Below are 55,921 nucleotides of genomic sequence, written 5' to 3'. Positions count from 1 at the left end.
AGCCGGCCGCGCCCGCCCCCACGCGCCCGCCCGCGGAGGAGCCCCCGCCCGCGCCCGTTCCGTCCCTTCCCGAGCCGGCCATGGCGGGGGAGAGCCCCGCAGGGTCCTTCTCCGTCGTCGCCGTCACCTCCTGCCCCACTGGCATCGCGCACACCTACATGGCCGCCGAGGCACTCCAGCGTGCGGCCGCCGCCGCGGGCATCCGCATCGACGTCGAGACCCAGGGCTCGGCCGGTTTCACCCGGCTCACCCCGCAGGCCATCGCCGAGGCGGACGCCGTCGTCCTCGCCCATGACGTCCCCGTCCGCGACCGGGCCCGCTTCGCCGGGAAGCCGACCGTCGACGTCGGCGTCAAGGCGGGCATCAACCGCCCCGCCGAACTGCTGGCCGAGGCCCGGGAGAAGGTCGCCCGCGGTGAAGTGGAGTCGCAGGCGCCCACCCCCGTCGAGCGGTCCGGAGGGGACACCGACGGATACGGGGCCAAGCTCCGCACCTGGCTCATGTCCGGCGTCAGCTACATGGTCCCCTTCGTCGCCGCCGGCGGTCTGCTCATCGCCCTCGCCTTCGCCATCGGCGGGTACGAGATCAACACCGCGCCCTCCGTCGCGGAACACTTCGCCTGGACCGAGGCGGCCAGCTGGGCCGCGCTGCTCTTCCAGACCGGCGGCCTCGCCTTCGGCTTCCTCGTCCCGGTCCTCGCCGGTTACATCGCCTACGGCATGGCCGACCGGCCCGGCCTCGTCCCCGGCTTCGTCGGCGGCGCCGTCGCCCTCACCATCGAAGCCGGCTTCCTCGGCGGCCTCATCGCCGGCCTCATCGCGGGCGGCACCGTCCTCGCCCTCCAGCGGCTGAGGATCCCGGCCGCCCTGCGCGGGATCATGCCCGTGGTCGTGCTGCCGCTCATCGGCTCCGCCGTCACCGCCTTCCTGATGTTCCTGGTCGTCGGCAAGCCCATCGCCTCGCTCCAGCAGGCCCTCACCGGCTGGCTGTCCGGCCTCTCCGGCGCCAACGCGGTCATCCTCGGCGTGATCCTCGGCCTGATGATGTGCTTCGACCTCGGCGGCCCGCTCAACAAGGTCGCGTACGCCTTCGCCATCGGCGGTCTCGCTTCCCCCAACGAAGGCAGCCTGAAGGTGATGGCCGCCGTGATGGCCGCCGGCATGGTGCCACCGCTCGCGATGGCACTGGCCACCACCCTGCGCGGGCGGCTCTTCTCCAAGGCCGAGCGGGACAACGGCAAGGCCGCCTGGTTCCTCGGTGCCTCCTTCATCAGCGAGGGCGCCATCCCCTTCGCCGCGGCCGACCCGCTGCGCGTGATCCCCGCCGCCATGGCAGGCGGCGCGGTCACCGGGGCGCTGTCGATGGCCTTCGAGTGCACCCTGCGGGCGCCGCACGGCGGCATCTTCGTGATCCCGCTGATCGGCAACCCGCTGCTCTACCTCATCGCCATCGCCGCCGGTACCGCGACCACCGCCGGCCTGGTCCTCCTCCTCAAGGGAATGCGCCGCGCCGGGCAGCCCGCCCCGGCTCCCTCAGCCGACGCCGCGGCCCAGCACCCCGAGGTGGCCGCGGCGGTCTGACCCCGCCGGCGACGAGGTCACCGCACCCGCGCGCGGAGCTCCATGGCTTCGCGCGCGGCAGCCTCGCTCGCGTACACCTCGCACATGTGGCGGCCGTCGGGCGTCGCCGTGTGCTCGACCTCCCACAGGCTGACCTCGGCCCCGTCCAGCAGGACGAAGCCGTGCTCGTACAGCCGCACCGCGACGTCCCGGCCCTCCGTCAGGCAGTGCCGGCCACCGCCGAACGCCTGGGTGATCCGGTGGGCGTACGCCGACCGCAGCAGCCGCGCCACCCGCTCGTCGGGGCGGTCCGCGTTCTCCGCGCGGCGCAGCACCCGCCGGGCGTGGTCGGCGGACTGCTCCACCGTGTAGTCCCGGGGGCGTCGCCTCCCCGCCGAAGCCGCGAAGAGCGCGCTCGGCGCCGCCCCGTCACGGTCCGGCTCCGCACCGCCCGGCGGCAGCGCCGGATCCGATGCGGCGTCGGCCGGCAGCTGTCCGAACAGCCGGGCCACGGCCAGGCAGGCCTCGGCCTTCGTCGCGAAGATCTCGTGCCGGGCGGTGCGGCCGCCCTCCTGCCGGTACACCAGCTCCCACAGGGACACCGAACCGCCGTCGGGCAGCAGGAAGGTGTGCCGGTGGGTGTCCCGCCAGCGGCCCGTCGCCGGACTGTGGTGGGTGATGTACAGGGAAGAGCTGTGGGCGAGCGCCGTGCCGAGGCGCTCGACCAACCGGTCGGGCAGGTCGAAGGAGTTGAGGGCGCGGCCCAGGAGTCGGTCGAGGTGCGCCTCGGTTGTCTCGTACGGATCGCTCAAGGTGGGTCTCCAGGCCGTCGCAGCTTGTCACTTCGCGGAAGCTCAACGTAGCCCCTGGCTCTGACATCACGTCCGGGGTTCGGCAAAACGTCCGGGAAGCTTTTCCGGTTCCCGCCACCCCTTCAGGTCAACTTCCTTACGGATACGCATGCTTCGGCCCGCTCTGTGGCGAAGCGCGGGACTATGGGCCGCATGGCAACGAATACAGTGGGCGTTCCCCGCCAACAGGGGCAGTCCAGCACCCGGCACGAGGATGAACAGGACACCACCCCGCGGCGGCTGGCCTGGCTGCTGCTGCTCACCGGCGCGGCCGGGGTGCTGGCCTCCTGGGTCATCACCCTCGACAAGTTCCTCCTGCTGGAGGACCCGGACTTCAAACCGGCTTGCAGCCTCAACCCCGTGGTCTCCTGCGGCAGTGTGATGACGAGCGACCAGGCGGCGGCCTTCGGTTTCCCCAACCCCATGCTGGGGCTGGTCGCGTACGCCGTCGTGGTGTGCGCCGGCGCCGGGCTGCTGGCCGGCGCCCGCTACCGCGGCTGGTTCTGGCTGGGCCTGAACGCGGGCACCGTCTTCGGCGTCGGCTTCTGCTCCTGGCTGATGGTCCAGTCGCTCTACGAGATCAACGCGCTCTGCCTGTGGTGCTGCCTGGCCTGGGTGGCGACCCTGCTGATGTTCTGGGCGGTGACCGCGCACAACGTCCGTACGGGCACCCTCCCCGCCCCCGGCCCGGTGCGCGGCTTCTTCACCGAATTCGGCTGGGCCCCGCCCGCCCTGCACATCGGAGTGATCGGCATGCTGATCCTCACCCGGTGGTGGGACTTCTGGACCGGCTGACGGCCCCGGCCCGGCCCGGCGCAGGCGAGGGCCCCGGCAGCTGGACGCTGCCGGGGCCCTGGTCACATCACCTCACGGGCGTCAGGGGCCCGGACGGTCGTACGGAGCGGAATTCAGCTGCCGACGGAGGCGTTGCCCGACAGGATCGGGATGTTGCTGAGGATGTGCGAGAGCGGCTCGTCACCCTTGGCCTGGGTGGAGTTCTCGGTGCACTGCTGGTGCTGCGGGTTGGCCAGGACGTTGATGTCCTGGACGCCGACGTTGACCAGGGCGACGATCGACTGGACGTTGACCTTCTCCGGCAGACCGATGCAGGGCTTGTTCAGGGTGCCCTGGACGAGGCCGAGCTGGGGGCTCATGGCGCCGTTCGTCGTCTGGTTGCCGTAGACCTGCGAGGCACCGTTGCCGTTGACGGTGTTGATGCCGTTGTCGTTGCCGATGGCCATGGCCGGAGCCGCGGCAGCAGCGCCCGCGCCGACCGCAACGGCGGTGACCGCGGCAGCGGTCATGAACTTCTTGAACATCTTGATCCTTTTGTCGCACGAGTGCCCGCTAGTGGAGCGCCCTGATCAACTGCCCGGGCGGGGGTTGGTTCCGCTGCTTCACTCAAACGGCCTGCGGGCGGTGCGGTTTTCCCCGTGCAGGCGAGCCCCCTCCGGACGCCTGCACGAAGCCCGTACGGGCCACTCGGCCGCAGGCGGTCCGGTTGCGGTCCGTAGAAGGTGTTCGCACGGTAGGTAAGGAAGCGGATCGCTCGGGTCCGTCTCTACGCGCGACCACCCCGAAGGAATGTCCATGCACAGCACGAAGCCGTCCCGCGCCCGCCTCCTTGTCCCGTCGGTCCTCGCCGCCGTCATACTGGCCGGCGCGGCAGCCCCCGCGGGCGCCGCGGACGGCGGCAGCGCGAGCGCCCTCACGCAGCGAGTGGCAGCCGTCCAGCAGCAGATCGAGAAGGTCGAGCAGCGCGCGGCCGCCGGTCCGATCGAGGACCTCCTGGCGACCCTCACCAAGACCCTGGAGGACCTCCTCAAGTCGATCCAGGGCCTGCTGCCCACAGGTGTCACACTGCCTTCGATCCAGCTGCCCACGCTTCCGGAGATGCCGGCCATTCCCGGTGTCCCCGAGCTGCCGGCGGTGGAGATCCCGAAGCTGCCCGTCACCACCCCGGCGGTCCCGCCGGCCGCCACGGTGCCGCAGACGCCCTCGAACCCGGTCACGCTGCCGGTATGGACCGCCCCCGCGATCCCCAAGGTGCCGGAGGCGCCCAAGCTGCCGGCGGTGCCCGTGGTGCCTTAGAACGGTGGAGTCGCACGCGCTGGCGATCGTTGAGCTGAACAGGTCTGATCGTGCGCGTGGCCGTGTCGTCTGGGCCAGTGGACCGTTTCGCTCGGTGTGAGCCCCGGCATAGGGGCAGAACATCGAACAGAAGGTGCACTCCCCATGAACTCTGCCAAGAAGGCCGCCCTGGTCCTGGCCACCGCAGGTCTCGCTGCGGCCGGTGCCGCGGGCTCCGCCGTCGCCGACGCTACGGCCGAGGGCGCGGCCGTGGGTTCCCCCGGTGTCCTCTCGGGCAACCTGCTCCAGGTCCCGGTCCACATCCCGATCAACGTCTGCGGCAACTCCGTCAACGTGGTCGGCGCGCTGAACCCCGCGTTCGGCAACGTGTGCATCAACGACTGACCTCAGTCGCCCCATATGACTGTGGGCGCCACCGGCCTCGCCGGTGGCGCCCACAGTCATATCGGCGTGCGGAGAAGCCGTACGGCTCAGCTGCCGCCGTTGAGCTTGACGCCCCCGAGCATCGGGTTCGACTGGGTGGCGCCGTTCGCGAGCTTGAGCACCTCGCCGGGCACGTCATTGCGCAAGTGGTTGACGCGCTGGGCCGTGCCCATGACCTTGTTGACGGTGTCCCCCTGCTCGGCCAGGGCGTTGCCGACGGTCTGCGGGAGCCCCTCCGAGATCGGGCCGGCGGCGTTCAGGGTCTCCGTCACCCCGCTGGTCAGGCTCATGGGGGGCATCGGGACCGGCGCCTCGGCGGCGAAGGCGGGAGCGGAGGCGCCGAGGGCGGCTACGGAGCCGGCGACGACAGCGGCGACCTTCGTGAGCTTCATTATCGCATTCCTTTTCCAGCGGCGACCGTCGCGCCGCTTTCGCCCTGGGTAACGACTGCCCGCCGCTGCGGAAACGCGGTCGGCAGGGGGACAATGAAGCGGCCGGAGAATCCGACAAGCGATTCTCCGGCCGATATCTCTTCTGATGACGCTATTGCCTGTCAGGCGATACGGGACCGCCGGTACAAAATGGCGCCGCCCAGAATCAAGGCCGACGCGAGAGCCGCGGCGGCGGCGGGCTGACCGGCGCCGGTTTCCGCCAGCATCGGCCCGGTCACCCGAGCCGGTGCGGGGGCTGGCGAGGCGGCGGGCAGGCCCGCCGGCGCCGGTGCGGGCGCCGGTGCGGGCGCCGGAGCGGCCGCCGCGGGCAGGTGCACGGGGGTGTCACCGGCGGGGGCGGCCGGCGGCTGGTCCGCCGGACGTACGGCCTCCGGGGCCGTCAGCTCTACGGGCTGGCTCCCGTGCGGCGGCCGGGGCGCGGGCTCTTCCTCCGCGGCCGGCGCGGGAGCCGGTACCTGCGGTGCGGGCGCCGGGAGCGGTCGCGGCGCCTCCTCGGCCGACTCGGGGGCGGCGTCCGGTGCGGGGAGCGGCTGCGGTGCCTCCCAGACCGGGGGCGCCGGGGCCGGGTCGGGCGCGGGAAGCGGAGCCGGCCCGGGCTCCTCGCCGTCGGGGCCCTCGGGCCCGTCGGGGCCCGGGAGCGGATGGGGGTCCGGGTGCTCCGCTCCGGGAGGCGCGTGGTGCGGCCCGTCGTGAGGTGCGTCGTGCGGGGGACGGGGCTGGGCCGACTCGGGGTGGTCGTCGCACTCCTCCTCGCCCGGGTGCCCGTGCCCGCCGGGGCGAGGAGCCGCCTCATGCCGTGGTGCCTCGTGGTCCGGGCCCGCGTGGTCCGGGGCTTCGTGCCGTGGTCCCTCGTGGCGGGGGGCCTCGTGTTCGGGCGCCGCGTGCTGCGGTGCATCGTGGGCCGGGGCCGCGTGCTTGGGGGCGGCATGCCGGGGCGCCCGGTGCTGCGGGGTCCCGTGGCGGGGTTCCTCGTCGCGCTGGGGCGACGCGTGCCGCGGTCCGCGCTCGTCGAGGTAGCGCTCGAACGCCTCGGCGTGTTCGGGGCTGAGGTGGTGCTCGTAGTCGTAGTCGACGTCCGAGCCGGTCGTGGTGACGCAGGTGTTCCCCATCGAGGGATTGAGCGCGGCACCGCCGTCCACACTGTTGCCGCATACGTTCGGGGCGAAGGTGATCGGTACCGAGACGCTGTTGCCGGACAGCACACCCGGTGAGTGCGAGGCTTCGGCCGTCGCCCCGGAGTGCGCGTAGGCCGCGCCGGTCGCGATCGACAGCAGGCTGGAGGCGGCCGCCGCCGTGAGCATCCCCTTGCCCAGCACTTGTCGGCTCAGTACCTGTCGCATGGGTCCTTCCCTGTCTACCAGCGCTGTGGCCGGTGCTGAATCGAAGGCGGCCTCGGAGTGCACCGCCGTGCACTCCGAGGCCACCCCGAGGAGGTCTGCCCTTGCGGGCACAGGCGCTTCGTCAGTCGTTGACGCAGGTGTTGCCGAACGTCGGGTTCAGCAGCGCGATCACGTTGACGGTGTTGCCGCAGACGTTCACCGGGATGTGCACGGGAACCTGGATGAGGTTGCCGGACAGGACGCCCGGGGAACCCACGGCCGCGCCCTTGGCGTTGGCGTCGGCCATGGCGGGGGAGGCGGCACCGGTGGCCATCAGAGCGCCGGCGGCCAGCACCACTGCCTTCTTGTACTTCATTTGATTTCTATCCTTCCCGCAGGGGCGTATCCACTGCAGAATTTGTAACGAGCGGCTCCGGGAAAGGAAACCGCATGTTCCCGACGGCTTTTCAGTAATTCACCCCGATGCGCGGTCCCGAATTCGGGCAGCAGGGGGTTCGCGCCGGTATTCACAGCTGCCGACGGGCCGGCGGGACCGGTGAGCCTGTCCCGCACGCGGCGAGGCCGCCGCGACCCGAAGGTGCGGCGGCCTCGCTGGCGCGGCTCGGGTCAGCTGCCGGAGGAGACGTTGCCCGAGAGGATCGGGATGTTGTCCAGGATGTGCGAGAGGGCCTCGTCGCCCTTGGCCTGGGTGGAGTTCTCGGTGCACTGCTGGGTCTGCGGGTTGGACAGGACGTTGATGTCCTGGATGCCAACGTTGACCAGGGCGAGGATGGACTGCACGTTGGCCTTGGCGGGCAGGGCGATGCAGGGCTTGTTGAAGGAGCCCTGGATCAGCGCCATCTGCGGGCTCATGTGGCCGTAGGTGGCCTGGTTGCCGTAGATCTGCGAGGCGCCGTTGCCGTTCACGGTGTTGATGCCGTTGTCGTTGCCGATGGCCATCGCCTGCGGCGCCATGGCGGCACCCATGCCCACGGCAGAGGCCGCAACCGCTGCCGTGGCCATCATCTTCTTGATCATTGTCGTCCCTTTTTCGCGGTATTGCCCGGTACCGGAGCACTCGGGTCAACGGCCCGGCCCTGCTCCGGGTTGCGTGGCTTCACCCGGATGCCGCCGTTTCGGATCGTGCGGTTGACGGCCGGGTGGTCACGCTGGAGTGGTCGAACCAAGTTCATCGGGGCTGGTTCGAACGGCGGTACCCGATATAACGACCTGCTCGCGGGGAGGGTGCGTGCTATCGCCCAAAAGGCCGTACGGGCGAGTCCGACGTGATTTCCAGCCTGATTTCTGACAAAGTTCACTCCTGCTTTTGTTTTCCTTGATCGAAAATGGAGACAGGTCATGGGTTCCCCCCTGGGCGGCGTTCACGCGACGTTATCGGGGGGTTGGTCACGGGGGTATTGATGGTCCGAATTCTACGGTTCCGGCATTCGAACGTCGCTCATTCATGCGATAAGCCGAACATATGAATGCCTCGGATGTGGCGCGGACGTGCTCCCCCAGGCAACCGCGCCGTCCAGAGAGCGCCCCGCCGCCTCGCAGTCCAGGTCACGGGCGAAACCCAGGGCCCTTCCTCGGCGTGCTCCTCACTCGGACAGACGCGCGCCGCTGAACGTAGGAGATCGCTCCGCGTGCCGACACCACCTTCGACCGCACCGTCCCCGGCCGCACGGCCCATGACCGTCCTCCATCTCGTCCAGCCCGTCGACGGCGGGGTCGCCCGGGTCGTCGTCGACCTCGCCCGCGCCCAGTCGGCCTCCGGGCACCGCGTCGTCGTGGGCTGCCCGCGCGGCGGACGGCTCGCCGACGCCGCCCGGGCAGTCGGCGCCGAGGTGCTCGCCTGGCGCGCCGGGCGGGCTCCGGGGCCGGGGCTGCCCGCCGAGGTGATCGGCGCCGCGCGGCTCGTGCGCCGCGTCCGGCCGGATCTGCTGCACGCCCACAGCGCCAAGGCCGGGCTGGCGGGCAGGCTCGCCGTGCGCGGGGCCCTGCCCACCGTCTTCCAGCCGCACGCCTGGTCCTTCGACGCCGTCGGCGGAGCCACCGCCGCGCTCGCCCTGCGCTGGGAGAGGTACGGGGCGCGCTGGGCCGACCGGGTGCTCTGCGTCAGCGAGGCCGAACGCCGCGCGGGCGAGTCCGAGGGCATCACCGCCCCCTGGTCGGTGATCCGCAACGGTGTGGACCTGGAGCACTTCCGCCCCGGCGGACCGGACCGCGACGAGGACAGGGCCCGGGCACGGGCCGAACTCCCGCTGCCCGCCGCCTTCCGGGGCGACGGCCCGCTCGCCGTCTGCGTCGGCCGGCTCTGCCGGCAGAAGGGGCAGGACGTCCTGCTGCGGGCCTGGCCCCAGCTGCTCGGAGCCGTCCCCGGAGCCCGCCTCGCCCTCGTCGGCGAGGGCCCCGACGCCGAACGGCTCCGGCGCGCGGCCCCGCCCGGAGTGCTCTTCGCCGGGGCGGCCCGCGACATCCGACCGTGGCTTCGGGCCGCCGATCTCGTTGTACTGCCGTCGCGGTGGGAAGGCATGGCCCTCGCGCCGCTCGAAGCCATGGCCTGCGGCCGCCCGGTCCTGGTCTCCGACGTCAGCGGGGCCCGGGAAAGCCTGCCGCCCGGCCAGCGCCGGCTGTGCCTGGTGCCGCCGGAGGACCCGACGGCGCTGGCCAAGGCCCTGGGACGGCTGCTCGCCGAACCGCGGCTGCTCGCCGAACTCGGCGAGCAGGCCGGGCAGCACGCCCGAACCGACTTCGACGTGCGGCGGACCACGGACGCGGTCACCGGCCTGTACTACGAACTGCTGGGCAGGCCCCGGCCCTCGAACCAGGAGCGCATCACCCGATGACGATGGACAGCGCACCCGCCCGGCACACCGGGCAGGGCGGTACGGGGCCGGTCGGCGGCAGGGCCTTCGCGCCCGCGTCACCCGCGGAAGCCCGCCGTTCCGTGACCGCCCTCCTCGCGCCGCGCAGGCCCCGCGCCGAGCAGGCGCGCAGTGCGGTACGGCCGCAGCGGGCCCGCCGCCGGGACGGGGTGCTCCCGCTGCTGACCGCCGACGCGCTGGCCGTCGTACTGACCACGGTGCTCCTCTCCGGCCCGGCGCTGGGGCTCGGGGCGGCGGCGCCGGCCGCCGTCCTGCTGGCCGCGCTGCACGCGCAGGCCGGGCTGTACCGGCCGCGGCTCGCGCCCTCCGCGCTGCTCGAACTGCCCGCGCTGGCCGGGCGGTCCGCCGTCGTGTGGTGCGCGGCCGCCACCGTCCTGGCCGCCGCCGGCCCGAGCCACGTCCTGGGCTGGAACGTGCTGCTCAGCGCCGTCTGCCTGCAGGCCGTACTGGTGTGCGCGGGGCGCGGGTTCGTCAACGTCCTGCACCGGCGCGCGGCCGTCCGCAGGCCGGCCTCCGCCCTCGTGGTCGGGCCCGGGAGCGGGAGCGGGAGCGGGGCGGGCGCGGTGGCCGCCGCGCTGCACGGGCGCCCCGAGTACGGGCTGCGCCCCGTCGGGCTCGCCGACACCGCGGCCGCCGGCGGCCAGGCTCCGGCACGGTCCCGCGCCCTGCCGGTCCTCGCCACCCACGAGGACATCCGGCGCGCGGTCATCCAGAACTCGGTGCGGCACGCGGTCTTCACCCGCCCGCCCGAGGCCGACGAGCGCACCGCCTCCCTGGTCCGGCTCTTCCACGACCACGGCTGCCGGCTCTGGCTCGCCGACCCCGCCGGCACCGCCAAGGTGACGGGCATGCGGCTGGCGCACCCCGCCGACCAGCTGTGGGGGTACGCCGTACAGCCCCTGCTGCCGCGGCCGGCCCGGCCGCTGGAGCGCCGGGCCAAGCGGGTCATCGACGCCGTGCTGGCCCTGGTGGCGCTGGTCGCCGCCGCGCCCGTGATGGCCGCCTGCGCGCTGGCCGTACGGGTGTGGGACGGACCGGGGGTGATCTTCCGGCAGGAGCGGGTCGGGCTGTACGGCCGCCCCTTCACGCTGCTGAAGTTCCGTACCCTGCGCGCCGACGAGCACGAGTCCGCCACCCGGTGGACGGTCGCGGGCGACCGCGGGATGAGCCGCGTCGGCTCCTTCCTGCGCAAGTCCTCGCTGGACGAGCTGCCGCAGTTGTGGAACGTGGTCCGGGGTGACATGAGCCTGGTCGGACCGCGTCCCGAGCGGCCCTTCTTCGTCGCCAAGTTCAGCACCGTGCACCCCGGCTACGAGGCCCGCCACCGGATGCCGGTCGGCATCACCGGCCTCGCCCAGATCAACGGCCTGCGCGGGGACACCTCCATCGAGGACCGGGCCCGCTTCGACAACCACTACATCGACACCTGGTCGCTCTGGCAGGACCTGTGGATCCTGGCCCGCACGGCCGCCTCCTTCTTCCGGTTCAGGCTGGGGGGCAGTTGATGAGCCTCGCGGTGGGTGCGGCCGGTGTACGGCCCGGTGTACCGGGCCCGCTGCGCCGGCACTGGCCGCTGCTGCCGCTCGCCGGGACGGTGCTGTTCCTCCTCGCCCCGCTTCCGGCCGGGGACGCGGCCGCCTCCGGGAAGGTCGGCCCCGCCGACGCCGCCTCCCTGCTCCTCGTCCTGGTGTGCGCGGTGCAGGCGGTGCGCGGCCGGGCGCGGGCGCTGACCCCGCTGGGCGTGCTGGTGCTCGGCCTGCCCGCCGTGGGACTCGCCGTGGCCACTGCGACCGCCGCGGATCCGTACGCCGCCCTGCCCGGCTTCGTGCGCTACCTCCAGGTGTTCGTGCTCGTCCCGGCGGCCGTGGTGCTGCTGGTGCGCGACCCACGGGAGTTCCGGCTGGCCGCCGGGTGCTTCGTGGTCCTGGCGCTGGTGCAGGGCGCGGTGGGCGTCGCGCAGTTCGCCACCGGCACCGGGGCCTCGTACCAGGGCGAGGACATCAGGGCCGTGGGCACCTTCGGCCCCGGTGACGTCATGGGCATGGCCACCGTCGTCTCCTACGGGCTGATCGTCGCGACGGCCGCCGCACTGGCGCCCGGGGTACCGCGGAAGGTCCGGCGCGCGGCCGGGGGCGCCGCGCTCGCGCTGGTGCTGCCGCTGGTGCTGTCCTTCAGCCGGGGCGCGTGGATCGCCACCCTCGGCGCCGCGGTGCTCGTGATGCTCCTCGCGGGCATCCGGCGGGCCCTGAAGGTGCTGCTCGCGCTGACCGCGGCCGGGGTCGTCCTGGTGGGCGGGCTCGGGGCCGGCTCCGCGATGGTCGCGGAGCGGCTGACCTCCATCACGCAGGTGTCCAGCGCGCCCGACCAGTCGGTGACCGACCGCTACACGATGTGGGCCGCCGCCGAGTCGATGTGGCGCGAACGGCCCGCCACCGGGGTCGGGCTGAAGGGCTTCCCCGCCCACCGGGACGGGCACGCCTCGCTGGGCCTGTCCTCCGGCAGCGACACCGCCGGCGCGGGGCAGAGGTACATCCGCCAGCCGCTGCTCTCCCCGCACAACATGTACCTGCTGATCCTCAGCGAGCAGGGGCTGATCGGGCTGACCGCACTCGCGGGCGGCTGGGCGGCGCTGCTGGTCGCGGGGCTGCGCCGGCTGGCCCGCGGGTGCGCGATCCGGGACTGCGGGCTGATCGCGACCGGACTGCTCGTGTGGCAGCTGACCGACTTCCTCTACGCGGACATCGGCGGGCCGTCCACCGTCCTGACCGGTGTGATCATCGGCCTGTCCGCGTGGTGGGCGCTGCCGTCCGGCGGGCCGGAGGCGGGCGGCCCGGCCGACGCCGCCTCGCGGGGCCCGCGTACCGGCCCCGAGGCGGTCCGCGGGTGACGGACACGACGCCCCGGCGGCCCGCCTCCGGCCCTGCGGCCGGGGCGGGCCCGGCCCGTGCCCAGGCCCGCCCGGTCCGCCCCCCGGACGCCGGCGCGGGTGACCGCCCCGGGGGCCGGGGCGGTACCCGTCCGGTGCCGGCCGTCCCGGAGCCGGTCCCGGACACCGCCGGGGTCCGGGGCGGTGGCCGTGCGGTGCCGGGCGTCCCGGAGCCGGGCGCGGCGGCGTCCCGTCCGGACGGCGGGCCCGAGCCCTTCGGCCTGCCCGCGCACGCGGGCCGTCCGGCGGCCCGGCTGACGAGTCCCGCCGCCGTGGCCCCGACCGCCGGGCCGGACCCCGGTTTCAGCCCGGCCGGGCAGTCGGGAGTACGGGTGGCGGCACGGACGGCGGGGGTCCGGGCGCAGGCTCCGGCGGCGGGACCCGCCGCCGGACCGCGGGCGCCCCGCATCGGCCGCTGCGAAGCTCCGCCCGCACCGGGCGCCGCGGGCACCGGCGCCCCGCTCGGCCGGTTCCTGGCCAAGGCCGCCGCCGTCACGGCCGCACTGACCGCCGCCGGGGCGGTGTTCGGGCTGGTCCGGGACCAGACCATCGCCCACCTCTTCGGCGCCGGGCACGACAGCGACGCCTTCCTGATCGCCTGGACCGTGCCCGAGATGGCCTCGACGCTGCTGATCGAGGACGCCATGGCCCTGCTGATGGTGCCCGCGTTCAGCCACGCCCTGGCCCGGAGGGCGGCCGGTCGCGCCGGGCTCACCCGCCGCGAGGCCCGCGCGCAGGACCCCGTCCGGCTGCTCGTCGGGGCGACCCTGCCGCGGCTCGCCGTGTTCCTGGCCGCGGTGGCCTCCGTACTCATCGTGGCCGCCCCGCTCGTCGTGGCCGTGCTCGCGCCCGGCCTGCCCGATCCCGAACTGGCCGTCCAGTGCACCCGGCTGACCTCGCTGACCGTGGTCTGCTTCGGGATCGCCGGCTACTTCAGCGCGGCCTTGCGCGCGCACCGCTCGTTCGTGCCACCGGCCGCGATCTACGTCTCGTACAACATCGGGATCATCGGCACGATGGTGGCCCTGCACGCCCTGTGGGGGGTGCGGGCGGCCGCCGCCGGGGTCGCGGCCGGCGGGCTGCTGATGGTCCTCGTCCAACTGCCCGCCTTCATCCGGAACGTGGGCTTCGGACCGCGCCGCGCCCAGGCCGCCCCGCGCAGCCAGCGCGACCGGGACCGGCCCACCCTCATCGCCTTCGGGCTGATCGCGCCCGTCATCTTCTTCGCCGTCTTCCGCCAGTCCCAGGTGCTCGTGGAGAGGTTCCTCGCCGCCTCCCTGCCCTCCGGCGCGATCTCGCACCTCAACTACGCGCAGAAGGTCGCGCAGATGCCGATGGTGCTCTCCCTGATGATCTGCACCGTCACCTTCCCCGTCGTCGCCCAGGCCATGGCCGGCGGCGAGCTCGACAAGGCCCGGCGGCGCGTCGAGCGCGACCTCGCCCTCGCCTCCCTCGCCGTCCTGATGGGCTGCGCACTCGTCGTCGGGTACGCGCCCCAGATCATCGAGGTTCTCTTCGAGCGCGGCGCCTTCACCCACCGGGACACCCAGGTCACCGCCTCCGTCATGCGGATCTACGGGCTCGGACTCCTCGGCCACTGCCTCGTCGGCGCGCTCAGCCGGCCCTTCTTCTCCACCGCCCGCCCCACCTGGTTCCCGGCGCTCGCCATGGGCGCCGGACTGCTCGTCAACATCGTGGCCGGGGCCCTGGCCGTCGGCTGGTGGGGCGTCTACGGCATCGCCGCCGCCAACGCGGCCGGCATCTCCACCACCGCCGTCCTGCTGCTCACCGGCCTCGGCTCCCGGATCGTCCCGATCCAGCTCCGCCGGGTCGCCGTCAGCATCGGCCGGCTCGCCGTGGCCGCCGCCGCCGCGTGCGCCACCGGCTGGATCGCCGGACCGATGGTCCCCGACCCGATGCTCAGCGCCGCCCTCGGCTGCCTGCTGGTCCCCGCCATGTTCGGGGCCACCGGCATGGCCATACGGGCCCTCGAAGTCACCGCCCTCCCCGCCCAGATCTCCGAGCTCACGCAGAGGTTCCGCAATGCCCGCTGACACCGACGCGGCGTCCGCCGCCATGGTGGGCCCCGCCCGCCGGACCGCCGCGCCGTGGGTCCTGATGTACCACTCGGTCGCCGAGTTCACCGACCCCGCCGAGGACCCGTACGGGATCACCGTCACCCCGCGCGCCCTGGAGGAGCAGCTGCTCTGGCTGCGCTCCCGGGGACTGCGCGGCGTGTCCGTCGGCGAACTGCTCCGCGCCCGCGCCGCCGGATGCGGAGCCGGACTCGTCGGACTGACCTTCGACGACGGATACACCGACTTCCTGACCCGGGCGCTACCGCTGCTGCACCGCCTCGAATTCACCTCGACCCTCTTCGTGCTGCCCGGGCGGCTCGGCGTGGACAACGTGTGGGACCCGCTGGGACCGCGCAAGTCCCTGCTCACCGCCGAGGGCATCCGCGAAGTCGCGGGCGCCGGCCAGGAGATCGGCTCGCACGGGCTGCTCCACCAGGACCTCACCGCGGCCACCGCCGACGTCCTCCAGCAGGAACTGCGGGGCAGCCGGGACCTGCTGCGCGAACTCACCGGGACGCTGCCCGAGGGGTTCTGCTACCCGTACGGGTACTTCGACGCGCGGGTGGTCGAGGCCACGCGGGCCGCCGGATACGGCTACGCCTGCGCCATCGAGCCCGGCCGCCTCGCCGGCCGGTACGCGCTGGCGCGCACCCACATCAGCCAGGCGGACGGCGGGACCCGGCTGCGCGTCAAGCAACTGCGCCACCGGGTGCGCGAGCTGCGACGGGCGGTGCACCTGTGAAGGCGCTGCACATCATCACCGGGCTCGGCGTCGGCGGCGCCGAGCAGCAACTGCGCCTCCTGCTGCGGCACATGCCGATGCGGTGCGACGTCCTGACGCTGACCAACCCCGGGCCCGTGGCCGAGGGGCTGCGGGCCGACGGGGTCCGGGTCGTGCACCTGGGGATGCGGGGCAACCGCGATCTGGGGGCGCTGCCACAGCTGGTGCGGTTCATCCGCCGAGGCCGCTACGACCTCGTACACACCCACCTTTACCGGGCCTGCGTCTACGGGCGCCTCGCGGCCCGCCTCGCGGGCGCCGGGGCGGTCGTGGCCACCGAACACTCCCTCGGCGCGGGCGAGATCGAGGGCCGGCCGCTGTCGCGCGGGGTACGGGGGCTCTACCTGGCCAGTGAGCGGCTCGGCGCCGCGACCGTGGCCGTGTCGGACACCGTGGCCGCCCGGCTGGTGGGCTGGGGGGTACCGGCCGCGCGGGTGCACGTCGTACCCAACGGGATCGAGGCCGTCCGCTTCCGCTTCGACGCGGGCGTACGACGGGCCGCCCGGGCCCGGACGGGACTGCCCGAGCGGGCGTTCGTGGTCGGCGGGGTCGGGCGGCTGGTACCGGGCAAGCGGTTCGACGTGCTCGTGCGCGCCGTCGCCGCGCTGCCGGGGGCGCACCTGCTGCTCGCCGGGGACGGGCCGGAGCGAGCGGCGCTGCGGCTGCTCGCCGCCGAACTGGGCGCCCAGAGCCGGGTCCACCTGCTGGGGGAGCGGGACCCGCTGGGCGACAGCTCCGACGGCCGGACACCCGGGATCCCGGCGCTGCTCGCCGCCATGGACGTCTTCGTCTCGCCCTCGCGGGAGGAGGCCTTCGGGCTCGCCGTGGTCGAGGCGCTCGCGGCCGGGCTGCCCGTCCTGCACGTCACCTGCCCGGCCATCGACGACCTGCCTCCGGAGCAGGCGCCGGGGGCCCGCCGCGTCGGTGCGGGCACGGAGGAACTGATCGCGGCCCTGCGCGGCCACATGGAGGCGGGCGTCCGCCGGCTGCCCGCACCGCCGGTCGTACGCCGCTACGACATCGCCCGCAGCGCCGAGCAGCTCCTCGACGTGTACGCCCTCGCGCTCGCCGCACCGCCCCCGGCCGCAGAGCCGGCGCCGCACGCTCCGGCGGGGCTGGACGCGCGGGGCTGACGCGTACGCAACCCCGGACGGCGCTGCGGCCGGGACCCGAAGGAACCACCTCCACCCAGGAAGCGACACCCTCATGGCCGATACCGACGAGCAGATGAAGCCCCGGCAGACGAAGCCCCAGCCCCAGGAGCCCGACCAGCAGCAGCCCGTTCCGGGCTCCGGGAAGAAGGGGCCGCGGTGGGGGCTGCGGCCGCGGCGGCGTCTTGGCCCCGTGCCCGCGTGGTGGCCGTTGCCCGCCTGCGCCCTGATCGGGCTGGCCGCGGGCGGGGCGTACGGAGTGCTCAAGGCACCCGAGTACGCCGCCACCAGTTACATCATCGCCGTACCCGACGACACCACCGACCCGGCCACCGCCCGCGGCTTCGCCCAGGCCTACGCCCGCATCGCCACGAGCAGCTCCACCCTGGCCTACGCCCAGCCCCGCGCCGGCATCGGCGCCCGGCAGCTGCGGACCCAGGTGCGGGCCGAGACCTCCCCCGAGTCCCCGATGATCGCCATCACCGGCACCTCGAAGAGCCCCGGCGGGGCCGCGGACATTGCCAACGCCGTCGCGGACGCCCTGTCCCTGAGCGGCAACCGGGCGGCCAAGAACACCGGTGTCCAGCTGCTGCTGTTCAACCAGGCCGTCGCGCCGACCGATCCCGTATCGCCCTCCGCCCCCGTCAGCGGGGCCGTCGGGATGTGCGCGGGCGGGCTGCTCGGCGGGCTGTGGCTGCTGGCCCGGCCCGCGGGACGGGTGCGGCGCGCCGAGCGCGGTGCACCGCTCGTGGAGGAGTACCCCTCACTGCCGGCCCAGGGTGAGCACGCCGGGACCGAGGAGAAGGAGTCCGCGCGATGAGTTCCGGCTCGCCCGTGGCCCTGTCGGTGACGCTGTGCCGTGATTCCCGCCAGTTCGCCGCGCTGGAAGAGCCGTGGAACCGGCTCGTCCGCTCCTGCGCCACCGCCACCCCCTTCCAGAGCCACGCCTGGCTGCACTCCTGGTGGCTGTCGTACGGGAAGGACGGCCGGCTGCGGATCGTCCTCGTGCGGCGCGGCGAGGAGCTGGTCGGCGCCGCCGCGCTGATGCTCGTACACCGGCCGCTGCCCCTGCTCGTACCGCTCGGCGGCTCCATCACCGACTACTTCGACGTGCTCGTCGCCGCGCCGTACGCCGACGAGGTCGTCCCGGCGCTGGCCCGCGGGCTGCACCGGGCCGCCCGCGGCGCGGTGGTGGACCTGCGCGAGGTCCGCCCCGGGGCCGCCGCCGAGGCGCTGTACGAGCAGTGGCCGGGCGTCCGCAGCAGGCTCACCGACTCCACCTGCATGGAACTGCCCGCGCTGCCCTTCGAGGAGCTGGTCAAACGGATGCCCGCCTCCGGCGGCCAGCGGGTGCGGGCCAAGCTCCGCAAGAGCGACGCGGCCGGGATCGAGGAGCGCGAGGTCACCGAGCAGGAGGTACCGCGCGCCGTACGGACCTTGCTGCGCCTGCACGAGAAGCAGTGGCGCGGGCGCGGGGTGACCCCCGAGCACCTGAGGCCCCGCTTCGCCGAGCACCTGACCCGGGCCACCCGGCGGATGGTGCGGGCCGGTGAGGGACGGCTGACGGAGTTCCGCCTCGACGGGAAGGTGGTGGCGGCCAACGTCACGCTGCTCTCGGCCGCTCTGAGCGGCGGATACCTCTACGGGGCCGACCCGGACCTGCGGTCCCGCAAGGTGGACGTGGCGACCCTGCTGCTGCGCCACGAGACCGCGCGGGCGCGCGCCGAGGGCCGCCCGGTGGTGAGCTTCCTGCGTGGCAACGAGCCGTACAAGAACCACTGGCGGCCCGAGACGGTCGTCAACCAGCGTTTCCTGCTGGCCACGACCGCGCTCGCGCCCCTGCTGCGCCTGCACGAGTCGCAGGTGACGGGGCGCGAGCGGGCGGTGGACGCGCTGCGGGAGGCGCTGCCGGCCGCCAGGGACTGGCGGGCGCGGCTGAACGAACTGCGCATCCGGTGAGGGCGCGCCCGGCGTCCTCAGAACGGCCAGAGGCCGGAGCCCTTGCCCCAGTTGAGCTGGACGCAGAGGGCCTGCTTGCCGAGCAGCTTGGACAGCCACTCCCCGAAGCTGACGGGCACGCACCACTGCCTGCTGTTGGCGGGCGGCGGGGTCGGTTGGGGTTTGGGCGGGGTCGGGGCCGGGACGGAGACCTCCGGGGCGGGCTCGCGGGTGGGTTCGGGTGTGGGTTCGGGTGCGGGGACCTGCGGGGTCGGGAGCTGCGGGGTGGGGACGAGCGGGCTGGGCGTCACCGGGAGCTCCGGCTCCGGCTCGGGGGCCACGGGCGAGGGCCCGGGCACCTGGGGGCTCGGCATCGCCGGCGTCGGGAGGACCGGAGTGGGGACCACGGGGGTCGGGAACACCGGCGTGGGCGCAACCGGGGTGGGCGCGGCCGGTGTGGGGAGGACCGGCGTGGGCGCGACCGGGGGCGTCGGAACCATCGGGGGCGTGGGGATCATCGGGGGCGTGGGGATCACCGGGCCGGGCCTCTCGGGCGTCAGCGCGTCCCGGAACACCTGCGAGGACCGCGGGTTCTGCTTGCACTGCCAGACACCGTGCGGACAGTAGTCGGTGATGGTGTGGTAGAGCGGCTTGTGCTGCTCGATCCACTTCAGCATGCGCCGTACGTACTCCGGGTTGTCACCGTGGCGGAAGAGCCCCCACTCCGGATACGAGATCTCCTTGCCGTGTGCTTTCGCGAAGTCGACGTGCTGCTGGAGCCCGTACGGCTGGGACACCTGCTCGTCGAAGGTGCGGCCGGGAGCCTGGTCGTACGAATCCATGCCGACGATGTCGACCACGTCGTCGCCCGGATAGCAGGAGGTCCAGCCGATCGCGTCGGTCCCCCTGCTGGGGGCGAAATCGAACTTGAACCGCTGTCCGGGCACCGCGCGCATCGTGTTGACGATCCGCTTCCAGTAGACCTTCCAGCCCTCCGGGTCCGGCCCGCAGCGATGCGTGTAGGTGGTGCCGTTCATCTCCCAGCCGAGCACGATCACGGTGTCCGGAACGCCCAGCGACACCAGCCGTTCCGCCAGCCGCGCGAAGTGCCGGTCGTACGCGCCCCGCGCGCCGGCCCCGATCAGCTCGGCGACCTCGTGATCGGGCAGCCGTTCCTCGTTGCGCTCCTGCATGGGCACGTTCAGTACGAACATCCGGTCCGGCTTCGCCCTGCGCCACCGGGCCCAGTTGCCGAGGAAGCCGACGTTGCCCTCGATGCCGGCCCACTGGTCACCGGGCAGGTAGGTGTGGCCGACCCGGATCTCCCGGCCGCCCAGCCAGCGCGACAGGTGCGGGATGCGGGCCACTCCGGGCGGGCCGTAGTGGAGGTAGGCGCCCATGGCGATGCCGGAGGAGGCCGGGGCCTCGTCCTCCTCGGGCGCCGCGATGGCGGCTCCGGTGACGAGCAGTCCGGCCGTGACCGTACCGGCGCAGGTGCTCGCCAGTCGGCGGCGTGGTCTGGGCATGGCGCCTCCCGAGCATTCCCGAACCGGTGTGCTTGCCCATGACGTTAGGCACCACATCTGATGAACGGCCTGTCCGGTGACCGCTGAGTAGGCCATTCGCAGCCGCGCATCACCCCTGCTTGGTCCGACTAGGTGAAAGACACCGCTTCCATGTACCCCTTCGCCTGCGACGTGCCCGCCGTCCTGCTCAGGCTCGACCGCAATCCGTTCCACCACGGAACCCTCGGCGCCGTCAGATCCCTCGGGCGCAAGGGCGTTGAGGTCCATGCCGTCGCCGAGGCCGGCGGAGGTCCCGTGGGCCGGTCGCGGTTTCTGCGGGCCGTGCATCCCGGGCCCGCCGGCGGGCTGGACCCCGAGGCGCCGGAGGCGCTGCTGGAGTGCCTGGCCGCGGTCTCGGAGCGGATCGGCCGGGCGGCCGTGCTCTTCGCCATGGACGATCTGAGCGCCATCGCCCTGGCGCGCGCCGCCCCGGGACTGACGGACCGTTTCCGGATGCCCCGTCAGCCGGACGGGCTGCCCGCCCGGGTGGCCGACAAAGCCGAGCTGTCGCGCCTGTGCGCGCGGTGGGACATCCCGCACCCGGAGACGGTGGTGCCGGCCGACGGGGCGGAGGCGGCCCGGGCGGCCTGGCACCTCGGGCTGCCCGTCATCGCCAAGTGGAGCCGGCCCTGGCTGCTGCCCGCCGGGGACGCCGGGCTGCGGAGCACCACGCTCCTGCACACCGGCGCCGAGGCCCGCCGACTGTACGAGCGCTCCGCCGAGGCCGGGAGCCGGCTGCTGCTCCAGCGGTTCCTGCCGGCAGGGCCGGACACCGACTGGTTCTTCCACGGCGCCTTCACCCGGGGCGGGCGGCCGCTGCTCGCCGGGTCGGGCCGCAAGGAGCTGTCCTGGCCGCTGCGGACGGGGCTGACCGCGGTGGGGCGCTGGCTGCCCGACCCGGCGGTGGAGGGGGCGGGGCTGCGGATCGCCGAAGGGCTCGGGTACCAGGGGATCCTGGACCTGGACTTCCGCCGGGACGAGGAGGGGCGCCCCCGGCTCGTGGACTTCAACCCCCGGCCGGGGGCGCAGTTCCGGCTGTTCACCGACGCGGCCGGGCTCGATGTCGTCCAGGCGACGTACCTCGACCTGACGGGCCAGCGGGTACCGCGTCCCTCGGGCGGGCCGGGCCGGGTCTTCCTCGCCGAGAACTACGCGGTGCTGGCGGCCGTACGCGGGCGGTCGCTGCCGCGCCTGCGCGCGGCGGCCCCGGCCGCCGGGACGGCGGCCGGGGCCGCTCCCGCGCGGCCCGGGCCCGTGCGGGCGCTGCCCACGCCGAAGCGGGAGCCGGTCGAGGCGGCCTGGTTCGCCGCCGACGACCTGATGCCGTTCCTCGCGATGCTGGCCGTCTTCCTGCGGCGGGGCGCGGGCAAGGCGGCGCGCGCCCTGCGTACGCTCCCCGCCCGGGGCCGCCGCCGTACGCCCCCCACGGCCGCCCGCCCGCCCCGTCAGCGCGGCGGGACCCTGCCCGCGCCCGCCGCCTCGCCGCAGACCCCGTCGGATCCGGACGGGCTGGTGCCACGCTGACCGCGCCGGCCGCCGCGCAGGGACGGCGGACGGCTCCCTCATTCGGCCCTTCCATGCGATTCGTGCACGGCGCGGGCTCCCCGGCGGGGAGACTGGTGGGAGGAGTCCGCAAGCGCCTCGGTGCCCGGGGCCCGCTGCCGGGCTCGACACGACCTGGGCGGGACCGGGCTGCGGCCGGGCATCCGAAGACGTATCCGCGGTGAGATCCGCGGTGAGAGGGGTCCGCGATGAGCGCGGAGCGAGCACAGGGCCGTGGCTGGGTGCGCATTCCGGCCAGCCGTGCGGAACAGTCCCCGGCGGCCAGGACCGCCGGATACGACCAGGGCCCCCCGTACCAGCCGTACCAGGCCCCGTACCAGGCGCCGTACGGGGGATCGGCCGGGCACGGGGCCGCCTACGGGGCCGGGTCCCCCGCCGACCACGCCACGATCTACGTCTCCCTCGTCAAGCGCTGGCGGGAGGCCGGACGCACCCTTCCGGGGCATCCTGACGAGGAGTGGGAGCGGCTCATCTCCCAGCCGTGCTGGCCCGGCCTTTAGGTGGTGTGTCTCTTTGGCAGCGGCGGAGCGCGACAGACCCGAGCACGCCCGCAAGGGGCCCGTGACCGGCCCCGGGGAGCGGCTCGCGCTGAACGGCATGGGCAGCTTCGAGTGGGACCTGGGCGCCGGGACGCTGGAACTGGACGAGGCGGGGATGGCCGTCTTCGACCTGGAGCCCGAGGAGTTCGACGGCACCCCCGAGGGCCTCGGCCTGCGGATCCCGGCCGAGGACGGCGCGCGCCTGAGAGAGACCGCCATGGCGGCCCTGGACAGCGGCGGAGAGACGTACGGCTCGTACTTCACGGTGCAGCGGCGCGACGGCCGCGACCAGTGGACGCACACCCAGGGCCGGGTGATCCGCGACGACGACGGACGCGCCCAACGGATCGTCGGCATCGTGCGGGACGCGACGGCGGAGCTCGCCCACGCCACGCTGCTGCGCAGGCTGGAGGCGGCGCGGGCCCAGCAGACGACCATCGTGCAGCGGACCACGGAGGCCCTGTCGCGGGCGGTGACCGTCGACGACGTCACGGCCGCGCTGACCGGGGCGGGGGCCCTGGAGCGGCTCGGCGCGGACGGGCTGGCGCTGGGGCTGGTCGAGGGCGACACCATCAAGATGATCGCGGTGAGCGGGGAGACCCTGGAGATCCTCAGCGAGCGCGACCTCGCCCGTCTCGACGGTTCGCTGCCGTTGTCCCAGACGGTACTGACCAGGCAGGCGCGTTTCGTCACCTCGCTCTCCGCGCTGGGCGAGGAGTTCCCGCTGCTCAGCGACTACCTGAACCGCATCCAGTACGACGCGGCCGCCTACCTGCCGCTGATCGCGCAGGCCAAGGCGATCGGCGGCCTGGTCCTCTTCTACCGCCGGCGCAGTGAGTTCAGCCCGGAGGAGCGCAACCTCTGCCTGGGACTCGCGGGCATCGTCGCCCAGTCCCTCCAGCGGGCGCTCCTCTTCGACCAGGAGCGGGAGTTCGCCACCGGGCTGCAGGCCGCCATGCTCCCGCGCCGGATCCCGGAGATCAGCGGAGGGGAGATCGCGGTCCGCTACCACTCCGCCTGGAGCGGACGGGAGGTCGGCGGCGACTGGTACGACGTGATCTCGCTACCCCGCGACCGCGTCGGCATCGTGGTCGGCGACGTCCAGGGCCACGACACGCACGCGGCGGCCATCATGGGCCAGCTGCGCATCGCGCTGCGGGCGTACGCGGGGGAGGGCCATCCGCCGTCCACCGTGCTGGCCCGGGCCTCGCGGTTCCTGGCCGAACTGGACACCGAACGCTTCGCGACCTGCATGTACGCGCAGGTGGACCTGGAGACCGGAGGCGTACGGGCGGTCCGCGCGGGGCACCTCGGCCCGCTGATCCGCCATACCGACGGGCGCACGGGCTGGCCCAACGTGCGCGGCGGCCTGCCGCTCGGTCTGGCCTCCGTCTTCGAGCAGGAGGAATTCCCCGAGACCCGGCTCGACCTGGTCCCCGGGGAGATCCTCGTGCTGTGCACGGACGGACTGGTCGAGGAACCGGGGACGGCCATCACCCAGGGCATGGAGGCGCTCGCCCACGCGGTCCGCAGCGGCCCGCAGGAGGCCGGGGCGCTGGCCGACCACCTCTCGGACCGGCTCTGGGAGCGCTGGGGTTCGGGTGACGACGTGGCCCTGCTGGTGCTGCGCCGGGCCCCCGACCCGGGCACCCACCGGGCGCCGCGCATCCACCAGTACATCCACCAGGCGGATCCGGAGGGGCTCTCCGAGGCCCGCTACGCCCTGCGTCAGGCCCTGCGCGACTGGGGCATGCCGGAGCTCGCCGACGACGTGGAGCTGGCTGCCGGGGAACTGCTCGTCAACGCCCTGCTGCACACGGACGGCGGGGCGGTGCTGACGATGGAGGTACTGCCCGAGCCGGTCCGGCGGATCCGGCTGTGGGTCAAGGACCGCTCCAGCGTGTGGCCCCGGCGGCGCACCCCGGGGGAGTCGGCCACCACGGGGCGCGGGCTGCTGCTGGTGGACGCACTGGCCACGCACTGGGGGGTCGAGTCGCGGGGCGAGGGCAAGGCCGTCTGGTGCGAGTTCCACGCCGCGGGCGCACCTGCCAACGGGGAGTGACGGGGGATCACGCCGAGTTGTGGGGCGCCCGCGGTGGGGTGATGATGCGGGCTATGGAACGGACAGCTTCGCAGCGGATCCCGCCGTGCGCGCCCTGAGCAGGGGTGCCGCGATGGCCCTCGCGGCACTTCTCCTGCTGGCGGCATCCGTGCCCACGGTCGTGGACTGGACGCCGTTCCCGGGACGGCCGCATGATGACCCGGGGTGCCAGTCCGTGGCTTTCATGTCGATGACCGGCGTGGCGCCCGAGTGCCACTGAGGCGCCGGTGGCCCTTGGCCTGCGGGTGGCGCCGAGCCCCCGGTGCCGGCGGCGGCGGCTACCGGGCGGGGCAGCGCGAGGGCCTCGTGCCGCTCAGCGGTGGTCGATCAGCTCGATCTCCTGACTGTGCTCCGCGAGGTGGACGACGGACAGGGACACGGGCACGATGCCGGCGCCCTGGCGGCGGGTCTCCGTCAGCTGGACCTCGGCCACGGCCCGGCCCGCGGTGATGCCCGGCGTGTAGCGGAGCGAGGCGGTGCTGGACCACTCGTGGTACTGGCCGTCGCAGACCGCGGTCTCGCCGCTGATGCCCAGCCGGGTGCTTCCCTGGCGGAGCCCCGCGGCGATGTGGACCGCTCCGACGGGTGACGTGCTGTGGCAGCGGTAGGTGCCGGAAAGGGTGACGGCGCCGTCCTTTGAGATATGGGCTTCCTTCTGTACGGAAATCTCATTGCCGAACGCACCGGCGGATGCGGGGGCATTGAATACGGCGGTCAGGGCAAGGGCGGACAGTGCCGCCGCGGTGAGAGCGCGTCCGGAAATGCGCATGGTTCCTCCTACTGGATGTACTGGATGGCTGGTGGGTGGGTGGTGGATGGCTGCGGATGGGGGTACTGATCCGCCCCAACGAATTGTGCTGCGGCACGGCGGCCGGCACCTCGCTCCGTGTGCTCGTGTCGGTGTGGTTGTGCCGGTGTGGTCGTGTCGGGGAGGCGGGGACTCGTACGGGGCATACGGGGCGCCGGGACTCGGCTGGAGCACGGCGGCGCACGAGGGCGCACGACGGCGGGGCCGGTGGCCTCCGGTGGTGAACGGGGGTGCCCGGTGGCTGAGCGAGGACCGGCAAAACACGAATCTTTCGATTCCGCCGCGTCCGTGAGCGGGCGGCGAACGCGGCCCGTTCGAAATTCCGGGAAAACCGCCTCCGGGGCGGCTCCCCTTCCGGGACGGGAACAGGCGGGCGAATTCCGGAGTGGGATGCCGGGATGTATAGCCCGCTCGGGTGAAACGCCGTGAAAGCCCCGGGGGAGAGAGCACTAGGGTGCGCGCATGACTTCTACTCAAGCCGATATCGACCGGTCGCAGCTCGGCACCCTTTCGGTGCTCGCCTGGATCGGCGACCCCTCCGAGGCCCATGACATCCCGTACCTCCTCGCCTACACCCTCGGTGACGGCCCGCAGGGCAGGGAGGCCGGAGAGGCGGCCGCGCGCGGGCTGCTGGAGGAGATCGGCCTGCCCATCGGCGACGTCGTCATGGACGGCACCCGCAACCCGGCCGCCTTCCCGGTGCAGATCCTCCTGGAGGGCAACCAGATCGCGCTCACGCTGCCCGGTATGAACGCGAAGTGCATCGCGCCGGACGAGTGGGTGGCCGCGGCGGACGAGAGCGGGCAGGCGTACTTCCTCTTCGCCACGCGCGCCTGGCCCGAGGCGGTTCCGGGCCAGCCGGTGGACGCGAAGACACTGCAGGAGTTCGCGGGCGACGAGTCGGTGCTCATCAGCAGCGCCCACTGCGTCCTCGCCGTGCGGCGCCTGCAGAAGTAGCCGCCGGGCGTGATTCGCGCAGCGCGCGCTCCGGCCGCCGGGCTCCCAGCCCGCCCGGTGGCCGGTTCCGCGTACGTACGGGGCAGAGCGGGGCCGCTTGGCCGTACGAGGCGGGGCGTAGGGCGTGCGGTGCGCGTTACGGGCGGCGTTCGAAGGCGAACTTCAGGGACCGGACCCGGTTGTCGAAGTTCGACCCCGCCAGATCCGGCAGGCCGGTCGCGCGCAGCCCGACCGGACGGGTCAGCAACTCGCGGAAGAGGGCCTTCATTTCCACGCGTGCCAGGTGCGCGCCCAGGCAGAAGTGGGGCCCGCCGCCACCGAATCCCAGGTGCGGATTGGGTGAGCGGGTGATGTCGAAGGCGTCGGGCTCCGGGAACACCGCCTCGTCGCGGTTGGCCGAGGCGTAGTACAGCACCACCTTCTCGCCCGGCTGGAACACGTGCCCGTCCAGGGTGTGTTCGGCGGCCACCGTCCGGCGGAACTGAATGATCGGCGTCGAGTGCCGGATCATCTCGTCCACCGCGCCGTCCGCGTACCGCTCGAAGTCGGACAGCAGCAGGTCGCGTTGGGCGGGATGGTCGGTGAGCAGCGTCAGCCCGTGGGTGATGGCGTTGCGGGTGGTCTCCACCCCGGCGACCATCAACAGCGAGAAGAACGCCCCCAACTGCCGTGCGCCGAGGGCCTGGCCGTCGACGTTCGCGCACACCAGCGCCGAGATCAGGTCGTCGGTCGGGTTCTTGCGGCGCTCCCGCCCGATGCCCGCGACCATCCGCTGCATGCGCGCCAGGGCCCGCAGCCCGCGCCCGGGCATCCGCAGCCGGGCGGCCAGGCCGCGCTCCACGCCGATGTTCTCGGAGGCGTGGTTGACGCGGTCGGCGATCTCCGCCCGGTAGCGCTCCGGAATGCCCATCATGTTGCAGATGACCTCAAGGGGCAGCCGGGAGGCCACCGCCGAGACGAACTCGTCGGGGCGCGCCTCCAGCACGTCGTCCACGATCCGGGCGGCCACCGCGTGGATGTCCGCCTCGGCGGCCGCCAGCAGCCGGGGGGTGAAGGCCCGTTGCACGATCTTGCGCAGCTGGGCGTGGTCGGCGCCGTCCAGGTTGACCATCGAGTCCCCGAACAGGGCGCGTACCCAGCGGGGCGGCTCGGGGGTGGTCACCCCGGGCGCGCTCGCGAAGACCTTCGGGAGCCGGCTGGCCTCCTGCACGTGCGCGTGGCGTACGAGGGCCCAGTGGCCGCCGGTCCCTTCGGGCACGAAGACGGGCGCGGGCAGGGCGCGCAGCCGGGCGAAGGCGGCGAGGCGGTCAGCGGGAGGCCGCTGCCAGAATGCCGGATCGGCCAGTTCCCGCCCGGGGGCGGAACCGGTGCCGTGCCGTTGTGCCGGTAGAGCCATGGGGTGCCTCTGCTTCCTCTTACGCCGTGCCGTGTCGCTGGGCGCTGTGCCCGTGCCTGTGCCGCTGCGCTGCCGCGCTGAAGAACGGGCGCGGGGCCGCCGGAGTGACGGCCCAGCCCCCGCCCGGCACCTCAATCGCCAGCGGGGCTGGGCGTTCGCCTCCAATCCCCGGTCAGCTGGAGGTGCGCTTCACCTGAGGCCGGAGGGCGGGCCTGCACTCGGCTAGGGCGGCAAGCGTGCCTCAAGCACCGGCTGCGCTGGAGGTGCGGCTCAAGGTCGGTAAGGCTGGAAACGCGCTTCGAATCACCGGCCAGCTGGAGGTGCGGCTCAATCAGCGGAGGGTTGGACGTGCGCCTCAGCGCTGGTGGGGGCCGGAGGTGGGCTTCGGCGTTGGTAGGGCGGCATGCGTGCCTCAATCGCCCACTGACCTGGAGGTGCCCTTCATCACCGGGGGGGGGCTGGAGGGGTGTCTCGTGATTCGCCGGCGTGGAGGTGGTGGCGGGGCCTTCAGCGGGGCGGGGGGTGGGGGAGGGGTGGACGTACTCTGGAGGCATGAGCACCGCCCCTGACTCCGACCCGCAGCCTTCGCAGACCGGCGCCCCCCCGGTGCCCGCGCCGACGAGGCCTCGGCCGAAGCCCAAGCTGGTCTTCGACGACCCCCTGGACCAGCAGTCCTCGGACGATACCGACCGCGGCTGGGGCGAGCGGCCCGCCGCCGGTGGCAGCGCGGGCGACCTGGCGCGGTTCCTGGACGAGAAGCCCCCGCATCACATCTGACCGGCCGGGGCCCGTCGGCGCCACACCGACTTTGCGTCCTCTCACGGCAGCCGCGTCAAGTCAGTCGCACATGCGGCCTACCCAGCTAGTGCTGTGACCGGAAACGATCAGCGGGTCGGTGCCGACTCCCGTTCGGGCCGCTGCGGCGATCCACCGTCGCCACTCCAACCACCCAACCACCCTGTCTAGGCCCCCAGTCGCACCGCTGCCTGCGCTGGCGCAACCAGACTCCGCCACACCGCCACACCGCCGCCTGGCCGCCCAGCGGCGCGAACGCGCCCGTGTCCGCAGGGAGAGGGACATCTGTGGAGTGGCCGCCCACTGGCAGTAGCGGCCTGGGCACCACCGCCGTGGCGGTCTACTCGGCCAACTCCTCGGCCCTCTCCTCGGGAGAAAGACGGGTCATCTTCTGGCCCGCTTCAGTCTCCACCAATGTCACTGCGCCGCTCCAGTCTCCGTCAACCGGATACTCCCAGTTGGCCGTGTCTTCCAGGACCGCCGGAACCTGATCAGGAGGCACTAGCTCCCCGAGCTGGCAGCCCTTCTCCCCTGACGGTGACGTCCACGGCGCGATGCGACGAACCTCGATCCATCCACGATCGATGAGAGTGAGCAAGATCCCTGCCAGCTCGTTGACCGGCCGGGACTGATCGGCATCGTCGAGATCGCCCCAGACACCGGCCAGGATGTCGATCTCGAACGCGTTGATCATGAATGCTTGCTCGGCCTTGGTCAGCGCCTGCCACTCACGCTTGCTCATTCACCGATCATCGCAGGGTGCCCCGGTGATCATTTCCGGTCAGAGCTCTAGAGCGCGTCGCGCGCAGGCGCAGGCGTCGGCGCCTTGGTGGTGCCGGTGCGCTGCGCGACCAGGTTGTCGCGGATCTCCTTGAGGACCTCCAGCTCGGTGATCTCCACGGTCTCCTTGGCGCCTTCCTTGGCCTTGCGGCGGCTCTCCACCTTCGCGAGGTACTTCGCCATCGGCAGCACCATCAGGAAGTAGACGACCGCCGCGGTGATCAGGAAGGTCAGCGTGGCGTTGAGGACCGATCCCCACAGGATGTTGACACCCGTCGGCTCGCCCTGGGCGTTGACGCCGCAGGGCGCCTTCAGGCACGAGGAGTAGACGTCCAGGTTCTTCGTGCCGATGGCGCCCACCACCGGTCCGATGATGCCCTTCACCACCGCGTTCACGATGTTCGTGAACGCGGCGCCGATGACCACGGCCACCGCCAGGTCCACCACGTTGCCGCGCATCAGGAAGGCCTTGAAGCCCGCCAGGACGCTCTCCTTGTTGTTCTCGCTCACCACTGAGCCCTTCTTCACGGATACCAAATACGGAGCCAACGGGTCCGAAAGCTACGGCAGTCCGGGCCCGGTCTGTCCAATCGGTGCCCACTTCGATGTGACTTGACCGCTCGCGCGTGCGATTCAGCACAACGTCACCGCCAGCCGCGTCATGGCTCCCGCTCCCACGAGATCCCGCGCGGTGTCCCGGGGCACGGACAGGACCACCAGCGCCCCACCGTCCCCGGCACCTTGGTCGGGGTCGGGTACTTCGGCAACACGGGCGCCCACCGCCACCACCCGGGGCGGCCCAGCCCGCTCCGCCGCTACCACGTCGACCCGGTCCCCGGGCCGCAGCAGCCGCACCGCTCCCGCGTCCGCGATGCGCACCGGGGCGGACACCAACCGCACGGCGGCGGGCGGAGGTTTCACCTCCGGGGGTGCGGAACCCCGCGAGGCCCGCGCCTCCGTGCCGCCCACCGCCAGCGCCGCCGCCACGACGGCCAGCCCGGCCGATGCGGCCCGGCGCCGGCGCTGAACCGCCCTGCGCAGCCGGTCCCCGCTCCGGCCCACCCGCAGCGGCGGGAACAGCGGGACCGGGCGCGCGGGAGGACACGGGGAAGGGAGCGCAGGCGCCGATGGCACGGAGCAGGCCGAGGAGATCGGCGGCTCCGAGGTCACTGAGCAGGCCCAAGAAGTTCCGGACATGACGAGCACCACCAACTGAGTGAGTTCCGGTGTCCGGACCCGGCGTCCGGACACCCCTCACGATCCGCCGTCCCCCGGAATCCCGTCGCGCCCTGTGGACGATCCCCGGCTTGTGGACAACCTCGTCGCCCGAACGAGCGGCCGGGGCCTCGGACGCACCCCCCGGCCGCCGCGCCAGCGTGCTACGGCAGGTCGATGCCGAGGTCCCAGCCGTCGTGCGCGTGGGTGCACAGGCAGGCGCGCGACTCCGTGGTCGGCAGGGCGGCCACCGCGTCGAAGAGGACCTCGCGCAGCCGGCCGACGTTCTCGCCGAAGACCCGGAGCACCTCCGTGTGCGACACGCCCTCGCCCGTCTCCGCGCCCGCGTCGAGATCGGTGACCAGCGCCAGCGAGGTGTAGCAGAGCCCCAGCTCACGGGCGAGGACCGCCTCCGGGTGGCCCGTCATGCCGACGACCGACCAGCCGGCCGCCGCGTGCCAGCGCGACTCGGCGCGCGTCGAGAAGCGCGGGCCCTCGATGACGACCATGGTGCCGCCGTCCACCGGCTCCCAGTTCCGGCCCCGCGCCGCCGCCAGGGCGACCTCCCGGCCCACCGGGCAGTAAGGGTCCGCGAAGGTGGTGTGCACGACGTTCGGGACGCTGCCGTCGGGGAGGGGTTCACCGTCGAAGAAGGTCTGGGCGCGGGACTTCGTACGGTCGACCAGCTGGTCGGGCACCAGCAGTGTGCCCGGCCCGTACTCCGGTCGCAGGCCGCCGACCGCGCACGGGCCCAGCACCTGGCGGACGCCGATCGAGCGCAGGGCCCACAGGTTGGCCCGGTAGTTGATCTTGTGCGGGGGGACGGTATGGCTGCGACCGTGCCGGGGCAGGAAAGCCACCTGGCGCCCGGCGAGCTCGCCGAGGTAGAGGGAGTCGCTCGGGGGCCCGTACGGAGTCTCCACCTGGATCTCGGAGACGTCCTCCAGGAAGGAGTAGAAGCCCGAGCCGCCGATGACACCGATCTCTGCGTTCGCCATGCCGCTCACCCTAACCGGGCATGCGTCAGGCCCCACTGGCCGGGGAAGGGCAGTGGGGCCTGACGGCGGACGATCAAACGCGCCGGACCCGTCGGACGGGTGTGGGACCCGGTGTGCGACCGGGTACGGGACCGGTCAGGCAGCCGAGCTGGAGCTGCTGCTCGTGCTCGACGCCGCCGTGGACGACGAAGACGCGGCGGCCGGGGCCGCAGCGGTCGCCGTCGTGGACGACGGGGCAGAGGCCGGCTTCGAGGCAGGCGTGCTGCTCGACGAAGAGCCACGGCTGTCGTTCCGGTAGAAACCGGAGCCCTTGAAGACGATGCCGACCGCGGAGAACACCTTCTTCAGGCGTCCGTCGCAGCTCGGGCACACGGTCAGTGCGTCATCGGTGAACTTCTGCACGGCCTCAAGGCCCTCACCGCACTCGGTGCACTGGTACTGGTAGGTCGGCACGAATTTCCTCCTGGCACTCTCACTCAATGAGTGCTAACGACGCTCCATGGTGACGTATTCCGGCCGATCAGTCCACCGTCACCGGCACTCGGTGACCCAGACCACGCCCGTTCACCCGGTTGTCCGGTGTCTTTCCGGCCGTCTCCCGGCCGGTCTTGCCGGCGGTTTCCCCGGCCGTCTCCCGCTCGGTCTTCCCGGCGGGCCGGGGTGCGGACGTACGGCCCGGCCCCGAGGAAGTGACGATCCGGCTCGGGGCCTTCGGCGCCAGCTTCGAGCGCAGGGCCAGCAGGGTGACCAGGGCGAGCGCGGTGGCCGCCATGGGCACGAGGAAGCCGTACGAGGATCCGTGCGCGTCCGTCAGGCGGCCGGCCAGGGTCACGGCGCCGGCCTGCCCGAAGGCGACCGCTCCGGTGAGCCAGGTGAAGGCCTCGGTGCGCGACGCGGCAGGGATCAGCTGCTCGATCATCGTGTAGCCGGTGATCAGCGCGGGAGCGATGCACAGTCCGACGACCAGGCCGAGCGCGCCCAGCAGGATCGGGGAGTCCACGGCCCACAGGACGGAGGCGGCGGCGGTGAGGCCCAGGTAGCCGAGGATCAGGCGGCGGCGCGGTCCGATCTTCCAGGCGATGGTGCCGCAGACGATGCCGGCGATCATGTTGCCGCCCGCGAAGACCCCGTAGAGAAGGCCGTTCGCGCCCGGGTTGCCGATCTCGTTGGAGAAGGCGGCGAGGGAGATCAGCATGCCGCCGAAGACGGCGCCGATGCCGACGAAGGCGACGATCAGCACCCGCAGGCCGGGGAAGGACAGCGCGGAGGAGTGCTTCTCATCGCCCGCGAGACGGGGAACCGGCTTCGGCTGCGTGCCGCGCTGCGCGGCGAAGAGCAGGCCGCCCGCGAGGGTGAGGGCCGCCTCGGTGATCAGACCGGCGGACGGGTGGACCGAGGTGCACAGGAAGGTCGCGAGGACCGGGCCGACGACGAAGGTGAGCTCGTCGGTGACGGACTCGAAGGCGGCGGCCGTGGACAGCAGCGGCGAGCCCTCCAGCTTGGCGGCCCAGCGGGCCCGGACCATGGGCCCGACCTGCGGTACGGAGGCACCCGCGGGGACGGCGGCCAGGGCGAGCGCCCACAGCGGCGCGCCGGTCATGGCGAGTGCGGTGAGGGCGCCGACGGCGGCGGCGTGCGCGAAGACGACGGGAATCAGCACGGCGCTCTGGCCGAGCCGGTCGACGAGCTTGCCCATCTGCGGCGCGAACAGCGCCATGGCGACACCGGTGACGGTGGCGACGATTCCGGCGTCGCCGTACGAGCCGGTGGTGTGCTGGACGAGAAGGACGATGCCGATCGTCAGCATGGCGAAGGGCTGCCGGGCGGCGAAGCCGGGGAGCAGGAAGCTGAGGGCGCCGGGCGTACGCAGGAGCTGTCCGTAGCCGGGGCGGGCGGACTTGTCGGTCGTGACCGCGGATGTCACGGCCTGGCCTTTCCGCTGCCTGGTAGAGCGTCCCCGTCTGCGGACGGTGCGCCGCCTTGTGAGCGGCCGCACCCGTACATGTGGGAGCCCCGAGAGCTGTCCTCTTGCGCAGAACCGAGTGATACCTGGGCGCCCACTGCGGGGAGGCCACGGCCGCTTTGCGGTCGCGCCAGCTCTGCGTCAGGCAGAGTTGGTTCGATCTGGTGTGCCTTCATCATACAGGGAAGCCCGCTATCACGCCCTGTGATTACGGCGACAAGGCGTGTATTCACCTGGGATTAACGGGAAGTTCGCAGTTCAGGGGCTGATAAAGCGGCGAAAGACGGGCAAAGAGCCCCGAAAATGGCCGAATTAGAACGACGCTCTAACCGGCGAGTACGTCACATGGGCGGACACCCGCGCAGGTCCGGGAGGGCGTCTGCTCACGCCCGCGTCCCCATCCTCACGCCGCGCCCCCCTGCTCACGCCCCCGGACGCTCCTCGCCCGTGCCCAGCCACCCGGCCAGCTTGCCGCCCCGCGCCACCGCCCGCAGCCGGGCCTCGGCCGCGTCCCGTACCGGATCCGTGGCCACCACCAGCAGCTCGTCCCCGCGTCGCAGCACCGTCGACGGCAGCGGTACGAAGCTCTGCGAGTCCCGGACCACCAGCGTGACCGACGCCCCGGGCGGCAGCCTCAGCTCGCTGACCTCCACGCCGTGCATGCGCGAGGCCTTCGGGATGGCGAAGGACAGCAGGTGCCCGCGCAGCTTCTCCAGCGGCGCCGACTCGATGCCGAGGTCGGAGGCGGTCTCCTCCGCCTGCCCGAGCTTCAGCTTGCGCGCCACCCAGGGCAGGGTCGGCCCCTGTAGCACGGTGTAGACGACGACCAGCACGAAGACGATGTTGAAGACCCGGTCGCTGCCCTCGATCCCGGACACCATCGGGATGGTCGCCAGGATGATGGGCACCGCTCCGCGCAGGCCGGCCCACGACATGAGGGCTTGCTCCTGCCAGGGAATCCGGAAGGGCAGCAGGCTGACGAGGACCTCCAGCGGCCGCGCCACCATCGTCAGGACCAGCCCGATGACCACCGCGGGCCAGAAGTCGCGCACCAGCTCGTGCGGGGTGACCAGCAGGCCGAGCAGGACGAACATCCCGATCTGGGCGATCCAGCCGAGTCCGTCCGCGAAGCCGCGGGTGGCCGGCCAGTGCGGGAGCTTGGCGTTCCCCAGCACCATGGCCGCCAGGTACACGGCGAGGAAGCCGGAGCCGTGCGCCATCGCGCCGGCGGCGTAGGCCGTGATGGCGATCGCCATCACGGCGATCGGGTAGAGGCCCGAGGCGGGCAGCGCCACATGGCGCAGCGCGTAGGAGCCCAGGAAGCCCACCGCCAGGCCGATCGCGGCGCCGATCGCCAGCTCCAGCGCGATCTGGCCGATCAGGACGTACCACTCGTCCACCGGGCCGACGGTGGAGAAGGCCACCACGAGGATGAGCACCGGGGCGTCGTTGAAGCCCGACTCCGCCTCCAGTACACCCGTGATCCGCGCGGGCAGCGGCACCTTGCGCAGGACCGAGAAGACGGCCGCCGCGTCGGTCGAGGAGACGACCGCGCCGATCAGCAGGGCCTGGCGCCATTCCAGTCCGACGAGGTAGTGAGCCCCCGCCGCCGTGACGCCGACGCTGATCGCGACGCCCACCAGCGACAGCATGATCGCCGCCGGCAGAGCGGGTTTGATCTCTTTCCACTTGGTGCCCAGACCACCCTCGGCGAGAATCACGACGAGCGCGGCATAACCGATGACCTGGGTCAGTTCGGCGTTGTCGAATACGACGTTGCCGATACCGTCCTGGCCTATCGCGATGCCTATGCCGAGGTAGATGAGCAGGCTGGGGAGACCGCTGCGTGAAGAGATGCGTACCGCCGCGACGGCGACGAGCAGCACGAGCGAGCAGATCAGCAGAAGCTCATTGAGCGTGTGGACGGTCAGCGGGCGGGCCTTTCCTCAAAGCGCCTGGCGGTCGTTACTCCCGCGGCGTTCCTGGTTCTGGGTCAAGTACTTCGTTACCTTACCTAATCTTTGACTTTTCCTTAACGTGATACCCACATTGTGAAACCAGTCTCCGGCCCTGTCCCGGGCAGCCCGACCCCTGGCGGATCATCGGGAGCGGTCCTGCGCCTATGGTTGCTCCCAGCACTCCCAGGACCACCCTGCCCCTCTAAGGACAGCGATGCCCGCCAACGAATCCGCTCCTTCCGTCAAGAAGAAGGGACGACGCGCCCGTCTGATCGTGCTCGTCCTGGTCCTGGCGCTCTTCGCGGGCCTCGGCTACGGGGGGTACTGGGGCGTGGACAGCGTGCGCGCCTCCTTCCCCCAGTCGACCGGCTCCCTCAAGCTGCCCGGCCTGACGGGGACCGTCGACGTCAAGCGCGATGCCCACGGCATCCCCCAGCTCTACGCCGACAACGACGCGGACCTCTTCCGCGCGCAGGGCTTCGTCCACGCGCAGGACCGGTTCTGGGAGATGGACGTACGCCGTCACATGACCTCCGGCCGGCTCTCCGAGATGTTCGGCGCCGGCCAGGTCGAAACCGACGCCTTCCTGCGCACGCTGGGCTGGCGCCACGTCGCGCAGACGGAGTACGACAAGAAGCTCTCGGACGATACGAAGAAGAACCTGCAGGCCTACTCCGAGGGGGTCAACGCCTACCTCAAGGGGAAGTCCGGCAAGGACCTCTCCGTCGAGCACGCCGCCCTCAAGCTCAGCGACGACTACGCGCCCGAGGCCTGGTCGCCGGTGGACTCGGTGGCCTGGCTCAAGGCGATGGCCTGGGACCTGCGCGGGAACATGCAGGACGAGATCGACCGCGCGCTGATGTCCGGCAAGATGACGCAGGCGCAGATCGAGGAGCTCTACCCGCCCTACCCCTTCGAGCGGAACAAGCCGATCGTCGAGGGCGGCAAGACGGACGGCGGCAAGTACACGCCCCAGGGCGTCACCGGCTCGGGCCCCGGCTCGGCCGGCTCCTCCGCGGGTTCCGGCAGCGCCGTCGGCTCCCAGGCCGCCACGGGCGCGGGGACCGGCACCTCCAGCGGCACCGGCACCGCCACCGGCCTCGCCGGCAATGCCACCGCCCAGGGCGCGGCCGTGGGCCTGCGCACCCAGATGTCCGCCCTCGCCAAGACGCTCGACGAGATCCCCGCGATCCTCGGGCCCAACGGCAGCGGCATCGGCTCAAACTCCTGGGTCATCTCCGGACAGCACACGACCACCGGCAAGCCGCTGCTCGCGAACGACCCGCACCTCTCCCCGCAGCTGCCCTCGGTCTGGTACCAGATGGGCCTGCACTGCCGTGCCGCCTCGCCGCAGTGCAAGTACGACGTGGCCGGCTTCACCTTCTCCGGCATGCCCGGCGTGGTCATCGGCCACAACGCCCACATCGCCTGGGGCATGACGAACCTCGGCGCCGACGTCACCGACCTCTACCTGGAGCAGGTCAAGCCCGAGGGCTACGTCTACGACAACAGGGTGCTCCCCTTCACCACGCGCGACGAGGTCATCAAGGTCGCGGGCGCCAAGAGCAAGAAGATCACCGTCCGCACCACCAACAACGGCCCGCTCGTCTCCGACCGCAGCGACGAGCTCGCTGCGGTCGGCGCCCGGGCCCCCGTCGCGCCCTCGGCCCCCGACCGCGGCAACGGCTACGCCGTCGCCCTGCGCTGGACCGCCCTGGACCCCGGCAAGTCGATGGACGCGGTCTTCAAGCTCAACCAGGCCAAGGAATTCACCGCCTTCCGGCAGGCGGCCGCCGACTTCGAGGTCCCCTCGCAGAACCTGATCTACGCCGACCAGCAGGGCAACATCGGCTACCAGGCCCCGGGCCGGATCCCGGTCCGCGGCCAGAGCGACGGCCGCATGCCCGCCCCCGGCTGGGACTCCAAGTACGCCTGGAAGGGCGGCAAGGACGGCAACTCCGGCTACATCCCGCAGAGCGAGATGCCCTGGGACCTCAACCCGTCCCGCGGCTACATCGTCACCGCCAACCAGGCCGTCGCGGAGAACGGGACCGGCGCGGGCAAGTACCCGCACCTGCTGACCACCGACTGGGGCTACGGCGCCCGCAGCCAGCGGATCAACGACCTCATCGAGGCGAAGATCAAGGACAGCGGCAAGATCTCGACCGACGACATGCGCACCATGCAGATGGACAACAGCAGCGAGATCGCGGCGCTGCTGACCCCGATGCTCGCCAAGATCGAGGTCTCCGACCCCGACGTGCGTTCCGCCCAGAAGCTGCTGGAGGGCTGGAACTACACCCAGGAGCCCGACTCGGCGGCCGCCGCCTACTTCAACGCGGTGTGGCGCAACATCCTCAAGCTGTCCTTCGGCGACAAGATGCCCAAGGAGCTGCGCGTCGAGGGCAGTTGCATGAACGTCCGCGACGAGACCCACGGCCCCGTCGACGACCTCGCCGAGCTGATCCGCGAGTGCGGTGAGCGGGACTCGGACTCGGCGCAGCCGGACGGCGGCGACCGTTGGTTCGAGGTGGTCCGACGCCTGGTCAACGACGAGAAGTCGGCCTGGTGGCAGTCGCCCAAGACGCTGCGGGAGCCGGCCGCCACCACCCGTGACGAGCTGTTCGCCCGGGCCATGAAGGACGCCCGCTGGGAGCTGACCGCCAAACTCGGCAAGGACCAGTCCACGTGGAGCTGGGGCCGCCTGCACCAGCTGACGCTGAAGAACCAGACGATCGGCACCTCGGGCCCCGGCTTCATGCAGGGGCTCCTCAACCGCGGCCCGTGGAACCTGGGCGGCGGCGAGGCCACCGTGAACGCCACCGGCTGGAACGCCTCCAGCGGGTACGGGGTCACCTGGGTGCCGTCGATGCGCATGGTCGTGAACCTCAACGACCTCGACAAGTCGCGCTGGATCAACCTGACGGGCGCCTCGGGTCACGCGTACCACGGCAACTACACCGACCAGACGACGATGTGGGCCAAGGGCGAGCTGCTGGAGTGGCCCTTCGGCAAGGACGCCGTGGACAAGGCCACGGTCGACACCCTGACCCTCAAGCCAGCGGACGCACAAGGCTCATGAGAAGCGCAGGGCTCATGAGACGCGCAGGGCTCATGAGCTGAAGCGGCGCACCCCCGAGGGGGTGGCCACCGCCTGCACGGGGTGGTCGTGCGGTTCCTCCGGGACCCGCGCGACCACCTCGTCGTCGTAGAGGAGCACGACCAGCGCGGGATGCGCCCCGGCGCGCCGCAGCCGCTCCAGCACCCGGTCGTAGGAGCCCCCGCCGCGGCCGAGCCGCATGCCGCGCCCGTCCACCGCCAGCCCGGGCAGGAGCATCGCGTCGGCGTCGGTCACCGCCTCCGGGCCGAGGGCCGGGCCGGTCGGCTCCAGCAGGCGCATCCGGCCCGGGTGTGCGGCTTCGGCGAGGCTGCCGGGGCCTTCGTAGACGGCCCAGTCGAGGTCGTTGTCGGCCAGCAGCAGGGGCAGCAGCACCCGCTTGCCGGCCGCGCGCAGGGCGTCGAGGAGGTCGCGGGTGCCGGGCTCGCTGCCGATGGAGACGTACGCCGCCACCGTGCGGGCACCGGCCAGTTCGGGCAGTCCGAAGGCCGTGGCGGCGAGTGCGGTGGCCGCCGTACGCCGGGTGTCGGGGGACAAGGCGCGGCGGGCGGCCAGGATTTCCCGGCGCAGCTCGGCCTTGGGGGAAGCGGGGGGCTGGGAGGCGGGAGGCTGGGGCGCGGGGGGCTGGCTGGCTACCACGGCTCGCTCAATATCCTTAGCTTGCTCAATATCCTTGAGAATTTGTACATAACGGATCTATCGGCCACGGTCTGCTCTGGCGTTCTATAAGACCCACTATCGTTCTGGCCATGACTATGTTGCACCCCGTGATCAAGAAGGCCGTCATTCCGGCCGCGGGCCTCGGCACTCGGTTCCTCCCGGCGACCAAGGCCACACCGAAGGAAATGCTCCCGGTGGTGGACAAGCCGGCCATCCAGTACGTGGTCGAGGAGGCCGTCTCGGCAGGGCTGGACGACGTGCTCATGATCACGGGGCGTAACAAGCGCCCTCTGGAAGACCACTTCGACCGGAACTACGAGCTGGAGTCGGCTCTCATCGCCAAGGGTGACGACGACCGGCTGAAGAAGGTCCAGGAGTCCAGCGACCTGGCGACCATGCACTACGTCCGCCAGGGCGACCCGCGCGGCCTCGGCCACGCCGTGCTGTGCGCCGAGCCGCACGTGGGCCGCGAGCCCTTCGCCGTCCTGCTCGGCGACGACCTCATCGACCCCCGCGACCCGCTGCTGCGTCAGATGGCGGACATCTACGCCCGCACCGGCGGCACCGTCATCGCGCTCATGGAGGTGGACCCCGCGAACGTCCACCTCTACGGCTGCGCCGCCGTCGAGGCCACGGACGAGCCGGACGTCGTCCGTGTCACCGGCCTCGTCGAGAAGCCGGACCCGGCGGACGCGCCCAGCAATTACGCGGTCATCGGACGGTACGTCCTCAACCCCGCGATCTTCGACATACTGCGGGAGACCGAGCCGGGCCGCGGTGGGGAGATCCAGCTCACCGACGCCCTGCAGAAGCTGGCCGCCGACGAGACCATCGGTGGCCCGGTGCACGGCGTGGTCTTCCGGGGCCGTCGCTACGACACCGGGGACCGCGCGGACTACCTGCGGGCCATCGTCCGCCTCGCGTGCGAGCGAGAGGACCTGGGCCCGGAGTTCCGCACCTGGCTTCACCGTTACGTCACGGAGGAGATGTAGCACCTTGAGCAGTTCCGCACCGCAGGACACCGGCCGGCTCCCGAGCGAACAGCACGAGCAGGAGCAGGGGCACGAGCACGAGCAGGGGCACCGGCACGAGCAGCATGGGCCGTCCCAGCAGCACGGGCAGCGGCTCTGGTCGGTGGACGAGCACCTCGCGGACATCCTCGCCACCGTCCGGCCGCTGGAGCCCATCGAGCTCCAGCTGCTGGACGCCCAGGGCTGTGTCCTGGTCGAGGACGTCACCGTGCCCGTCGCTCTCCCGCCCTTCGACAACAGCTCCATGGACGGCTACGCCGTCCGCACGGCCGACGTCCAGGGTGCGAGCGAAGAGTTCCCCGCGGTGCTGACCGTCATCGGAGACGTCGCGGCCGGCAGCGGCGAACTGCCGACCGTCGGCCCCGGCGAGGCCGCCCGCATCATGACCGGCGCCCCGCTGCCGCCCGGCGCGGAAGCCGTCGTACCGGTCGAGTGGACCGACGGCGGTACGGGTGGCGGCGCCGCCACCGGGATGACCCCCGCCAGCGCCGCCCCGCAGGGCGCGGGCGGCGAGGTACGGGTGCACCGCGCCGCCGAGGCGCGGGCGCACGTCCGCTCGCGCGGCAGCGACGTACAGGCCGGGGACCTCGCGCTCGCCGCGGGTACGGTGCTCGGGCCGCCGCAGATCGCCCTGCTGGCCGCCATCGGGCGCGGCACCGTCCGGGTGCGACCGCGTCCGCGCGTGGTCGTCCTGTCCACCGGCAGCGAGCTGGTCCAGCCCGGCGAGCCGCTGACCGCCGGGACGATCTACGACTCGAACAGCTTCGCGCTGGCCGCGGCGGCCCGGGACGCAGGGGCCATCGCCTACCGCGTGGGCGCCGTCGCGGACGACGCCGAGACGCTGCGCGCCACCATCGAGGACCAGCTGATCCGGGCCGACCTGCTGGTCACCACGGGCGGGGTCAGCGTCGGTGCCTACGACGTGGTGAAGGAGGCGCTGTCCGGCGTCGGGTCCGGTCATGCCACCGCCGGTTCGGGCTCGGGCTCGGGCGCCGGATCCGGTGGCGACGTGGGAGAGGCGGCCGTGGACGTGGACGGGGGCATGATCGACTTCCGCAAGATCGCCATGCAGCCCGGCAAGCCCCAGGGCTTCGGCACCATCGGCCCCGACCACACCCCGCTGCTGGCGCTGCCCGGCAACCCGGTGTCCTCGTACGTCTCCTTCGAGCTCTTCGTGCGCCCCGCGATCCGCGCGCTCATGGGCCTGCCGGAGTCCGAGGTCAGCCGGCCGGGCGTACGGGCGGTGCTGAAGGCGGACAAGGCGCTGGGCTCCCCGGCCGGCCGCCGCCAGTTCCTGCGCGGAAAGTACGACGCGCGGAGCGGCACCGTCAGCCCGGTCGGCGGATCCGGCTCCCACCTGATCGCCGCACTGGCGCACGCCGACTCGCTGATGGTCGTACCGGAGGACGTCACTTCGCTGGAGCCCGGGGCCGAGGTGGAGGTGATCCTGCTCGGCTGAAGTCCGGCGGGTGCGGGTAGCGTGTTGCACCACACAGGCCCTTGAGGGGCCCGGACGGAAGCGGCGCGCAGAGTATGAGTACGCAGAGCAGGCTGACCCACATCGACGAGGCCGGCGCGGCCCGGATGGTCGACGTCTCCGAGAAGGACGTCACCGCCCGCACGGCGCGCGCCAGCGGACGGGTGCTCGTCTCGCCCCGGGTGATCGAGCTGCTGCGCGGTGAGGGCGTCCCCAAGGGCGACGCCCTCGCGACCGCGCGGATCGCCGGGATCATGGGCGCGAAGAAGACCCCCGACCTGATCCCGCTCTGCCACCCGCTGGCCGTCTCGGGCGTGAAGGTGGAGCTGTCGGTGGCCGACGACGCCGTCGAGATCCTCGCCACCGTGAAGACGACCGACCGTACGGGCGTCGAGATGGAGGCGCTGACGGCTGTCGCGGTCGCCGGACTCACCGTCATCGACATGGTGAAGGCCGTCGACAAGGGCGCGGTCATCACGGACGTCCGGGTGGAGGAGAAGACCGGCGGCAAGTCCGGCGACTGGACGCGCTCGTGAACCCCCCGCGCGGCGGCGAGGTCCACAGCCACAGTCACAGTCACAGTCATGGTCACCCTGACGGGCCCGGCCACCAGCCCGCGCCGGACGAGGCCGTGGCCCAGGCTCCGGTCGCGGCTCCGGCTCCGGCCGCAGCGGCTTCCGCGCCGCGCGCCCTGGTGGTCACGGCCTCGAACCGTGCCTCGCAGGGCGTCTACGCCGACCGGGGCGGGCCGCTGCTGGCCGGGGCCCTTGAAAAGCTCGGGTTCGCGGTGGACGGCCCCCGCGTCGTCCCGGACGGCGATCCCGTCGAGCGGGCGCTGCGCGAGGGCGTGGCCGCCGCGTACGACGTCATCCTCACCACCGGCGGCACCGGCATCTCGCCTACGGACCGCACCCCGGAGGCCACCGCCCGGGTGCTGGACTACGAGATCCCCGGCATCCCGCAGGCCATCCGCGCCGAAGGCCTCGCGAAGGTGCCGACCGCGGCGCTCTCCCGGGGTCTGGCGGGGGTGGCCGGGCACACCCTGATCGTCAACCTGCCGGGCTCGACGGGCGGGGTCCGCGACGGTCTCGCCGTCCTCTCCCGGCTCCTGCCGCACGCCGTGGACCAGATCCGGGGCGGCGACCACCCGAGACCGGCGGAACCGGCGGGACCAGCCGGGAGCGCGAGCTGAACGGCCCCTCCTGGCCGGTGGTCCTGACGGACGGCGATGTCACCCTCCGGCCGATACGACTGCGGGACCAGAAGGCCTGGCGCGAGGTCAACCGGCGCAACCGCGACTGGCTGCGGCCGTGGGAGGCCACGATTCCGCCGCCCGCGCCGTGGGGACCGGCCGTCCAGCGGCCGACGTACCGCCAGATGGTCCGCCATCTGCGGGCGGAGGCCAACGCGGGCCGGATGCTGCCCTTCGTCATCGAGTACCAGGGCCGGCTCGTCGGCCAGCTGACGGTCGCCGGCATCACGTGGGGCTCGATGTGCGCGGCCCACGTCGGCTACTGGGTGGACCGCGAGGTGGCGGGGCGCGGCGTGATGCCGACGGCGGTCGCCCTCGCCGTGGACCACTGCTTCGGGAAGGTCGGGCTGCACCGGATCGAGGTGTGCATCCGGCCGGAGAACGCGCCGAGCCGGCGGGTGGTGGAGAAGCTGGGGCTGCGCGAGGAGGGGCTGCGTCCGCGCTACCTGCACATCGACGGGGCCTGGCGGGACCACCTCGTCTACGCGATCACGGCGGAAGAGGTTCCGGAGGGCCTGCTGCGCCGCTGGCACCGCGTACGCCACGGAGTACCGCCGAAATAAAAAGCGAATATGCGTTCGAATTTCGGCAACGCATGACCGATTCGCCCATAACCTGATCCGAAGAATCACAAAAAAAGTCCGTGATATCAGCCGGATCGTGCGACACACCGGCCCAATTGGCCGATCCGCTCGGCCGCGCCCCTCTACGGTGTGGGGTGTGAGCAGCAGCGGCCTCATCTACGCAGTCATTGTCGGGGCCTGGGCCGCCTACTTGGTGCCCATGTGGCTCCGGAGGCAGGACGAGCTGAACGAAGCCCGTCCGACGGAACGCTTCTCCACTGCCATTCGGCTGCTTTCCGGCCGGGCGGGAATGGAGCGCCGTTACGCCAAGGGACTGCGTGAGCGCGGTGACGAGCAGGCGGGCCCGCAACCCCACGCGGCCCCGGACGCCGCGACGGAAACGGTGAATTCCGTGGACGCCGACGCCCGGGCCTTTGCCGTACCCCCGACCAGGTCGGAGCCGAGACCGGCCGCCTCCGACCGCGCGGAGCGGGTCGAACGAGGAGAGCGGGCGGAGCGGGCCCGGCGCCAGCAGCGCCTCCAGGTCCTCGCGCGCCGTAGGCGCACCACCGCGCTCCTCTTCCTCGTCTTCACCGTCGGCGCGGTCGTCGCGGCGGTCGGCGGGCTCGGCTACCTGTGGGCGCCGGCCGTGCCGGCCCTCCTGCTGAGCACGTACATCGTGCACCTGCGGGTCCAGGAACGGCGGCGCTACGAGTTCACCATGGACCGGCGGCGCGCCGAGGCCGCCGCGCGGCACCTGCGGGAGAACCGCCCCCGGCGCCGCGAGGCCGAGGCCACCACGGGCACCGAACCGGACCCCGCGCCACCGGTCTCCCCGCAGGAGGCCGGCCGGCGTGCGCTGGTCGAGCAGACCGACCACGCCGAGTGGGTGGACCAGCAGCGGGAGCGCGAACGCGGCCCCGTCCGCGGTGACAGCTGGGAGCCCGTCCCGGTCCCGCTCCCGACGTACGTGACGGCCCCGGTAGCCCCGCGCGCCACGGGCCCCGCGGCCCCGGACGCCTGGAGCGCGACCCGTTCCAGCGCGGCCGAACCGACGGAACCCCGCCTGCGCGCCCAGCCCCCGGCCCCCCGGTCGGACGCGAAGCCGCAGGCCACCCCGCGCCCCCGCGGCCGCGACGGCGGCCGCACCCCGCTGTTCGACCAGTACGAGGCCGAAGACCGCCCGCGCGCCGCGAACGAGTGATCGGTGACCTGCGTGGGAGCTCCCGGATTCCGGTTTTGGAGCACCCACGGCGGGATGCTAATGTTTCACACGTCGCAAGGGCCTGTGGCGCAGTCTGGTAGCGCACCTCGTTCGCATCGAGGGGGTCTGGGGTTCAAATCCCCACAGGTCCACAACCGACAGTTCCCGGGTCGCTCCCGAGAACGTCACGAGATCCCGTTCAGCCGAGAGGCTGGGCGGGATCTCTGCGTTTGCGGGGTGTATCCGAGGTGACGCCCGAACGCGGCCGGGCTCTCGGTCGGTTGCCCGGCGCAGGCTCGGCTGGCCCGCTCCGAAAGAACCGGGACGGGACGGCACGCGTACCGATATTGGCCGGAACGGGGAGGCCCGATGAGTGCGGAGTCACGAAGCAGGTGGCGCCCGGCGCTGGTCGGCGGGGTGGCCGTGCTCACCGGGCTGGTGGCCGGGTGCTCGGGGACCACGGGGATCGGCACCCCGGCGGCGGAGCGCTCACCGGGACGGCAGGTGCCGTACTGGGTGGACGGGGTCACCGTGGAGTCGGTCGCGAAGACGCTGCAGGTGCAGATGCCTTCGACAGCGACCCAGGCCAAGGCCGCGTACCAGAAGGGCTTCCAGGACGACGGCCTGCTCTTGTCCTTCGTCCTGCCCACTGATGCGGTGGACGGCTTCGTCACGCAGCTGAAGCCGGAGCGGCCTCTGCTTCTACGGGAACAGCCATTCATGGGCGAGGGAAAGCCGACGACACCGTTCTCACACCTGGGTCTGCCAGAGCCGGACGCGCTTGCCAACGTCCGCGAAGGCCAGGTGTGCGCGCCATGTGAGGACAACCTCAACTGGCTGAAGGTCGCCGTGGCGCGGGTCGATGACCACAACAGCCGCGTGTACCTGAGCGGCGTCGACTGAGCGCCGATCGGTGAGCACCGCGCCTCGACGACGCCTCCGTCGACGTCACCCTCGCCTGCCGGCCAGTTCCCTGCGCAGGCCATCGGCGACGGGATCCAGCGAACGGGCCACGCGCGTTTCCCGGTGGCCGGTTCAGGGGCGGATGGTGTGGGTTGGCCACCAGATCGTGGGTCCGAAGTGGCGGACGAGGGCGGGGACGAGGAGGGAGCGGACGACGAGGGTGTCGAGGAGGACGCCGAAGGCGACGATGAAGGCGATCTGGGCCAGGAAGGCGAGCGGGATGATGACGAGGGCGGCGAAGGTGGCGGCCAGGACCACGCCGGCGGAGGTGATGACGCCTCCGGTGGCGGTCAGGCCCTTGCGGACACCGGTGCGGGTGCCGTGGCGTCGCGCTTCCTCGCGGACGCGGGTCATGAGGAAGATGTTGTAGTCCACGCCCAGGGCGACGAGGAAGACGAATCCGTACAGCGGTACGGAGGCGTCGGTGCCGGTGAAGCCGAAGGCGTGGGTGAAGACGAGGGCGGCGATGCCCAGGGTGGCCAGGTAGTTCAGGGCGACGGTGGCCACCAGGACCAGCGGCAGCAGCAGGCAGCGCAGCAGTGCGATGAGGATGAGCAGGATGATCCCCAGCACCACGGGGATGATGACGGTGCGGTCGTGGGCGGCGGTCTTCTGGGTGTCGTACCGCTCGGCGGTGTAGCCGCCCACCAGCGCGTTCGCGCCGTCGACCGTGTGGACGGCCTGGCGCAGGCGGGGGATGGTGTTCTTGGCGGCGTCGCTGTCGGCGGCGGCGGTGAGGGTGGCGTCGATACGCATCCGCCCGTCGACGACGGCGGGTTTGCCCTGGCCGGGCCGGCCTCCTTCGGCGAGGGGGAGTGCCTCGGCGACGCCTTCGGTGGAGTTGGCGGCGTCGATGACCTGCTGGGCGTGGTCGGCGTCGGCGATGATGACGGCCGGATTGCCCGAACCTCCGGGGAAGTGCTCGCTCAGGGCCTGCTGGCCGGCGACTGAGGGGGCGTCGTTGACGAACGTCTCGTTCAGCGGTACGCCCTGCGCTGTGAGGAGGGGGGAGAAGGCGGCGCAGACGACCAGGGCCAGGAGGGTGGTGGCCCAGATGCGGCGTGGCCGGGCGTCGACCGCCCCGGCGATCCGGTCCCACAGCCCCCGCTTGCCCGGGCCTTCGCCCGGTGTGCTCGTGCCTGTGGTCGCGCTCGGGCCCGTGGGCTGGGGGTGAGCGGGCCAGTAGGCGGTGCGGCCGAGGAGTACGAGTACGGCGGGCAGGAAGGTCAGGGTGGAGATGACGGCGCAGACGACGCCGATCGCGCCGACCGGGCCGAGGGCCTGGTTGTTGGTCAGGTCGCTGAGGAGCAGGGCGAGCAGTCCCAGCGCGACGGTGGCGGCGCTGGCGGTGATCGCGCCGAGCGAGCGGCGCCACGCGGCGCGCATCGCGGTGAAGCGGTCGTGTCCGGCGGCCAGTTCCTCACGGAAGCGGGCCGTCAGCAGCAGGGCGTAGTCGGTGGCGGCGCCGATGACGAGGATGAACAGGATGCCCTGGACCTGGCCGTCGACGCGTACGACGTCATGATCGGCCAGCAGGTAGACCACGGCGGAAGCAAGGGCGAGGGCGAAAACGGCGCTGACGATGACGATCAGCGGCAGCAGCACGCTGCGGTAGACCACCAGCAGGATCAGCAGTACGACGGCCAGCGCGACACCGAGCAGCAGGCCGTCGATTCCGGCGAACGCCTCCGAGAGATCGGCCCGGGTCGCCGCCGGGCCCGTCACATACACCCGTGTCCCGCCCACATCGCCGGCGGCGGCCCGCACCGCCTCGACCGTCCGGCCCACTTCCTCCAGGCCGGCCTGGAGCGGGACGACACCCTGCACGGCGCGACCGTCCTTCGACACCAGCGCGGGGCTGGTCCGTCCGGTAGCCCCTTCGACGCCGCCGGCTTGTCGCAGGGCCTGCTGCACCTCGGCGCGCTGCCCTGGCGTGATCTGCCCGTCCTCGGCGACCCACAGGAGGATCGCGGGGACGGTCTTGTCCCTGTCGAACGCGCGCTGGAGTTCGCCCACCCGTGTCGACTCCGCGCCCTTGGGGAGGAAGGCGGCCTGGTCGTTGGTGGACACCTCTGCGAGCTTGCCCGCGTACGGGCCAAGAGCCCCGCCGGCCAGCAGCCAGAGGAGAACGGCCAGAGCCGGAATGAGCCAGCGCCGCCGGGCCGGTCGACCTGTCATCAGATGTCCTCCGCACGGTTCCGGCATTGCACAGCCCCGGCTACCCACCGCCCGGGCGAAGAATCTCAATCATTGAGATTTCTGTAGGGTAAGGGCGTGCCGCCCACCGACTTGCAGACCTTCGCCGTGCTGTTGCGCCGGATGACGTCGGAGTTCAACCAGATCGCCCACGACTTCGCCCGGACCCACGGTCTGCACCCCACCGATGTCCAGGCACTGATCATCATCCTCGACGGCCCCGCCCCCGACCCGCTCACCAGCACGCCTGAGCATGAGCGGCCGCCCGTCACCCCGGGGGTGCTGCGCGAACAGCTGCGTCTGACGTCCGGCGCGGTCACCGCCTGCCTCGACCGGCTGGAGAAGGCCGGACACATCCGCCGGGTGCGCAACGCCACCGACCGGCGCGTGGTTCACCTGGACTACCAGCCCCGCGCCCGCGCGCTGGCCCGAGCCTTCTTCACGCCCCTGGCCCGGGCCACCGATGCCGCCCGCGCCCAGTTCAGCGACGATGAGCTGGCCACCGTGGTGCGCTTCCTCGCCGCCATGAACGCCGGGCTCACCGGGCTCCGGGACACCAACCCGTCCTAGCACGCCGGAGAGCCGCGCAGGGGAGGGCGGCGCCCGGCTCGACGGATGGGCAATCCTGCTCCGGCAACGCAACACCCCTTTGTATCGGCGCGATTGAATGGGGGCATGGTGATCAGGGGACAGGGTGACGGGGCGACGGCGCAGGCGTGGGTAGCGCTGGGCGGGGTGGCGGAGACGGCCGGGCGGGTGCGGTACCGCGGGGCCGGTGGGCTCGGTGGCGGACCGTTGCCCGTAAGGGAGCTGGCGCGAGCCACGGTGGGGGTGTGCACCCTGGCCGCGGCGGAGCTGGCCGCGGTGCGGGCCGGGGGCGGGGTGGACGACGTGACTCCGCCGGTGGTGGACGAAGGGGCGGTGACGACGGCCTTCGTCAGCGAGCGGCATCTGCGGGTGGAGGGGCGCGCGCCCGTGAACTTCGCGCCGCTGTCCGGCTTCTGGCGGGCGGCGGACGGATGGGTGCGTACGCACGCCAACTATCCGCACCACGAGGCCGCGCTGGTCCGGGCGCTGCGTCTCCGAGCGGCGACGCCGGAGGCGTTGCGGGAGGTGGTGGCGGGGCGCGGGGCCGCGGAGGTGCAGGAGTCGGTGTACGGGGAGGGCGGGCTGGCCGTCGCGGTGGCGGAGGGGTACGGAGAGCCGCAGCCGCTGGTGGGGATCGTGCCGGGGGAGCGCGAAGGGGGACGGCGGGTGCTCGGGCGGGCTCCGGAGGGGCTGCCCGCGGCGGGGGTGCGGGTGCTCGACCTGACCCGGGTCATCGCCGGGCCCGTGGCGACGCGGACGCTCGGGCTGCTGGGGGCGGACGTGCTGCGGATCGACTCGCCGGGGCTGGCGGAGTCGGACGACGCGTACGCCGACACCGGCTTCGGGAAGCGGTCGGCGCTGCTGGACCTCGGGGCCGCGGAGTACCGGGCGGTGTTCGAAGGACTGCTCGCCGAGGCGGATGTGGTGGTGACGGGGTACCGGCCCGGAGCGCTGGAGCGGTACGGGCTCGGCATGCCGGAGCTGCTGGAGAGGCGGCCGGGGCTGGTGGTGGCGCAGCTGTGCGCGTGGGGCTGGGACGGACCGTGGGCCGGGCGGCGGGGGTTCGACTCGCTGGTCCAGGCCGGATACGGGGTGGCCGCGCGGTATGCCGGTGCGGACGGGGTGCCGGGGGTGCTGCCGGCGCAGGCGCTGGACCACGGGACGGGGTACCTCGTGGCGGCGGGCGTACTCAGGGCGCTGGCGGGTGGGGACGGGCGGGGGCGCGGGCGCGGGTTGCGGTACTCGTTGGCGGGGACGGCGTCGTGGTTGGTCCGGGGGGTTCCGGAGGCGGAGGTGGAACCGGGTGCGGGTGCGGGGGCGTACGCGGCCGAGCCGTGGCTGAGGGAGACGGAGTCGGGGTACGGGGTGCTGCGGCACGCCGCGCCTGCGGTGCCGTTGGGGCAGTGGCGGCGGGGGCCGTCCCGCTGGGGCGCGGACCGGGCGGTCTGGCTCCCGCGGTAGGGGGCCTGGGGCTCCGCCCCCGGGCCCCGCGCCTCAAACGCCGGCGGGGCTGGACTTGCCTGGGGCTCCGCCCCCGGGCCCCCGGGCCTCAAACGCCGGCCGGGCTGAGTGGGTACGCCTCAAGCGCCGGCCGGGCTGAGTGGTCGCGCCTCAAACGCCGGCGGGGCTGAAAACGGCGCCTCAAGCGCCGGCGGGGCTGGGTGGGTACGCCTCAAGCGCCGGCGGGGCTGAAAACGGCGCCTCAAGCGCCGGCCGGCTGGGTGGGTACGCCGCAAGGGGCTGGAAGTAGCGCCTCAGGCGGTGGTCGGGGGTTAGGGGTGGAGGGGCTTGGACATGCAGCGGCTGGAGTCGTAGAAGCGGTAGTAGCCGAATTTGCGGGCCGGGGTGTAGCCCGCCGAGAGGTACAGGGCTATCGCCTCCGGCTGCTGGTCGCCCGTTTCGAGGACCATGCGGACGCGGCCCGCCGCGCGGGCGCTCGCCTCCAGGTCGGCCAGGATCCGGCGGGCCAGGCCCACCCCGCGGGCCTCCGGTATGACGTACATGCGCTTCAGTTCGGCGTCGCCGTCCGAGTAGCCCTCCTCGTTCTCGTCCTGGCTGCGCCAGCCGCCGCTCGCGACCGGGCAGCCGGCGGCGTCGTACGCCAGGAGGTAGAGGCCGTTCGGCGGGGTGAACATCGCCGGGTCGAGGGGTGTGACATCGCCGTCGCCGTCATAGCGCCTGCGGTACTCAAGCTGGACCTGGTCGGTGAGCTTGACCGCGTCCGGGTGGTCGTACGGCAGGGCGCGGAGCTGGATCCCGTGAGACATCCGAACATCGTACGGAACGCTCCCGCTAGGGTGCGGGGATGCTCACTGTGACCTCCGTGAATGTGAATGGGATCCGCGCCGCCGCCAAGAAGGGCTTCGGGGCGTGGCTCGACGGATCCGACGCCGATGTGGTCTGCCTTCAGGAGGTACGGGCGGAGGAGGGGCAGATTCCGGAGGAGGTCCGCACCCCCGCGGGCTGGCACACCGTCTTCGCGCCGGCCGCCGTCAAGGGGCGGGCCGGTGTCGCGCTCTACACCCGCCGGGCGCCCGAGCAGGTGCGGGTGGGCTTCGGCAGCGACGAGTTCGACGCGAGCGGCCGCTACCTCGAAGTCGATCTGCCCGGGGTGACCGTCGCCAGCCTGTACCTGCCGTCGGGTGAGGCCGGGACCGTGAAGCAGGACGAGAAGTACCGGTTCATGGAGGAGTTCCTGCCCTACCTGGCCGCGCTGAAGGTACGCGCCGCCGCTGACGGGCGGGAGGTCGTGGTCTGCGGTGACTGGAACATCTGCCACCAGGAGGCCGACCTCAAGAACTGGAAGACCAACCGCAAGAACGCCGGCTTCCTCCCCGAGGAGCGGGAGTGGCTGGGGAAGGTCTACGCGGACGCCGGCTACGTCGACGTGGTGCGGGCGCTGCACCCCGGCACCGAGGGCCCGTACTCGTGGTGGTCCTACCGCGGGCGTGCCTTCGACAACGACGCCGGCTGGCGGATCGACCTCCAGGTGGCGACTCCGGGGCTGGCCGCGAAGGCGGTGAAGGCCTTCGTGGAGCGGGCCGAGACGCACCCCGAGCGGTGGTCCGACCACGCGCCGGTGACCGTCGTCTACGAGCTGCGTCCCTGACCCGAGGCGAGCAGGCGGTCCATGGCCATCGTGAGTTCGGCCTCGACCACGCTCTTCGCCAGCGGGCGCAGTCGCGGCAGCGCGTCCGGCGAGATGTGGGTGGATATGAGCTCGGTGAACAGGGCCGCCATCGCGTCCGCGTGCTCGCGGACGCGGCGGCCCGTCTCCAGGACGGCCGCGAGCGGCACGCCCTCGCGGACCAGGGCCGAGGAGACGTCCAGCAGGCGGCGGCTGACGTGCACGATCTCCTCGCCGTCGGGGGCGAGGTAGCCGAGGTCGAGCGAGGCCGCCAGGTTCTCCGGGGTGACCTCGCCCTCGAAGTAGTCGGCCAGGGCCTCGGGTGACAGGCGTACGGGTGTCTCCTCGGACCAGCCGATGCCGAGCAGCTCGCCCAGCTGGCCCACGTCGCGGCCCTTCTCGAAGGCCGCCGTCAGCTCGGCGATGCCGCCGAGGGTGTGGCCGCGGTCCAGCAGGGCCGCGATGGTGCGCAGCCGGGCCAGGTGGTGGTCGTCGTACCAGGCGATCCGGCCCTCGCGGCGCGGCGGCGGGAGGAGTTTGCGCTCGCGGTAGAAACGCAGGGTGCGCACGGTGATGCCGGCCGCCTCGGCCAGCTCCTCCGTACGGTACTCACGCACGGTCTTCGCCTGCGCCTCTTCCTTCTCGTCCTGCTCTTCCTTCGCCACAGGCGCAGCCTATGGCGTACCGGCGGTAACTTTCCCGGCGTGACCCCTACCCATGAGTACGCACCTGCTCTACCCTCCCGATTGTGCCAGTGATTGCTGGCAGTGTTTGTCTGGGGACTGCGGATGATGCGGACGATGCGATGCGGATGATGCGGAAGGCGGCGGGCATGGGCGAGCACGTACGAGTGGCAGTGATCGGCTCCGGATTCGGCGGCCTCGGGGCGGCCGTGCGGCTGCGGCGCGAGGGGATCACGGACTTCGTCGTACTGGAACGGGCCGGCTCGGTCGGCGGGACCTGGCGCGACAACGACTATCCCGGGTGCGCGTGCGACGTCCCGTCCCACCTCTACTCGTTCTCCTTCGCGCCCAACCCGGACTGGCCGCGGACCTTCTCCGGGCAGCCGCACATCCGCGCCTACCTGGAGCACGTCGCCGACACCTTCGGCCTGCGCCCCCACATCCGGCTGGACCAGGAGGTCCGCATGATGCGCTGGGACGCCGACGCACTGCTCTGGCGGATCGAGACCTCCGCCGGCGAGCTGACCGCCGATGTGGTGGTGTCGGCGACCGGGCCGCTGTCCGACCCCAAGATGCCGGAGGTGCCCGGGCTGGCCGGATTCCCCGGCAAGGTCTTCCACTCCGCCCGCTGGGACCACGACTACGACCTGCGCGGCAAGCGCGTCGCCATGATCGGTACGGGCGCCTCCGCCATCCAGATCGTTCCCGCCATCGCGCCTCAGGCGGAGCGGCTCACGCTCTTCCAGCGGACCGCCCCGTGGGTCCTGCCGCGCACCGACCGGGCCATCACCGAGGCGGAGCGCTGGCTGCACCGCCAGCTGCCCTTCACCCGGGCCGCACGGCGCGGACTGCTGTGGGGGATCCGCGAACTCCAGGTCAGCGCCTTCACCAAGCACCCGAACCGGCTGGGCCTGATCGAGTCGCTCGCCAAGGCGAACATGGCGCGGTCGATCAAGGACCCCGTGATGCGGGCCAAGCTGACTCCCTCGTACCGCATCGGCTGCAAGCGGATCCTGCTGTCCAGCGACTACTACCCGGCGCTCGCCAGGCCCGATGTGGACCTGGTCGCCTCGGGGCTGAAGGAGATCCGCGGCTCCGTGCTGGTCGCCGCCGACGGGACGGAGGTGGAGGCCGACGCCATCGTCTTCGGCACCGGCTTCCACGTCACGGACATGCCGATCGCCGACCGGGTGGTGGGCGCGGAGGGCAGGACCCTCGCGGAGGAGTGGAAGGACGGGATGCAGTCGCTGCGCGGGGCGACCGCGGCGGGCTTCCCCAACTGGATGACGATCATCGGGCCGAACACCGGCCTCGGGAACAGCTCGATGATCCTGATGATCGAATCGCAGCTCAACTACATGGCGGACTACCTGCGCCAGTTGAACACCCTGGGCGGGCGCGCCGCGCTCGCCGCCAGGCCCTCGGCCGTGCACGCGTGGAACCGGCGGGTCCAGGACCGGATGGAGCGCACGGTGTGGAACACCGGCGGCTGCACCAGCTGGTACCTGGACGCGCAGGGCCGCAATACGACCGTCTGGCCCGGCACCACCGGTGAGTTCCGGCGCGAGACGCGGACGGTGGACCTCGCCGAGTACGAGGTCGTCCGCGTCCGGGAGCGGGACCGGGATGGGGATCGGGACCCGGAGCGAGCGCGAGAGCGCATCACGGCCGCCGCGGCGGGCGCCGCCGCCGAGACCACCGGGGAGAGCGCCGCGTGAGCCGGCTGATGCACGTCAGCGCCGGGCCGTACGCGCCCCCGGCCGCCCGGCGCGAGCTGGTGGCGGTCTCCGCCGACGGAGCCCGGCTGCACGTCGAGGTGCACGGCGAGGAGGAGGCGCCCGCCGTGGTGCTGGCGCACGGCTGGACCTGTTCCACCGCCTTCTGGGCCGCCCAGATACGGGCCCTGTCGGCCGCCCACCGGGTCATCGCCTACGACCAGCGCGGGCACGGGCGCAGCCCGGCCTCCCCCGCGTGCAGCGCCGCCGCCCTCGCGGACGACCTGGTGGCCGTGCTGGGCGCCGCCCTCGCCCCCGGTGAGCGGGCGGTCGTCGCCGGGCACTCCATGGGCGGGATGACCGTCATGGCGGCGGCGGGCCGCGAGGAGTTCGCCGAACACGTCGCGGCCGCGCTGCTGTGCAGCACCGGCAGCGCCCGGCTCGTCGCGGAATCACTGGTCCTGCCCCTGCGGGCCGGGCGCGCGCGGACCCGTATCACGGGCGCGGTGCTGGCTTCCCGGGCCCCGCTCGGGCCGGTCACGCCCCTCGGCAAAAAGGTCCTGCGGTACGCCACCATGGGCCCCGGATCGGCGCCCGACAAGGTGGAGGCGTGCGCGCGGATCGTGCACGCCTGCCCCACCCGGGTCCGCCACGCCTGGTCCCGGGTGCTGGCCGGGCTGGACCTCGATGCCGAAGTGGCGCGGCTGACCGTGCCCACCGCCGTCATCGCCGGCAAGGACGACCGGCTCACCCCGGTCGTGCACGCCCGCCGGCTCGCCGCCGCGCTGCCGAACTGCGTCGGGCTGACCGAGCTGACCGGCATGGGCCACATGACGCCCATCGAGGCGCCGGAGGCCGTCACCAACGCCGTCGCCGAGCTGGCCGCCCTGTACCTCGGGCCGGCCGCCCCAGCCCGCCAGAAGGAAGAGAAGGAGAAGACGCCGTGAGCGCTCGCAGGAGTCTGGAAGGCCAGGTCGCCGTCGTCACCGGCGCCGCCCGCGGGGTCGGTGAGCTGCTCGCCCGCAAGCTCTCCGCCCGGGGCGCGAAGATCGCGCTCGTGGGGCTGGAGCCGGAGGCGCTCAAGGAGGTCTCCGAGCGGCTACACACCGACAGCGACCACTGGCACGCCGACGTCACCGACCACGAGGCCATGGCCCGGGTCGCGCGGGAGGTCAAGCAGCGCTTCGGCAAGGTGGACGTGGTCGTCGCCAACGCGGGCGTGGCCTCGGGCGGACCGTTCGCCGACTCCGACCCCGAGGCCTGGCGCCGGGTGATCGAGGTCAACCTCATCGGCGGCGCCGTGACCGCCCGGGCCTTCCTGCCGGTCCTGATGGAGAGCCGGGGCTACTTCCTCCAGATCGCCTCGCTGGCCGCGATCACCCCGGCGCCGATGATGACGGCGTACTGCGCCTCCAAGTCCGGCGTCGAAGCCTTCGCGCACAGCCTGCGCGCCGAAGTCGGCTACAAGGGCGTCAAGGTGGGGGTGGGCTACCTCTCCTGGACCGACACCGACATGGTGCGCGGCGCCGACCTGGACGACGTGATGCGGGAGCTTCGGCAGCGGCTGCCGTGGCCCGCGAACCGCACCTACCCGCTGGGGCCCGCCGTCGACCGGATCGTCGCGGGCATCGAGCGGCGCTCGCCGCATGTGTACGCGCAGTGGTGGCTGCGCGGCATGCAGGGCGTCCGCGGCTACCTGCCGAGCATCATCGGGGTGGTCGGACAGCGGGAGATGAAGCGCTTCGAGCCGCGACTGGGCGGTGTCTCCACCGGACTTGTGGGGCCCGGCGGGGCCGCCGACGAGCAGGAGCGGCGCCGGGGAGCCCGCTCGGAAGGGACGTAGCAGCAAGTAACCCCGCCCGAACGGCGCCCAGTCGGAATGCGGGAAATGTCGGCCCATGTCAGGCTTTGGTCCAGGCCAATCCCACACCCTTCAGGAGGGAACAGCATGGGTCTCAAGGACCAGTTCCACGACAAGGCGAAGCGGCTCGCAGAGCAGGCCATGGCAGGGGCGCAGGGCGCCCCGGACGAGGCCCCGGAACGCTCGCGGGACGCGCAGGCGCAGCCTCATGCCGACAAGGCCCGCGAGACCCTCGACGAGCGGTTCGACAAGTAGCGCGGCGGCAGTCGGAAGGGGGGGGGGCCCGGGGCGGGGCCGGGGGGGGGCCCGCCCGGCGAGGGGACGCCCGAGGGGGGCGCCGGGGGGCCGGGCGGGGCGGGGGGGGGGGGATGGCGGGGGGGGGGGA

General features: G+C 72.7%; 52 protein-coding genes and 1 tRNA gene (1 of these 53 cut by a window edge). 33 read left to right on the top strand and 20 right to left on the bottom strand.

The window, feature by feature from the left end:
* On the top strand, nt 1-1,580 hold the 3' portion of the coding sequence (locus tag ACWDX7_RS17700) for a PTS fructose transporter subunit IIABC (protein ID WP_451490982.1). The gene continues 538 nt to the left of window position 1, outside the view; 1,580 of the gene's 2,118 nt are visible here — the last part of the coding sequence; its start codon lies beyond the left edge, outside the window; the stop codon is at nt 1,578-1,580.
* 17 nt (nt 1,581-1,597) lie between these two features.
* Here the strand turns inward: ACWDX7_RS17700 and ACWDX7_RS17695 are convergent, their stop codons facing one another.
* Nucleotides 1,598-2,371, bottom strand: a complete 774-nt coding sequence (locus tag ACWDX7_RS17695; RefSeq protein WP_451490981.1) for a DUF6227 family protein — start codon at nt 2,369-2,371, stop codon at nt 1,598-1,600.
* A gap of 192 nt (nt 2,372-2,563) precedes the next feature.
* Between ACWDX7_RS17695 and ACWDX7_RS17690 the strand changes: the two genes are divergently transcribed.
* Nucleotides 2,564-3,205, top strand: a complete 642-nt coding sequence (locus ACWDX7_RS17690; protein ID WP_451490980.1) for a vitamin K epoxide reductase family protein — start codon at nt 2,564-2,566, stop codon at nt 3,203-3,205.
* A 113-nt stretch (nt 3,206-3,318) separates the two neighbouring features.
* Here ACWDX7_RS17690 and ACWDX7_RS17685 read toward each other — a convergent pair whose 3' ends face one another.
* Nucleotides 3,319-3,729, bottom strand: coding sequence for a rodlin (locus ACWDX7_RS17685; RefSeq protein WP_451490979.1), 411 nt, complete (start codon nt 3,727-3,729; stop codon nt 3,319-3,321).
* Between the two features lie 271 nt (nt 3,730-4,000).
* On the opposite strand from ACWDX7_RS17685, the gene ACWDX7_RS17680 reads away from it, so the two are divergent.
* The gene (locus ACWDX7_RS17680; protein ID WP_451490978.1) at nt 4,001-4,501 is read left to right on the top strand and encodes a hypothetical protein; all 501 of its coding nucleotides are present in this window, start codon (nt 4,001-4,003) and stop codon (nt 4,499-4,501) included.
* 144 nt (nt 4,502-4,645) lie between these two features.
* Nucleotides 4,646-4,885, top strand: a complete 240-nt coding sequence (locus tag ACWDX7_RS17675) for a chaplin (protein WP_451490977.1) — start codon at nt 4,646-4,648, stop codon at nt 4,883-4,885.
* A gap of 86 nt (nt 4,886-4,971) precedes the next feature.
* On the opposite strand, the gene ACWDX7_RS17670 is transcribed toward ACWDX7_RS17675, so the two are convergent.
* From ACWDX7_RS17670 to ACWDX7_RS17655, 4 genes are all read right to left on the bottom strand, one after another.
* Nucleotides 4,972-5,316 (bottom strand): hypothetical protein, encoded by a 345-nt coding sequence (locus tag ACWDX7_RS17670; protein WP_451490976.1) that lies wholly within the window; start codon nt 5,314-5,316, stop codon nt 4,972-4,974.
* A 161-nt stretch (nt 5,317-5,477) separates the two neighbouring features.
* Nucleotides 5,478-6,716 (bottom strand): chaplin family protein, encoded by a 1,239-nt coding sequence (locus ACWDX7_RS17665; RefSeq protein ID WP_451490975.1) that lies wholly within the window; start codon nt 6,714-6,716, stop codon nt 5,478-5,480.
* 121 nt (nt 6,717-6,837) lie between these two features.
* Complete coding sequence (locus tag ACWDX7_RS17660) at nt 6,838-7,071, bottom strand: chaplin (protein WP_451490974.1); 234 nt, start codon at nt 7,069-7,071, stop codon at nt 6,838-6,840.
* A gap of 251 nt (nt 7,072-7,322) precedes the next feature.
* Entirely contained in the window at nt 7,323-7,733 is a 411-nt protein-coding gene (locus ACWDX7_RS17655; RefSeq protein ID WP_451490973.1) for a rodlin, read from the bottom strand.
* Nucleotides 7,734-8,389: 656 nt separating this feature from the next.
* Here ACWDX7_RS17655 and ACWDX7_RS17650 point away from each other — a divergent pair.
* The 8 genes from ACWDX7_RS17650 (at nt 8,390) to ACWDX7_RS17615 (ending at nt 18,481) form a co-directional block, all read left to right on the top strand.
* On the top strand, nt 8,390-9,547 hold the full coding sequence (locus tag ACWDX7_RS17650) for a glycosyltransferase (protein WP_451491059.1): 1,158 nt from the start codon (nt 8,390-8,392) through the stop codon (nt 9,545-9,547).
* Nucleotides 9,544-11,091, top strand: coding sequence for an exopolysaccharide biosynthesis polyprenyl glycosylphosphotransferase (locus tag ACWDX7_RS17645; protein ID WP_451490972.1), 1,548 nt, complete (start codon nt 9,544-9,546; stop codon nt 11,089-11,091). Before ACWDX7_RS17650 ends, ACWDX7_RS17645 begins: the two co-directional genes overlap by 4 nt.
* Nucleotides 11,091-12,473, top strand: a complete 1,383-nt coding sequence (locus tag ACWDX7_RS17640) for an O-antigen ligase family protein (protein WP_451490971.1) — start codon at nt 11,091-11,093, stop codon at nt 12,471-12,473. The genes ACWDX7_RS17645 and ACWDX7_RS17640 overlap by 1 nt, the downstream gene beginning before the upstream one ends.
* Nucleotides 12,470-14,566 carry a murein biosynthesis integral membrane protein MurJ gene (gene murJ / locus ACWDX7_RS17635; protein WP_451490970.1) on the top strand — a complete coding sequence of 699 codons (2,097 nt, stop codon included), beginning with the start codon at nt 12,470-12,472 and terminating at the stop codon, nt 14,564-14,566. The genes ACWDX7_RS17640 and murJ overlap by 4 nt, the downstream gene beginning before the upstream one ends.
* The gene (locus ACWDX7_RS17630; protein ID WP_451490969.1) at nt 14,556-15,332 is read left to right on the top strand and encodes a polysaccharide deacetylase family protein; all 777 of its coding nucleotides are present in this window, start codon (nt 14,556-14,558) and stop codon (nt 15,330-15,332) included. Before murJ ends, ACWDX7_RS17630 begins: the two co-directional genes overlap by 11 nt.
* Nucleotides 15,329-16,504, top strand: coding sequence for a glycosyltransferase (locus ACWDX7_RS17625; protein ID WP_451490968.1), 1,176 nt, complete (start codon nt 15,329-15,331; stop codon nt 16,502-16,504). Before ACWDX7_RS17630 ends, ACWDX7_RS17625 begins: the two co-directional genes overlap by 4 nt.
* A 73-nt stretch (nt 16,505-16,577) precedes the next feature.
* Entirely contained in the window at nt 16,578-17,342 is a 765-nt protein-coding gene (locus tag ACWDX7_RS17620) for a lipopolysaccharide biosynthesis protein (protein WP_451490967.1), read from the top strand.
* A complete protein-coding gene (locus tag ACWDX7_RS17615) occupies nt 17,339-18,481 on the top strand; it encodes a GNAT family N-acetyltransferase (RefSeq protein ID WP_451490966.1) in 1,143 nt (380 codons plus the stop codon). Before ACWDX7_RS17620 ends, ACWDX7_RS17615 begins: the two co-directional genes overlap by 4 nt.
* A 17-nt stretch (nt 18,482-18,498) precedes the next feature.
* Here ACWDX7_RS17615 and ACWDX7_RS17610 read toward each other — a convergent pair whose 3' ends face one another.
* Nucleotides 18,499-19,986: a glycosyl hydrolase gene (locus ACWDX7_RS17610; RefSeq protein ID WP_451490965.1), complete on the bottom strand. Its 1,488-nt coding sequence runs from the start codon at nt 19,984-19,986 to the stop codon at nt 18,499-18,501.
* A 150-nt stretch (nt 19,987-20,136) separates the two neighbouring features.
* Between ACWDX7_RS17610 and ACWDX7_RS17605 the strand changes: the two genes are divergently transcribed.
* From ACWDX7_RS17605 to ACWDX7_RS17595, 3 genes are all read left to right on the top strand, one after another.
* Nucleotides 20,137-21,549, top strand: coding sequence for a carboxylate--amine ligase (locus ACWDX7_RS17605; protein WP_451490964.1), 1,413 nt, complete (start codon nt 20,137-20,139; stop codon nt 21,547-21,549).
* A 227-nt stretch (nt 21,550-21,776) separates the two neighbouring features.
* A complete protein-coding gene (locus tag ACWDX7_RS17600; protein ID WP_451490963.1) occupies nt 21,777-22,088 on the top strand; it encodes a hypothetical protein in 312 nt (103 codons plus the stop codon).
* Nucleotides 22,089-22,185: 97 nt separating this feature from the next.
* A complete protein-coding gene (locus ACWDX7_RS17595) occupies nt 22,186-24,189 on the top strand; it encodes a SpoIIE family protein phosphatase (RefSeq protein WP_451491058.1) in 2,004 nt (667 codons plus the stop codon).
* A gap of 352 nt (nt 24,190-24,541) precedes the next feature.
* Here the strand turns inward: ACWDX7_RS17595 and ACWDX7_RS17590 are convergent, their stop codons facing one another.
* Nucleotides 24,542-24,997 carry a DUF6299 family protein gene (locus ACWDX7_RS17590; protein WP_451490962.1) on the bottom strand — a complete coding sequence of 152 codons (456 nt, stop codon included), beginning with the start codon at nt 24,995-24,997 and terminating at the stop codon, nt 24,542-24,544.
* 501 nt (nt 24,998-25,498) lie between these two features.
* On the opposite strand from ACWDX7_RS17590, the gene ACWDX7_RS17585 reads away from it, so the two are divergent.
* Nucleotides 25,499-25,993: a DUF5949 family protein gene (locus tag ACWDX7_RS17585; RefSeq protein WP_451490961.1), complete on the top strand. Its 495-nt coding sequence runs from the start codon at nt 25,499-25,501 to the stop codon at nt 25,991-25,993.
* 136 nt (nt 25,994-26,129) lie between these two features.
* Here ACWDX7_RS17585 and ACWDX7_RS17580 read toward each other — a convergent pair whose 3' ends face one another.
* Nucleotides 26,130-27,389 (bottom strand): cytochrome P450, encoded by a 1,260-nt coding sequence (locus tag ACWDX7_RS17580; protein WP_451490960.1) that lies wholly within the window; start codon nt 27,387-27,389, stop codon nt 26,130-26,132.
* 552 nt (nt 27,390-27,941) lie between these two features.
* Between ACWDX7_RS17580 and ACWDX7_RS17575 the strand changes: the two genes are divergently transcribed.
* The gene (locus ACWDX7_RS17575) at nt 27,942-28,166 is read left to right on the top strand and encodes a hypothetical protein (RefSeq protein WP_451490959.1); all 225 of its coding nucleotides are present in this window, start codon (nt 27,942-27,944) and stop codon (nt 28,164-28,166) included.
* 358 nt (nt 28,167-28,524) lie between these two features.
* Here ACWDX7_RS17575 and ACWDX7_RS17570 read toward each other — a convergent pair whose 3' ends face one another.
* The 7 genes from ACWDX7_RS17570 to ACWDX7_RS17540 form a co-directional block, all read right to left on the bottom strand.
* Nucleotides 28,525-28,926, bottom strand: coding sequence for a hypothetical protein (locus ACWDX7_RS17570; RefSeq protein ID WP_451490958.1), 402 nt, complete (start codon nt 28,924-28,926; stop codon nt 28,525-28,527).
* A 47-nt stretch (nt 28,927-28,973) separates the two neighbouring features.
* The gene (gene mscL, locus ACWDX7_RS17565; RefSeq protein ID WP_451490957.1) at nt 28,974-29,474 is read right to left on the bottom strand and encodes a large conductance mechanosensitive channel protein MscL; all 501 of its coding nucleotides are present in this window, start codon (nt 29,472-29,474) and stop codon (nt 28,974-28,976) included.
* 123 nt (nt 29,475-29,597) lie between these two features.
* Nucleotides 29,598-30,161, bottom strand: coding sequence for a hypothetical protein (locus ACWDX7_RS17560; RefSeq protein WP_451490956.1), 564 nt, complete (start codon nt 30,159-30,161; stop codon nt 29,598-29,600).
* Between the two features lie 182 nt (nt 30,162-30,343).
* Nucleotides 30,344-31,177 carry an S-methyl-5'-thioadenosine phosphorylase gene (locus ACWDX7_RS17555; RefSeq protein ID WP_451490955.1) on the bottom strand — a complete coding sequence of 278 codons (834 nt, stop codon included), beginning with the start codon at nt 31,175-31,177 and terminating at the stop codon, nt 30,344-30,346.
* 135 nt (nt 31,178-31,312) lie between these two features.
* Nucleotides 31,313-31,630 (bottom strand): FmdB family zinc ribbon protein, encoded by a 318-nt coding sequence (locus tag ACWDX7_RS17550; protein ID WP_451490954.1) that lies wholly within the window; start codon nt 31,628-31,630, stop codon nt 31,313-31,315.
* A 67-nt stretch (nt 31,631-31,697) separates the two neighbouring features.
* Complete coding sequence (locus tag ACWDX7_RS17545; protein ID WP_451490953.1) at nt 31,698-33,101, bottom strand: MFS transporter; 1,404 nt, start codon at nt 33,099-33,101, stop codon at nt 31,698-31,700.
* Between the two features lie 461 nt (nt 33,102-33,562).
* Nucleotides 33,563-35,071, bottom strand: a complete 1,509-nt coding sequence (locus ACWDX7_RS17540; RefSeq protein WP_451491057.1) for a potassium/proton antiporter — start codon at nt 35,069-35,071, stop codon at nt 33,563-33,565.
* A gap of 241 nt (nt 35,072-35,312) precedes the next feature.
* Here ACWDX7_RS17540 and ACWDX7_RS17535 point away from each other — a divergent pair, with 241 nt between their 5' ends.
* A complete protein-coding gene (locus tag ACWDX7_RS17535; protein ID WP_451490952.1) occupies nt 35,313-38,180 on the top strand; it encodes a penicillin acylase family protein in 2,868 nt (955 codons plus the stop codon).
* Between the two features lie 30 nt (nt 38,181-38,210).
* On the opposite strand, the gene ACWDX7_RS17530 is transcribed toward ACWDX7_RS17535, so the two are convergent.
* Nucleotides 38,211-38,855, bottom strand: coding sequence for a 5-formyltetrahydrofolate cyclo-ligase (locus ACWDX7_RS17530; RefSeq protein ID WP_451490951.1), 645 nt, complete (start codon nt 38,853-38,855; stop codon nt 38,211-38,213).
* Nucleotides 38,856-38,965: 110 nt separating this feature from the next.
* Between ACWDX7_RS17530 and galU the strand changes: the two genes are divergently transcribed.
* The 8 genes from galU (at nt 38,966) to ACWDX7_RS17490 (ending at nt 45,306) form a co-directional block, all read left to right on the top strand.
* Nucleotides 38,966-39,868, top strand: coding sequence for a UTP--glucose-1-phosphate uridylyltransferase GalU (gene galU / locus ACWDX7_RS17525; RefSeq protein WP_451490950.1), 903 nt, complete (start codon nt 38,966-38,968; stop codon nt 39,866-39,868).
* A 142-nt stretch (nt 39,869-40,010) separates the two neighbouring features.
* A complete protein-coding gene (glp, locus tag ACWDX7_RS17520; RefSeq protein WP_451491056.1) occupies nt 40,011-41,366 on the top strand; it encodes a molybdotransferase-like divisome protein Glp in 1,356 nt (451 codons plus the stop codon).
* Nucleotides 41,367-41,440: 74 nt separating this feature from the next.
* A complete protein-coding gene (gene moaC, locus ACWDX7_RS17515) occupies nt 41,441-41,920 on the top strand; it encodes a cyclic pyranopterin monophosphate synthase MoaC (RefSeq protein WP_451490949.1) in 480 nt (159 codons plus the stop codon).
* Between the two features lie 95 nt (nt 41,921-42,015).
* On the top strand, nt 42,016-42,576 hold the full coding sequence (locus ACWDX7_RS17510) for a MogA/MoaB family molybdenum cofactor biosynthesis protein (protein ID WP_451490948.1): 561 nt from the start codon (nt 42,016-42,018) through the stop codon (nt 42,574-42,576).
* A gap of 17 nt (nt 42,577-42,593) precedes the next feature.
* Nucleotides 42,594-43,199 (top strand): GNAT family N-acetyltransferase, encoded by a 606-nt coding sequence (locus ACWDX7_RS17505; protein WP_451490947.1) that lies wholly within the window; start codon nt 42,594-42,596, stop codon nt 43,197-43,199.
* A 157-nt stretch (nt 43,200-43,356) separates the two neighbouring features.
* Nucleotides 43,357-44,403, top strand: coding sequence for a divisome protein SepX/GlpR (sepX, locus tag ACWDX7_RS17500; protein ID WP_451490946.1), 1,047 nt, complete (start codon nt 43,357-43,359; stop codon nt 44,401-44,403).
* A 78-nt stretch (nt 44,404-44,481) separates the two neighbouring features.
* Nucleotides 44,482-44,555: transfer RNA gene (locus tag ACWDX7_RS17495), tRNA-Ala, on the top strand.
* A 217-nt stretch (nt 44,556-44,772) separates the two neighbouring features.
* Complete coding sequence (locus ACWDX7_RS17490) at nt 44,773-45,306, top strand: hypothetical protein (RefSeq protein WP_451490945.1); 534 nt, start codon at nt 44,773-44,775, stop codon at nt 45,304-45,306.
* A gap of 132 nt (nt 45,307-45,438) precedes the next feature.
* On the opposite strand, the gene ACWDX7_RS17485 is transcribed toward ACWDX7_RS17490, so the two are convergent.
* A complete protein-coding gene (locus ACWDX7_RS17485) occupies nt 45,439-47,544 on the bottom strand; it encodes an MMPL family transporter (protein ID WP_451490944.1) in 2,106 nt (701 codons plus the stop codon).
* A gap of 141 nt (nt 47,545-47,685) precedes the next feature.
* On the opposite strand from ACWDX7_RS17485, the gene ACWDX7_RS17480 reads away from it, so the two are divergent.
* Both ACWDX7_RS17480 and ACWDX7_RS17475 read left to right on the top strand, forming a co-directional pair.
* Nucleotides 47,686-48,132, top strand: coding sequence for a MarR family winged helix-turn-helix transcriptional regulator (locus ACWDX7_RS17480; protein ID WP_451491055.1), 447 nt, complete (start codon nt 47,686-47,688; stop codon nt 48,130-48,132).
* A 105-nt stretch (nt 48,133-48,237) separates the two neighbouring features.
* On the top strand, nt 48,238-49,611 hold the full coding sequence (locus ACWDX7_RS17475) for a CoA transferase (RefSeq protein WP_451490943.1): 1,374 nt from the start codon (nt 48,238-48,240) through the stop codon (nt 49,609-49,611).
* 311 nt (nt 49,612-49,922) lie between these two features.
* Here the strand turns inward: ACWDX7_RS17475 and ACWDX7_RS17470 are convergent, their stop codons facing one another.
* A complete protein-coding gene (locus tag ACWDX7_RS17470; RefSeq protein ID WP_451490942.1) occupies nt 49,923-50,417 on the bottom strand; it encodes a GNAT family N-acetyltransferase in 495 nt (164 codons plus the stop codon).
* A gap of 38 nt (nt 50,418-50,455) precedes the next feature.
* On the opposite strand from ACWDX7_RS17470, the gene ACWDX7_RS17465 reads away from it, so the two are divergent.
* Complete coding sequence (locus tag ACWDX7_RS17465) at nt 50,456-51,259, top strand: exodeoxyribonuclease III (protein ID WP_451490941.1); 804 nt, start codon at nt 50,456-50,458, stop codon at nt 51,257-51,259.
* Here ACWDX7_RS17465 and ACWDX7_RS17460 read toward each other — a convergent pair.
* Nucleotides 51,241-51,942, bottom strand: a complete 702-nt coding sequence (locus tag ACWDX7_RS17460; protein WP_451490940.1) for a MerR family transcriptional regulator — start codon at nt 51,940-51,942, stop codon at nt 51,241-51,243. The two genes, ACWDX7_RS17465 and ACWDX7_RS17460, sit on opposite strands and share 19 nt — an antisense overlap.
* 149 nt (nt 51,943-52,091) lie before the next feature.
* Here ACWDX7_RS17460 and ACWDX7_RS17455 point away from each other — a divergent pair, with 149 nt between their 5' ends.
* The 4 genes from ACWDX7_RS17455 to ACWDX7_RS17440 all read left to right on the top strand — a co-directional run bounded on the left by ACWDX7_RS17455 (nt 52,092) and on the right by ACWDX7_RS17440 (nt 55,791).
* Entirely contained in the window at nt 52,092-53,678 is a 1,587-nt protein-coding gene (locus tag ACWDX7_RS17455; protein ID WP_451491054.1) for a flavin-containing monooxygenase, read from the top strand.
* Nucleotides 53,675-54,622, top strand: a complete 948-nt coding sequence (locus tag ACWDX7_RS17450; RefSeq protein ID WP_451490939.1) for an alpha/beta fold hydrolase — start codon at nt 53,675-53,677, stop codon at nt 54,620-54,622. The genes ACWDX7_RS17455 and ACWDX7_RS17450 overlap by 4 nt, the downstream gene beginning before the upstream one ends.
* Complete coding sequence (locus ACWDX7_RS17445) at nt 54,619-55,518, top strand: SDR family oxidoreductase (protein WP_451490938.1); 900 nt, start codon at nt 54,619-54,621, stop codon at nt 55,516-55,518. Before ACWDX7_RS17450 ends, ACWDX7_RS17445 begins: the two co-directional genes overlap by 4 nt.
* Nucleotides 55,519-55,623: 105 nt before the next feature.
* The gene (locus ACWDX7_RS17440) at nt 55,624-55,791 is read left to right on the top strand and encodes a hypothetical protein (RefSeq protein ID WP_451490937.1); all 168 of its coding nucleotides are present in this window, start codon (nt 55,624-55,626) and stop codon (nt 55,789-55,791) included.
* Nucleotides 55,792-55,921: the final 130 nt, after the last annotated feature.

The organism is Streptomyces sp. NPDC003034 (assembly GCF_053591375.1).
Note: the sequence above shows the minus strand (reverse complement) of the source record. Positions and strands in the feature narration are given on the sequence as shown.

Excerpts from the sequence above, each read along its gene's own strand:
- ACWDX7_RS17610 (WP_451490965.1), bottom strand. The coding sequence starts at position 19,986 with ATGCCCAGACCACGCCGCCGACTGGCGAGCACCTGCGCCGGTACGGTC.
- ACWDX7_RS17475 (WP_451490943.1), top strand. The coding sequence starts at position 48,238 with ATGGTGATCAGGGGACAGGGTGACGGGGCGACGGCGCAGGCGTGGGTA.
- ACWDX7_RS17620 (WP_451490967.1), top strand. The coding sequence starts at position 16,578 with ATGGCCGATACCGACGAGCAGATGAAGCCCCGGCAGACGAAGCCCCAG.
- ACWDX7_RS17490 (WP_451490945.1), top strand. The coding sequence starts at position 44,773 with ATGAGTGCGGAGTCACGAAGCAGGTGGCGCCCGGCGCTGGTCGGCGGG.
- ACWDX7_RS17440 (WP_451490937.1), top strand. The coding sequence starts at position 55,624 with ATGGGTCTCAAGGACCAGTTCCACGACAAGGCGAAGCGGCTCGCAGAG.
- ACWDX7_RS17605 (WP_451490964.1), top strand. The coding sequence starts at position 20,137 with ATGTACCCCTTCGCCTGCGACGTGCCCGCCGTCCTGCTCAGGCTCGAC.
- ACWDX7_RS17680 (WP_451490978.1), top strand. The coding sequence starts at position 4,001 with ATGCACAGCACGAAGCCGTCCCGCGCCCGCCTCCTTGTCCCGTCGGTC.
- ACWDX7_RS17595 (WP_451491058.1), top strand. The coding sequence starts at position 22,186 with ATGGGCAGCTTCGAGTGGGACCTGGGCGCCGGGACGCTGGAACTGGAC.
- ACWDX7_RS17670 (WP_451490976.1), bottom strand. The coding sequence starts at position 5,316 with ATGAAGCTCACGAAGGTCGCCGCTGTCGTCGCCGGCTCCGTAGCCGCC.
- ACWDX7_RS17535 (WP_451490952.1), top strand. The coding sequence starts at position 35,313 with ATGCCCGCCAACGAATCCGCTCCTTCCGTCAAGAAGAAGGGACGACGC.
- ACWDX7_RS17555 (WP_451490955.1), bottom strand. The coding sequence starts at position 31,177 with ATGGCGAACGCAGAGATCGGTGTCATCGGCGGCTCGGGCTTCTACTCC.
- ACWDX7_RS17455 (WP_451491054.1), top strand. The coding sequence starts at position 52,092 with ATGCGGAAGGCGGCGGGCATGGGCGAGCACGTACGAGTGGCAGTGATC.
- ACWDX7_RS17480 (WP_451491055.1), top strand. The coding sequence starts at position 47,686 with ATGACGTCGGAGTTCAACCAGATCGCCCACGACTTCGCCCGGACCCAC.
- ACWDX7_RS17570 (WP_451490958.1), bottom strand. The coding sequence starts at position 28,926 with ATGAGCAAGCGTGAGTGGCAGGCGCTGACCAAGGCCGAGCAAGCATTC.
- ACWDX7_RS17600 (WP_451490963.1), top strand. The coding sequence starts at position 21,777 with ATGAGCGCGGAGCGAGCACAGGGCCGTGGCTGGGTGCGCATTCCGGCC.
- ACWDX7_RS17640 (WP_451490971.1), top strand. The coding sequence starts at position 11,091 with ATGAGCCTCGCGGTGGGTGCGGCCGGTGTACGGCCCGGTGTACCGGGC.
- ACWDX7_RS17575 (WP_451490959.1), top strand. The coding sequence starts at position 27,942 with ATGAGCACCGCCCCTGACTCCGACCCGCAGCCTTCGCAGACCGGCGCC.
- ACWDX7_RS17685 (WP_451490979.1), bottom strand. The coding sequence starts at position 3,729 with ATGTTCAAGAAGTTCATGACCGCTGCCGCGGTCACCGCCGTTGCGGTC.
- ACWDX7_RS17655 (WP_451490973.1), bottom strand. The coding sequence starts at position 7,733 with ATGATCAAGAAGATGATGGCCACGGCAGCGGTTGCGGCCTCTGCCGTG.
- ACWDX7_RS17690 (WP_451490980.1), top strand. The coding sequence starts at position 2,564 with ATGGCAACGAATACAGTGGGCGTTCCCCGCCAACAGGGGCAGTCCAGC.
- ACWDX7_RS17465 (WP_451490941.1), top strand. The coding sequence starts at position 50,456 with ATGCTCACTGTGACCTCCGTGAATGTGAATGGGATCCGCGCCGCCGCC.
- ACWDX7_RS17650 (WP_451491059.1), top strand. The coding sequence starts at position 8,390 with ATGACCGTCCTCCATCTCGTCCAGCCCGTCGACGGCGGGGTCGCCCGG.
- ACWDX7_RS17660 (WP_451490974.1), bottom strand. The coding sequence starts at position 7,071 with ATGAAGTACAAGAAGGCAGTGGTGCTGGCCGCCGGCGCTCTGATGGCC.
- ACWDX7_RS17560 (WP_451490956.1), bottom strand. The coding sequence starts at position 30,161 with ATGTCCGGAACTTCTTGGGCCTGCTCAGTGACCTCGGAGCCGCCGATC.
- ACWDX7_RS17580 (WP_451490960.1), bottom strand. The coding sequence starts at position 27,389 with ATGGCTCTACCGGCACAACGGCACGGCACCGGTTCCGCCCCCGGGCGG.
- ACWDX7_RS17590 (WP_451490962.1), bottom strand. The coding sequence starts at position 24,997 with ATGCGCATTTCCGGACGCGCTCTCACCGCGGCGGCACTGTCCGCCCTT.
- ACWDX7_RS17665 (WP_451490975.1), bottom strand. The coding sequence starts at position 6,716 with ATGCGACAGGTACTGAGCCGACAAGTGCTGGGCAAGGGGATGCTCACG.
- ACWDX7_RS17585 (WP_451490961.1), top strand. The coding sequence starts at position 25,499 with ATGACTTCTACTCAAGCCGATATCGACCGGTCGCAGCTCGGCACCCTT.
- ACWDX7_RS17615 (WP_451490966.1), top strand. The coding sequence starts at position 17,339 with ATGAGTTCCGGCTCGCCCGTGGCCCTGTCGGTGACGCTGTGCCGTGAT.
- moaC (WP_451490949.1), top strand. The coding sequence starts at position 41,441 with ATGAGTACGCAGAGCAGGCTGACCCACATCGACGAGGCCGGCGCGGCC.
- ACWDX7_RS17645 (WP_451490972.1), top strand. The coding sequence starts at position 9,544 with ATGACGATGGACAGCGCACCCGCCCGGCACACCGGGCAGGGCGGTACG.
- ACWDX7_RS17675 (WP_451490977.1), top strand. The coding sequence starts at position 4,646 with ATGAACTCTGCCAAGAAGGCCGCCCTGGTCCTGGCCACCGCAGGTCTC.
- ACWDX7_RS17630 (WP_451490969.1), top strand. The coding sequence starts at position 14,556 with ATGCCCGCTGACACCGACGCGGCGTCCGCCGCCATGGTGGGCCCCGCC.
- galU (WP_451490950.1), top strand. The coding sequence starts at position 38,966 with ATGACTATGTTGCACCCCGTGATCAAGAAGGCCGTCATTCCGGCCGCG.
- ACWDX7_RS17470 (WP_451490942.1), bottom strand. The coding sequence starts at position 50,417 with ATGTCTCACGGGATCCAGCTCCGCGCCCTGCCGTACGACCACCCGGAC.
- ACWDX7_RS17485 (WP_451490944.1), bottom strand. The coding sequence starts at position 47,544 with ATGACAGGTCGACCGGCCCGGCGGCGCTGGCTCATTCCGGCTCTGGCC.